Origin of the sequence: Prevotella sp. Sow4_E9_plate, assembly GCF_052116205.1 — a bacterium.
In the GTDB taxonomy this organism is placed as follows: domain Bacteria; phylum Bacteroidota; class Bacteroidia; order Bacteroidales; family Bacteroidaceae; genus Prevotella.
On the sequence record NZ_JBQKLN010000017.1, the window covers coordinates 1 to 57,671 of the forward strand.

The 57,671-nt window shown below is 45.7% G+C and carries 51 protein-coding genes and 1 other RNA gene (1 of these 52 running past the window's edge); 27 read left to right on the forward strand and 25 right to left on the reverse strand.

Translation table 11 applies throughout. The features are described 5' to 3' along the window. Positions 1-73: 73 nt before the first annotated feature. From ACTQ53_RS08415 to ACTQ53_RS08440, 6 genes are all read right to left on the reverse strand, one after another. Complete coding sequence (locus tag ACTQ53_RS08415) at positions 74-205, reverse strand: hypothetical protein (protein WP_441932717.1); 132 nt, start codon at positions 203-205, stop codon at positions 74-76. Positions 206-218: 13 nt separating this feature from the next. Continuing rightward, positions 219-2,069 carry a site-specific DNA-methyltransferase gene (locus ACTQ53_RS08420; RefSeq protein ID WP_441932718.1) on the reverse strand — a complete coding sequence of 617 codons (1,851 nt, stop codon included), beginning with the start codon at positions 2,067-2,069 and terminating at the stop codon, positions 219-221. A 500-nt stretch (positions 2,070-2,569) separates the two neighbouring features. Then, on the reverse strand, positions 2,570-3,010 hold the full coding sequence (locus tag ACTQ53_RS08425; protein WP_153137694.1) for a retroviral-like aspartic protease family protein: 441 nt from the start codon (positions 3,008-3,010) through the stop codon (positions 2,570-2,572). Further along, positions 2,997-3,170 carry a hypothetical protein gene (locus ACTQ53_RS08430; RefSeq protein WP_153088385.1) on the reverse strand — a complete coding sequence of 58 codons (174 nt, stop codon included), beginning with the start codon at positions 3,168-3,170 and terminating at the stop codon, positions 2,997-2,999. The genes ACTQ53_RS08425 and ACTQ53_RS08430 overlap by 14 nt, the downstream gene beginning before the upstream one ends. Positions 3,171-3,265: 95 nt before the next feature. Beyond that, a complete protein-coding gene (locus ACTQ53_RS08435; protein ID WP_441932719.1) occupies positions 3,266-3,604 on the reverse strand; it encodes a nucleotidyltransferase domain-containing protein in 339 nt (112 codons plus the stop codon). A 76-nt stretch (positions 3,605-3,680) separates the two neighbouring features. Further along, entirely contained in the window at positions 3,681-4,319 is a 639-nt protein-coding gene (locus ACTQ53_RS08440) for an HU family DNA-binding protein (RefSeq protein ID WP_441932720.1), read from the reverse strand. A 599-nt stretch (positions 4,320-4,918) separates the two neighbouring features. On the opposite strand from ACTQ53_RS08440, the gene ACTQ53_RS08445 reads away from it, so the two are divergent. The 5 genes from ACTQ53_RS08445 to ACTQ53_RS08465 all read left to right on the forward strand — a co-directional run bounded on the left by ACTQ53_RS08445 (position 4,919) and on the right by ACTQ53_RS08465 (position 11,128). Then, complete coding sequence (locus tag ACTQ53_RS08445) at positions 4,919-6,307, forward strand: exonuclease SbcCD subunit D (protein WP_441932721.1); 1,389 nt, start codon at positions 4,919-4,921, stop codon at positions 6,305-6,307. Next, positions 6,304-9,774, forward strand: coding sequence for an AAA family ATPase (locus ACTQ53_RS08450; protein WP_441932722.1), 3,471 nt, complete (start codon positions 6,304-6,306; stop codon positions 9,772-9,774). The genes ACTQ53_RS08445 and ACTQ53_RS08450 overlap by 4 nt, the downstream gene beginning before the upstream one ends. Positions 9,775-9,829: 55 nt before the next feature. Continuing rightward, positions 9,830-10,096: a hypothetical protein gene (locus tag ACTQ53_RS08455; protein ID WP_441932723.1), complete on the forward strand. Its 267-nt coding sequence runs from the start codon at positions 9,830-9,832 to the stop codon at positions 10,094-10,096. Between the two features lie 6 nt (positions 10,097-10,102). Continuing rightward, the gene (locus ACTQ53_RS08460) at positions 10,103-10,762 is read left to right on the forward strand and encodes an elongation factor 1-alpha C-terminal domain-related protein (protein WP_441932724.1); all 660 of its coding nucleotides are present in this window, start codon (positions 10,103-10,105) and stop codon (positions 10,760-10,762) included. Between the two features lie 144 nt (positions 10,763-10,906). Then, positions 10,907-11,128, forward strand: coding sequence for a phosphoadenosine phosphosulfate reductase domain-containing protein (locus ACTQ53_RS08465; RefSeq protein ID WP_441932725.1), 222 nt, complete (start codon positions 10,907-10,909; stop codon positions 11,126-11,128). 290 nt (positions 11,129-11,418) lie between these two features. On the opposite strand, the gene panD is transcribed toward ACTQ53_RS08465, so the two are convergent. Together panD and panC are read right to left on the reverse strand one after the other, a co-directional pair. Next, complete coding sequence (gene panD / locus ACTQ53_RS08470; RefSeq protein WP_117692769.1) at positions 11,419-11,763, reverse strand: aspartate 1-decarboxylase; 345 nt, start codon at positions 11,761-11,763, stop codon at positions 11,419-11,421. A gap of 59 nt (positions 11,764-11,822) precedes the next feature. Then, positions 11,823-12,674: a pantoate--beta-alanine ligase gene (panC, locus tag ACTQ53_RS08475; RefSeq protein ID WP_217760165.1), complete on the reverse strand. Its 852-nt coding sequence runs from the start codon at positions 12,672-12,674 to the stop codon at positions 11,823-11,825. 175 nt (positions 12,675-12,849) lie between these two features. Between panC and ACTQ53_RS08480 the strand changes: the two genes are divergently transcribed. The 4 genes from ACTQ53_RS08480 (at position 12,850) to ACTQ53_RS08495 (ending at position 16,965) form a co-directional block, all read left to right on the forward strand. Next, positions 12,850-13,662 (forward strand): glycogen/starch synthase, encoded by an 813-nt coding sequence (locus tag ACTQ53_RS08480; RefSeq protein WP_295348403.1) that lies wholly within the window; start codon positions 12,850-12,852, stop codon positions 13,660-13,662. 61 nt (positions 13,663-13,723) lie between these two features. After that, positions 13,724-15,160 (forward strand): DUF4270 domain-containing protein, encoded by a 1,437-nt coding sequence (locus ACTQ53_RS08485; protein ID WP_441932726.1) that lies wholly within the window; start codon positions 13,724-13,726, stop codon positions 15,158-15,160. A 9-nt stretch (positions 15,161-15,169) separates the two neighbouring features. Then, positions 15,170-15,301, forward strand: coding sequence for a dehydrogenase (locus ACTQ53_RS08490; protein ID WP_153121841.1), 132 nt, complete (start codon positions 15,170-15,172; stop codon positions 15,299-15,301). 329 nt (positions 15,302-15,630) lie between these two features. Continuing rightward, the gene (locus tag ACTQ53_RS08495; protein WP_294970885.1) at positions 15,631-16,965 is read left to right on the forward strand and encodes an NADP-specific glutamate dehydrogenase; all 1,335 of its coding nucleotides are present in this window, start codon (positions 15,631-15,633) and stop codon (positions 16,963-16,965) included. A 172-nt stretch (positions 16,966-17,137) separates the two neighbouring features. Here the strand turns inward: ACTQ53_RS08495 and ACTQ53_RS08500 are convergent, their stop codons facing one another. The 3 genes from ACTQ53_RS08500 to rnpB all read right to left on the reverse strand — a co-directional run bounded on the left by ACTQ53_RS08500 (position 17,138) and on the right by rnpB (position 18,581). Continuing rightward, positions 17,138-17,545, reverse strand: coding sequence for a YkvA family protein (locus tag ACTQ53_RS08500; protein ID WP_294970883.1), 408 nt, complete (start codon positions 17,543-17,545; stop codon positions 17,138-17,140). A gap of 44 nt (positions 17,546-17,589) precedes the next feature. After that, complete coding sequence (locus tag ACTQ53_RS08505) at positions 17,590-18,027, reverse strand: hypothetical protein (protein ID WP_441932727.1); 438 nt, start codon at positions 18,025-18,027, stop codon at positions 17,590-17,592. 113 nt (positions 18,028-18,140) lie between these two features. Next, an RNA gene (gene rnpB, locus ACTQ53_RS08510) (RNase P RNA component class A) lies at positions 18,141-18,581 on the reverse strand. A 442-nt stretch (positions 18,582-19,023) separates the two neighbouring features. Here rnpB and ACTQ53_RS08515 point away from each other — a divergent pair. From ACTQ53_RS08515 to ACTQ53_RS08525, 3 genes are all read left to right on the forward strand, one after another. Then, positions 19,024-20,487 carry a trypsin-like peptidase domain-containing protein gene (locus ACTQ53_RS08515; RefSeq protein ID WP_441932728.1) on the forward strand — a complete coding sequence of 488 codons (1,464 nt, stop codon included), beginning with the start codon at positions 19,024-19,026 and terminating at the stop codon, positions 20,485-20,487. A 158-nt stretch (positions 20,488-20,645) separates the two neighbouring features. Continuing rightward, positions 20,646-21,506, forward strand: a complete 861-nt coding sequence (locus tag ACTQ53_RS08520) for a sigma-70 family RNA polymerase sigma factor (protein ID WP_441932729.1) — start codon at positions 20,646-20,648, stop codon at positions 21,504-21,506. A gap of 48 nt (positions 21,507-21,554) precedes the next feature. Next, on the forward strand, positions 21,555-22,211 hold the full coding sequence (locus ACTQ53_RS08525; RefSeq protein WP_441932730.1) for a hypothetical protein: 657 nt from the start codon (positions 21,555-21,557) through the stop codon (positions 22,209-22,211). 77 nt (positions 22,212-22,288) lie between these two features. On the opposite strand, the gene ACTQ53_RS08530 is transcribed toward ACTQ53_RS08525, so the two are convergent. From ACTQ53_RS08530 to ACTQ53_RS08560, 7 genes are all read right to left on the reverse strand, one after another. After that, positions 22,289-24,481, reverse strand: a complete 2,193-nt coding sequence (locus ACTQ53_RS08530; protein ID WP_294970874.1) for a S9 family peptidase — start codon at positions 24,479-24,481, stop codon at positions 22,289-22,291. Position 24,482: 1 nt separating this feature from the next. Continuing rightward, positions 24,483-25,301 (reverse strand): gliding motility protein GldB-related protein, encoded by an 819-nt coding sequence (locus tag ACTQ53_RS08535; RefSeq protein WP_441932731.1) that lies wholly within the window; start codon positions 25,299-25,301, stop codon positions 24,483-24,485. 152 nt (positions 25,302-25,453) lie between these two features. Continuing rightward, complete coding sequence (locus ACTQ53_RS08540; protein ID WP_441932732.1) at positions 25,454-26,716, reverse strand: DUF4861 domain-containing protein; 1,263 nt, start codon at positions 26,714-26,716, stop codon at positions 25,454-25,456. A 33-nt stretch (positions 26,717-26,749) separates the two neighbouring features. Continuing rightward, the gene (locus tag ACTQ53_RS08545; protein ID WP_441932733.1) at positions 26,750-27,766 is read right to left on the reverse strand and encodes a glycosyltransferase family 2 protein; all 1,017 of its coding nucleotides are present in this window, start codon (positions 27,764-27,766) and stop codon (positions 26,750-26,752) included. A 3-nt stretch (positions 27,767-27,769) separates the two neighbouring features. Further along, positions 27,770-28,654 carry a TIGR01212 family radical SAM protein gene (locus tag ACTQ53_RS08550; RefSeq protein WP_441932734.1) on the reverse strand — a complete coding sequence of 295 codons (885 nt, stop codon included), beginning with the start codon at positions 28,652-28,654 and terminating at the stop codon, positions 27,770-27,772. A gap of 46 nt (positions 28,655-28,700) precedes the next feature. Further along, positions 28,701-30,095 carry a tRNA (N(6)-L-threonylcarbamoyladenosine(37)-C(2))-methylthiotransferase MtaB gene (gene mtaB, locus ACTQ53_RS08555; RefSeq protein WP_441932735.1) on the reverse strand — a complete coding sequence of 465 codons (1,395 nt, stop codon included), beginning with the start codon at positions 30,093-30,095 and terminating at the stop codon, positions 28,701-28,703. Positions 30,096-30,330: 235 nt separating this feature from the next. Beyond that, on the reverse strand, positions 30,331-30,501 hold the full coding sequence (locus tag ACTQ53_RS08560) for a PG1828 family lipoprotein (protein WP_194256806.1): 171 nt from the start codon (positions 30,499-30,501) through the stop codon (positions 30,331-30,333). Positions 30,502-31,030: 529 nt separating this feature from the next. On the opposite strand from ACTQ53_RS08560, the gene ACTQ53_RS08565 reads away from it, so the two are divergent. Beyond that, positions 31,031-32,203, forward strand: a complete 1,173-nt coding sequence (locus ACTQ53_RS08565; RefSeq protein WP_293629581.1) for an MFS transporter — start codon at positions 31,031-31,033, stop codon at positions 32,201-32,203. Positions 32,204-32,262: 59 nt separating this feature from the next. On the opposite strand, the gene ACTQ53_RS08570 is transcribed toward ACTQ53_RS08565, so the two are convergent. Genes ACTQ53_RS08570 through ACTQ53_RS08580 form a run of 3 tightly spaced genes read right to left on the reverse strand, consistent with a single transcriptional unit; the run spans position 32,263 to position 36,222 of the window. Next, on the reverse strand, positions 32,263-34,749 hold the full coding sequence (locus tag ACTQ53_RS08570) for an ATP-dependent helicase (protein ID WP_441932736.1): 2,487 nt from the start codon (positions 34,747-34,749) through the stop codon (positions 32,263-32,265). A gap of 43 nt (positions 34,750-34,792) precedes the next feature. Then, the gene (gene mtgA, locus ACTQ53_RS08575) at positions 34,793-35,527 is read right to left on the reverse strand and encodes a monofunctional biosynthetic peptidoglycan transglycosylase (RefSeq protein ID WP_441932737.1); all 735 of its coding nucleotides are present in this window, start codon (positions 35,525-35,527) and stop codon (positions 34,793-34,795) included. Next, the gene (locus ACTQ53_RS08580) at positions 35,527-36,222 is read right to left on the reverse strand and encodes an OmpA family protein (protein ID WP_294970857.1); all 696 of its coding nucleotides are present in this window, start codon (positions 36,220-36,222) and stop codon (positions 35,527-35,529) included. The genes mtgA and ACTQ53_RS08580 overlap by 1 nt, the downstream gene beginning before the upstream one ends. 231 nt (positions 36,223-36,453) lie before the next feature. On the opposite strand from ACTQ53_RS08580, the gene proS reads away from it, so the two are divergent. The 4 genes from proS (at position 36,454) to ACTQ53_RS08600 (ending at position 40,512) form a co-directional block, all read left to right on the forward strand. After that, a complete protein-coding gene (gene proS / locus ACTQ53_RS08585) occupies positions 36,454-37,935 on the forward strand; it encodes a proline--tRNA ligase (RefSeq protein ID WP_295346177.1) in 1,482 nt (493 codons plus the stop codon). A 47-nt stretch (positions 37,936-37,982) separates the two neighbouring features. Continuing rightward, positions 37,983-38,387 carry a hypothetical protein gene (locus ACTQ53_RS08590; RefSeq protein ID WP_295346176.1) on the forward strand — a complete coding sequence of 135 codons (405 nt, stop codon included), beginning with the start codon at positions 37,983-37,985 and terminating at the stop codon, positions 38,385-38,387. 147 nt (positions 38,388-38,534) lie between these two features. Continuing rightward, on the forward strand, positions 38,535-38,930 hold the full coding sequence (locus ACTQ53_RS08595) for a hypothetical protein (RefSeq protein ID WP_441932738.1): 396 nt from the start codon (positions 38,535-38,537) through the stop codon (positions 38,928-38,930). 871 nt (positions 38,931-39,801) lie between these two features. Then, the gene (locus ACTQ53_RS08600) at positions 39,802-40,512 is read left to right on the forward strand and encodes a carcinine hydrolase/isopenicillin-N N-acyltransferase family protein (protein ID WP_441932751.1); all 711 of its coding nucleotides are present in this window, start codon (positions 39,802-39,804) and stop codon (positions 40,510-40,512) included. Between the two features lie 78 nt (positions 40,513-40,590). On the opposite strand, the gene ACTQ53_RS08605 is transcribed toward ACTQ53_RS08600, so the two are convergent. Next, positions 40,591-42,030 (reverse strand): amidophosphoribosyltransferase, encoded by a 1,440-nt coding sequence (locus ACTQ53_RS08605; RefSeq protein WP_294968027.1) that lies wholly within the window; start codon positions 42,028-42,030, stop codon positions 40,591-40,593. 134 nt (positions 42,031-42,164) lie between these two features. Between ACTQ53_RS08605 and ACTQ53_RS08610 the strand changes: the two genes are divergently transcribed. After that, complete coding sequence (locus ACTQ53_RS08610; protein ID WP_295346873.1) at positions 42,165-43,433, forward strand: ComEC/Rec2 family competence protein; 1,269 nt, start codon at positions 42,165-42,167, stop codon at positions 43,431-43,433. A gap of 64 nt (positions 43,434-43,497) precedes the next feature. Here the strand turns inward: ACTQ53_RS08610 and ACTQ53_RS08615 are convergent, their stop codons facing one another. Next, the gene (locus tag ACTQ53_RS08615; RefSeq protein WP_441932739.1) at positions 43,498-45,249 is read right to left on the reverse strand and encodes a phospho-sugar mutase; all 1,752 of its coding nucleotides are present in this window, start codon (positions 45,247-45,249) and stop codon (positions 43,498-43,500) included. A 176-nt stretch (positions 45,250-45,425) separates the two neighbouring features. Between ACTQ53_RS08615 and ACTQ53_RS08620 the strand changes: the two genes are divergently transcribed. The 6 genes from ACTQ53_RS08620 to ACTQ53_RS08645 all read left to right on the forward strand — a co-directional run bounded on the left by ACTQ53_RS08620 (position 45,426) and on the right by ACTQ53_RS08645 (position 52,508). Then, positions 45,426-45,755, forward strand: coding sequence for a DUF4491 family protein (locus ACTQ53_RS08620; protein WP_441932740.1), 330 nt, complete (start codon positions 45,426-45,428; stop codon positions 45,753-45,755). A gap of 42 nt (positions 45,756-45,797) precedes the next feature. Next, complete coding sequence (rlmH, locus tag ACTQ53_RS08625; protein ID WP_217760127.1) at positions 45,798-46,268, forward strand: 23S rRNA (pseudouridine(1915)-N(3))-methyltransferase RlmH; 471 nt, start codon at positions 45,798-45,800, stop codon at positions 46,266-46,268. A gap of 40 nt (positions 46,269-46,308) precedes the next feature. Continuing rightward, entirely contained in the window at positions 46,309-49,215 is a 2,907-nt protein-coding gene (uvrA, locus tag ACTQ53_RS08630; protein WP_441932741.1) for an excinuclease ABC subunit UvrA, read from the forward strand. A gap of 140 nt (positions 49,216-49,355) precedes the next feature. Further along, positions 49,356-49,745 carry a DUF1573 domain-containing protein gene (locus tag ACTQ53_RS08635; RefSeq protein WP_294968014.1) on the forward strand — a complete coding sequence of 130 codons (390 nt, stop codon included), beginning with the start codon at positions 49,356-49,358 and terminating at the stop codon, positions 49,743-49,745. A 2-nt stretch (positions 49,746-49,747) separates the two neighbouring features. After that, positions 49,748-50,593, forward strand: coding sequence for an EFR1 family ferrodoxin (locus tag ACTQ53_RS08640; protein WP_294968012.1), 846 nt, complete (start codon positions 49,748-49,750; stop codon positions 50,591-50,593). Positions 50,594-50,663: 70 nt separating this feature from the next. Next, the gene (locus tag ACTQ53_RS08645) at positions 50,664-52,508 is read left to right on the forward strand and encodes a M6 family metalloprotease domain-containing protein (protein ID WP_441932742.1); all 1,845 of its coding nucleotides are present in this window, start codon (positions 50,664-50,666) and stop codon (positions 52,506-52,508) included. Positions 52,509-52,620: 112 nt separating this feature from the next. On the opposite strand, the gene ACTQ53_RS08650 is transcribed toward ACTQ53_RS08645, so the two are convergent. Both ACTQ53_RS08650 and ACTQ53_RS08655 read right to left on the reverse strand, forming a co-directional pair. Next, positions 52,621-53,292 carry a YggS family pyridoxal phosphate-dependent enzyme gene (locus ACTQ53_RS08650; protein WP_441932743.1) on the reverse strand — a complete coding sequence of 224 codons (672 nt, stop codon included), beginning with the start codon at positions 53,290-53,292 and terminating at the stop codon, positions 52,621-52,623. An 86-nt stretch (positions 53,293-53,378) separates the two neighbouring features. Then, entirely contained in the window at positions 53,379-53,894 is a 516-nt protein-coding gene (locus ACTQ53_RS08655) for a DUF4494 domain-containing protein (RefSeq protein WP_218415865.1), read from the reverse strand. Positions 53,895-54,197: 303 nt separating this feature from the next. Here ACTQ53_RS08655 and ACTQ53_RS08660 point away from each other — a divergent pair, with 303 nt between their 5' ends. The 3 genes from ACTQ53_RS08660 to ACTQ53_RS08670 all read left to right on the forward strand — a co-directional run. Continuing rightward, the gene (locus ACTQ53_RS08660) at positions 54,198-55,409 is read left to right on the forward strand and encodes a pyridoxal phosphate-dependent aminotransferase (RefSeq protein ID WP_294702872.1); all 1,212 of its coding nucleotides are present in this window, start codon (positions 54,198-54,200) and stop codon (positions 55,407-55,409) included. A 114-nt stretch (positions 55,410-55,523) separates the two neighbouring features. Then, positions 55,524-56,771: an ABC transporter permease gene (locus tag ACTQ53_RS08665; protein ID WP_441932744.1), complete on the forward strand. Its 1,248-nt coding sequence runs from the start codon at positions 55,524-55,526 to the stop codon at positions 56,769-56,771. Between the two features lie 169 nt (positions 56,772-56,940). Further along, a protein-coding gene (locus tag ACTQ53_RS08670; protein WP_441932745.1) for an AMP-binding protein crosses the window boundary here: on the forward strand, positions 56,941-57,671 show its 5' portion. 937 nt of this gene lie beyond the right edge of the window; the window shows 731 of its 1,668 coding nt (coding positions 1-731); its start codon is at positions 56,941-56,943; its stop codon lies beyond the right edge, outside the window.

Here is a 57,671-nt window from a genome sequence, read left to right on the forward strand (position 1 = left end):
AAATTATGTAACTTTGCAGCCGAAAAGGCTTCCCTGCTGGGGGCATGCCCCCAGCAGGGAGTGGGAATGAAAGTTAAGAACAAGCCTTGACACAGTTTAAATTACACCCCCACTTTTGGCGGTCTTCAGAATCATTGAGCATTTCAATCATCTTCTGTTTCAGTTCTCGTACCGCCTTTTTCTGGTAATCTCGTAGTTCTATCATTTTCGTTACCTCCTTATTCTATTATGTCATTAGTAACATTATCTTCTTTCTCCTTTGGCACATAATCATAGTCATCGCTGAGAGCTTCTTTCACAACCTCCTCGTTTTGCATGGCGAGTGCCTCGTTTTGCTGAAACTCTTTCATCATAGCCTCACTATACTTTTGCTTTGGCAGAATATCCGTTCCACCTTCTAAAGCTTGCAAGAAAGCATCTGGCATGGCACACAGTTCTATAACAGGCATGACTTTATGGAATTCGTCCTCATAAGCGTATGCGCCATCACTATAAACATAAACCTTCAAAGGATTCTGCCTAGTCGCAACCTCAGCTATCATCGGAATGATAATACTGACTACACGCTCGTCGAGGACAACAAGCATCTGTCCAGCCTCATCCTTAAAATAGCGCAATACGTTCTTCTTAAATTTCTTGCCTCCAAATGTTTCTTGCTCTTGATAGATATTGTTCTTGATGCAGAGGAGGTCAACGAGAGAAGCCATCAATGCTCGACGACTCTTACTGCTGCTTTGGTCACGAGGCACAAACTCCGTTTTATAATAACGAAGATTATTGCGAGTCAAGCCAGGGACTTCTTCACCCTTCTGGTTCGTATAACCATTAATGACTCGTTTGTTTCGCTCGTAGGTTACTTTTTCGCAAATGTTATTCTCGTTGTTGGTCACTAAGATACATTTGCGATGACCGCCGTCTTCTGAGTTCAATTGCATTGTTGCGTGGAGAGTGGTGCCTGAGCCAGCGAAGAAGTCGAGGATAGTGGAGTCTTTTCCTTTTGTTATTGATATCAAATGTTTTAGCAACAACAATGGTTTTGGATATCCAAAAGGTTTATTGCCAAATATTTCTTTAATATCATCGTTTCCACTTTCCGTTCGACCATAAATTGCATCAATTAAAAGACTCTTGGGCGTAATACCTTCAGGTCTATAATATTTAGTATATACCTTTCCATTTTTAAAAACAAGTTCATTATATTGCTTTGCCACTTTTGCTTTACTCCATCGCCAACAAGATTGTTTTCCTTTAACTACACGAGGATAATATTTTGTCCCATCAGGACCTATTATCTCATATATTAAGGACTGACTAATTTGAATAGAAGCCTTATCTAATGTAACCAATCCGTATTCTCCTTTATCGTCTTTGTATGGATATAAAGCTTTATCCAATTGATAATTTCTATCGAGCCCTATTATTTTGCCATTTAACAAACGTTTTGCATAACACAACACATACTCGTGTTCCGTAACAACATTACTTGAATCGTTACCTCCTCCTTGCTTTTTTTTCCAAATAAATTGTGCTATATAATTATTTGCTCCAAATAACTTATCACATAAAAGTTTTAACTGAGCTTGTTCATTATCATCAATAGAAATGAATATTACTCCATTGTCTGCAAGTAAGTTTTTAGAAACAATTAACCTTCTACTCATAAACGACAACCATTTAGAATGGCGAAAGCTATCATCTTTATCTACAAAAGAGTCATTGTAGATAAAGTCTTTATTACCTGTGTTATAAGGAGGATCGATATAAATTACATCAATCTTCCCTGCATAAGCATAAGTAAGAGCAGCAAGAGCATTGAGGTTATCACCTTCTATCAACACATGATTAGGCGAACCTTCTGGCGCAGAATCCAAACGCTTGGTGGCATCCTCAACAAAAACAGGAAGTTTGTCTTGCATGTCGTCCCAAGCCGCTTCTGAGCTTTCTTCCCATACAAGTCCATAATGCTTCTTCTCATTGATAACCTCCAACAAATCATGCTTTAACTCCTTATCTATCTGAAGTTCTAATATCTGTTGGCGCAAAGCACCCAAATCAATTTTCTTCGCCATAACGGTGTACATTCCTCCCCTTTTCCGTGCTCCACCGACTCCCTAAGTAGAGAAGATTATTAGATATAGGATTGCTATTATAAAATGTAGGCGTAGGAATCTGATTACCTTTAGCCCCATCCTTGCCTGTAGCGGCCCTGGAAAAGCCTTTCATGTCAAAGATAAGAAGCAACAGAAGCCTACGCCAAACAGGTATATATATGATAGCACAGAGCGTACCCCCTCAGTCGAAGGGGCACACCTATGCCATGTGTATATACACAGTGGGTAGACGCCCACCGCAGTCTCATTCTGAACATGATTTGAAATTTTCCAGGTTTCTACAGGTCAGAAGAAACGTCAAGCAAACGTCTTCAATTTAAAATAGGCCAAGCCATGGACTTTTACTTAGCCGGCGACTCATCGCCAGCCATCCACGGCAAGACAACTGCAAAAGTACGAAAAAGAATTGGGATTTGCAAGAAAATCGGAAAGTTTCTTGCAAATCCCAAAGATATTTATCATTTTAAAATAATTTTCTCGTTCGAAGGATGGCGTAACGAGAAACAACTTGCGTTATCTTTGTTTGTAAAGCAGAAATCACATAAACTAATAATGTCCATTCCTATTACAACATCATAATCTTCACTCAACGTTAACATCGCTTCTACGTTTAACGCTGTTGTTCCTGTCGGTAAGCCTAAATGAACCAAAAACGTTTCACGTTTCTCTGTTGTTGTATTATCTGAGACCAAGCATACACCATAAGGCTTTAGTCCCAAATCATCAACTACCTTTTGAGATATAAGCGTATTAGTCGCCCCTGTATCCCACATGCAATTAGAAGAGCGAAATATCTTAGGCACAACAATACTCTCATTCATTTCTACAGCCTCACAGACTGCTATTGGCGTCAGAATGGCATCTACCAATCCCTTGCTTTCAAAATTATAAGCTGCCATTCAAAACCTCCAACAAATCGCCCTCATACATTTGTGGTCTAGTATGCTTCTTATCATCCATAAAACGAACCACACGTACATAGCCAGAGCGACAAACCTTCGACTTTTCCTTCTTGGAACAATCAAAAGCGTTCTTAAAATCTATAGTAATCTGCTCCATAATTATTTGGACTTTAAATTAAACATCTATTTAACAGTGCAAAATTACATATTTTCCTATAAATAAGACTATTAACACGCACCTTTAACAAAATATTAACATAACTGCAGTCCTTCCTCTTCTACATTATTATAAAATGGACTGCCCTTTTTGCTCTGCCAATCCTTCATCGAATACACTATCGGGTGAATCATCTGATTGATTTGCCATCCCAATTCCCAAAGAGGATAGGTGTAATTATCATGATCCTGCCCATCTATCTTATCCTTGTTCAAAAGCACAAGGATGTCCCAGTCGGAATCTGCTTTAGCATCCCTTCTAGCCCTTGACCCGAAAAGGATAACCTTGGCATCTTTCGGCATAATCGACTCCGCTTTCTTCTGAATCGACTTGAGTACCTCATCTTCAAGATGTTCCCTTGTTATTGTCGTCATAACACTATCATTTAATTACACCGCAAAAATACGAAAAAGAATTGAAACTAACAAATATTCTGAGAGATATTTGCATTTATTCTTTTCTCTTTACCCAAACCTTATGGCTGCCGCGGCCTAGTGAATCTATCGGCGAAGTCTTGTCATTTGTCAGTTCCTTCAGTTCCATAGAGGCGGAAGTACGGCTCAGGTTGTTGATGGAAGCATAATCGCCTAGGGTGAGGACTCCGTTCTTCTCTATCACCTCCAGGGCTCGGGCGATGCGCTCTTCCTTGGAATAGAGCTGCTTACGGATAACCTTTACACCACCCATATCACGCTCCAGGTCACGGTCGGTTTCACGCTTCACCTCCTTGATAAACTCAGGAGACGCCTTGAAGTTGATGTCTTTCACTCCCACCTTGCGGTACGTCATCTTATCATCTGGATTCAGAATTTCCCTAGGCTTCTCATCCTCGAAAGCGAGGGAGAGGGAGAAGGTGCCGAAACCTTCCAGATTCACGTTGTAACCCATGGAGAGCATATCTGTCAGCATATCAACCACATCGGTCAATACAGCCTCCGTGGTACTTTCCGAAATACCGCGATGGTAGTTCTGCATCATCTTGACGAACTCTTTTCGGGATAGTGTACGGTTGGTCACCATCTTAGGATAAACTCTGCGCTTTCCATCATAGCGCATATCCCCCATTTCCTGCAATTTGTACTTAGCCATATCAGTTTCCTTTCCTATTTTAGTTTATTAGTATTTCTTATTGCAACAGCCTTTACATCCTATAGTATTTATTGTTATACTTAAGAAGAAAAGACCACAAACCTAGGAAGAAAAGTATTTAATCCTAGGAGAAATCTCCGTTCATAGACATTGAACCGACATTCAAAGTCTATGAACCGCCGTTCAAAGACACTGAACGGACATTCAATGTTTATGAACGAAGATTTCTACCTTGCAAAGATACAACATTATCAGATATAAAACAAGACTTTTCCTGAATATCTTTACTTTTCCGGCCATAATTCTTCGTTTTTTGAGCTTATTTCTTTGCGTATCCCAAATAATTGTGTTAACTTTGTAGTCAGATTGCAAGCAAAAGGCTAAAGGATTGCAAGACTAAGACAGAACTTTCACATATGGGGAAGTTAAGGGAAGTTAGAGAAGTTAGAGGGAAGTTAAGGGACAAATGTCCTACGTTTTACGCCAAAAGACTATTGTCTCTTAACTTCCCGAACGACCGTAGGGAGTGATAACTTCTTTAACTTCAATTAATTCCCTCACTTGCGAAACTTGAATTAAGATTAGACATTCTTATGAGTATGAAGATATTAGCAACCAGCGACTGGCACCTGGGCAACCTGTTTCACGGCAACGACCGCCTGCCGGAACACAAGCATTTCCTGAAATGGCTCCTGGAGCAGATAGCTGGACAAAAACCCGATGCTCTCCTCATCGCAGGAGACATCTTCGATAACGGAAATCCATCGGCAGCGGCACAGACCGTTTATTACGAGTTTCTTGCCGATGCGACCCAACTGTGCCCTAACATGCAGGTCATCATTACCGCCGGCAACCACGATTCCGCCAGCCGACTGGAGGCTCCCCGTCCGCTGCTCACCCGATACCACGTGGAAATAAGAGGAAACGTAAGGAAAATCTGGCAGCAGGCAGAAAGCGGGGACGATGATAAAACCGGCGGACATTGGATCTATTCCTTCGATGACCTCATCATCCCCGTAACCAACGAGGAAGGAGAAGAAGTCATCATCCTCGCCGTACCTTTCCTAAGAAGCGATGTGGTGCAGAACGCCAGCTACTCGCAGGGAGTCAACGACTTTCTGAGAGAACTGACGGCTGAGGCTCGAAAGAAATATCCGGGCAGGAAGTGCATCATGATGGCACACATGTACGCCAAGGGTTCGGATATCGCCAAGAAGGATGCGAGCGAGAAAATCATCATCGGCGGACAGGAGGAAGTGGACCTGGAAGGATGGAACGACCATCCCGACTATATGACTTGCGGACACATCCACAAACGGCAACATATCTGGAACACCGACTGGGCAAGATATACGGGAAGTATCCTCCCGATGTCGTTTGCCGAGAAAGACTACACCCACGGCATCGACCTCATCACCATCGGATGTGACAAGGGAGAAAAGGAGGAAATGGAAGCGAAGGAAGAAGAAGAGGGAATGAAAAAGAAAGAAGAGGGAATGAAGGAAGAAGAAGAGAAAGAAAAGGAAAACTGCAAAGGCAAGAGCAAGGAATGGAAAGTAGATTTTCTGGAATACAAGCCTCAGCATTCCCTCCGCATCCTGCCCGAAGATGAGGAAGAGCTGACCTTCAAGAAATGGCAGAAGCTCATCAATTCTGAACTCTCGGAGAGAACAGACGGCGAACTGAGCGACCATTTCGACTACGTGATGCTGAAGGTGAAACAGGAGAAACTGACCAGCGATGACATCAAGGAACTGGAGAAACTCGTCAACGAAAAGGATGCCGTGCTCTGCAAAATCCAGCGCATCATCCCGCAACTGGACCTCTCCACCATCCAGGGTTCCCAGCACATCACCAGCATAGAAGACATCATCAACCGTCCTCCGCTCGACACGCTGAAGGAAGCCTTCGCCATCAGACACAACGCTCCGATGAACGAAAGACAGGAGAAAATGTTATCCGATTTATTAACGACATCATCATTATGAAATTCCTACAACTCGAAATACTCAACCTCGCTTCGCTTGACAAACAGGGAGGCGAGGTCATCAACTTTGAAGAAGGTGCCTTAGGCGAGAGTACCATCTTCAGCATCGTAGGTCCGACGGGAAGTGGCAAGTCTACCCTACTCGACGCTATCTGTCTGGCTCTCTACAACCGCGCCCCTCGCTACCCCAGGAAGAAAGGCGACAAGAACCAGAACATCGAGATTTTCGGAGCTGCCGATGCCAGCGAAAGTAACCGTCTGGCTCCTACCGACAGTAGAAACATCCTGACACGTGGCAAGAAGGAAGGCTACAGCAAACTCACCTTCCTTGCCAACAACGGCAGCATCTACCGCGCAGAATGGCACGTCAGATTCCAGAGAGTGCGCTACGAGAACGCCAAGACTGCGCTTTATAAAATCACGAGAAACGGCGAAGAGATAACAGAGGAAGCTGCCGACTGGAACGAGCTGCCGAATATCATCGGACTCGACTACGACCAGTTTCTCCGTACCGTACTCATCGCCCAAGGCTCGTTTGCCAACTTCCTGACGGCGAAGGAAAACGAGCGGTACGAACTCCTGGAAAAGCTCATCGGATGCGAGGAAACTTATACGAACATCGCTACTGAAATCAAGAAGGCGAAAGACCAGGCAACGGATGCCTACAACCAGATGGCTGCATCGGTGGAAGCCGTAAAACAGAACCTGCTGAACGATGAAGAACTCGCCCAACTGAAGGAGGAAATCGACCGCCTGGAAAAGGCTGAGAAGGAACTCGACAGCCAGTTGCAAGCCATCTCGAAAGACCTGCAATGGTTTGAGGAAAACGATAAGCAAACCAAACAAATCGCTATCTGCCAGACTGATATGGAGCAAGCAGCAGATGCCATTAAAGCAATGCAAGCCCAGATTCTCCGTCTGCAGTTGCACGATGAAGTACAGCCAGCTGTCAACCAGCTGCAGGAAGTAGAACGACAGACGCAAAGCATCCACGAACAGGAAGAAAACATCCTGAAAGCGGAAGGAAACATCAAAAGCCAAGAGTCTGCCATCAGCGAAAGCGAGAAAACTCTCGCCAGTCTGAAGGAAGCAGTCGGCAAGGCACAGGAACAGCTGGAAAAGGCGCTGCCGGTCATCGCTGAAGCAAAGACGCTGAAAACCAAAATGGAAGCGGCAATGCCGAATCTGAAAGAAAAGAAAGAGGCATTGGAGTTGGCGCAGAAAGAGAACCTAACTGCCCAGAAAGACTTGGAGGAAAACGCCCGAAACATCAAAAAATGGGAAGCTGAAACGGAGAAAGCGAACCTTGCCCTCAAAACGACAAAGGAAGAGATTGCCAAGCAGAAACAGGTTCTGCACGAAGCGACGCAAGCCGCAGAACAGGCTTGGGAGACGGAAAGAAATAAGACTGCCGGACAGAACATAGAGGAACTGCAGAACAGCAAGACTGTAGCTGACAGGAAACTGCAGGATGTCCAGCAAGCCATCAAGGTTGTGGCTCATCTCGATACTGCCACAACAGAAAAGCAGAAGAATGAGGAGCGGATTCAGCTCTTGGGCAAGAGAAATGCGGAGATAGATGAAGCCCTGAGCAAGTTGACCATCGAGGCTCTGACCCAAGAGACCCTGACGCTGAGAAATGCCTATACCCTCATGGTGAGCGAGAAATGGGAGATTCATCGTGCCAACCTGACCGAAGGCAAACCTTGTCCGCTCTGCGGCAGCACGACCCATCCTTATCATACCGACAACAGACAGTTTGAGGAAGCCACCACGGAACTCTCGCAACTTCTGAAAGTCAAGGAAAATCTGCTGAAACTGCAGCAGAAAGAGGAGAAGGATCTTTCCGGCGAGAGAAAACAGAACGACGGCGAAGTACAGACGCTCCAGAAACAACAGGAAAAGCTCTCGGGAGAAATCGCCAGCTACGAAGAGGAATGGAAGGCACTCATCGCCCAGTATCCAAAGATTCCAAAGGCAGAGGCAGAACTGAAATCGCTCTTGCCTATCTATGAAAACAAGGCGAAAGATGCGAGCAGCAAACTGAGCCTGTTTAACAAGATTCAGAAAGAGATAGAACGGCTGACCCAACTCAAGGATAAGGCTGTGAAGGATGAAGCTGCGTATGAAAGCAAGGCTTCTACTATACAGAACAAAGTCCAGGAAAATACTTCAACCTGCGCAACAAAACTGGCTGAGCAAAAAGCACTTACCACCAACCTCATCTCACAGCAGAAGAGTAAGGAGGAGGCTTACGGGAAAGCCCTTCAGACATGGAATAGTGCCAAGAAGGAAATGGAGGAATGGCTGGAGAAATATAAGCAGATTCTGAATGGAGAAGAACCTGATGCGGCAGAACAAAGACTGACAGCAGCAAAGGATGAGGCTACGAAAGCAGCAGATACTCAGAACGAGAATATCAACAAACTGAAAGCTGAACTCGCCAACAGTAAAGGTTCGCATCAAACCATGCTGTCTCAGAACAAGACGATGAAAGAGAATCTGCTGGCGAAGGAAAAGAAACTCGACCTTTGGATTGAGGAATATAACAAACAGCTTGAAGAAAAGAGCAACGAAGGAAAAGACTCAGAAGAGACTGATTCTAAAGAAAAAGGCATCGAGGAAAGAGGCATCAGACCACGCTTCATCGACAGAAATACCATCGGAGAGATGCTTCACTCTGCCGAAGATTGGAATGCTATCCGTCGGGAAAAGGACGAAAAGGAGAAAGCAGTGGCTTCAACTACCGCTCTTTACCAGAGCGCAGAAAAGGCGCATCAGCAGCATTTGGAACATCAGCCTGCCCAAAGCCGTGATGCTCTCCTAGCCATTCAGCAGGAGTATCAGGAGAGAAGCCAGCGCAACGAACTGATTGCTGCCAACGCCAGGATGCAGAACCATCAGGAAGCCGTGAAGCAGTTGGGCGACAAGGCTGAGGCTCTGAATCTCGTAACACAGGAAAAGGATGACTGGACAGCCATCACGGATGCCATCGGAGCAGACGGCAAGACGCTGCGCAAGATAGCCCAATGCTATACGCTCAGTTTCCTGATAGCGCACGCCAACCAGGAAATCAGAAAGTTCAACAGCCGTTACGAACTGCAGCAGGTAAAGCATTCGCTGGGCATCAGAGTCATCGACCACGACCGTGCCGACGATATCCGAGACACCACCTCCCTATCAGGTGGCGAAACCTTCATCGTGAGTCTCGGTCTAGCCTTGGGACTGTCTGCATTATCCTCCCGCAACATCTCCTTCGAGAACCTGTTCATCGACGAAGGCTTCGGAACTCTCGACCCTGATACCCTAGCCACCGTCATCGACTCCCTCGCCATGCTGCAAAGTTCGCAAGGCAAGAAGGTGGGCGTCATCAGTCATACCGACACGATGAGCGAGCGCATCACCACCCAGATAAGGATTATCAAGAATGGCAACTCCGGCAGCAGCCATATCGAGATCTATCCATAATTACACCTTATTATATATAGGACACACATCCTTATCCATCATACATACCATACGTTTGGCAGCCTTATACCAAATGTATGGTATGTTCTTTACTCCCTGTATGGTGGTATTGCCCAAGTGGGGAAATCGCAGTACCTTTGCACCCAGAAAAGCGAACAGGGCATCACAATCGATGTGGCTTACCGCTATTTCGCCACACCGAAACGCAAGTTTATCGCTGCTCGGCATACCACATATCCTGGTGGCTATCAACAAGATGGACCTTGTTGATTTCAGTAAAGATGTATACGACAAGATTGTTGCCGACTACAAGAAGATGTAGGAGGCATTGGATATCAAGAACGTGGTGTTTATCCCAATCAGCGCCAAGGATGGCGACAACGTGGTGAACAAGAGCGATAAGACTCCTTGGTATGATGTGATTCGTCCTATCAGCAGCCAGTTCCCAGACTACCGAGGTTATGCGGGCAGAGTGAGCGGCGGCATCATCCGTCCGGGCGATAAGATAAGAGTATTGCCATCGGGCACGGAGAGCACCGTGAAGAGCATCGACTTCGTAGAGGAACACCTGGAGGAGGCTTATGCCCCTATGAGCATTACCCTGACGCTGAACGATGATATCAACATTTCACGTGGCGACACCCTCGTGAAGGCAGACGAGAAGCAGCCTGGCATCGAACAGGATATCACGCTGGATGTATGCTGGTTCAATGAGCGCCCAGCTGCCGTAAGAAACAAATACGTAATCCGTCAGGCAACCTTCGAGACCCAGGGCTTGATTCGCAGCATCAACTATCGCCGCAACATCAACACCTTGGAGAAGGAAGAGGATGTATCGGAATTGAAGATGAACGATATTGCCGAAATCACTATCCACACCGCCAACCCATTGGTATTCGATAAATATACGGAGAATAAGGTAACAGGCAGTCTCATCTTCATTGACCCGGATACGAACGAGACCGTGGGAGCGGGACTTATTAAGTGAAGAATAAGGGCGGATTGCAAATCCGCAAAACAAAGAGGTTAAGACGTTTTTTAACGACGGATTGCAAATCCGTCGGAACGCCTAACGGATTTCGGTATTTGAGATGAAAAGAAAAATCCGTGTAATCCGTGCCAGAAGAAATATATGATGAACAAGAACGACATTCATAACCTGATTAAGGTGAACCCGCTCAGCAACTGGAGCGAAGAGGATGTGGAGCAATATGTAAAGAAGCACCATGTGCCTTATAACAAGCTGCAGGACAAGGGATATCCGAGCATCGGTTTTGAGCGCCCCCGCAGGAGGATGTTCAGAACAGAGCCTACGCTGCAGCCGTGGTACTCACCATCATCGTATTGGTGTTGAGTTTCGGCGGCAGATACATGATGGCTCATTTCTCTAAAAACAAGGTATAAACAGAAATCTAAACAAGGCTCTTCTGGAGTTGGTTTAAGGCTTAGATAAACGTTACGTAAGACTTAAACCAACTCCAAAAGAGACTTAAAACAACTCCAAAAGAGACTTAAAACAACTCCAAAAGAGACTTAAAGCAAATATGCGTTCCTACGGATTCATCTATCCACAGGAACGCATATTCATTTCTCATCATAGGAGATAACCAATCATTATACGATACTATATCATCCATACGATATTTAAACCTTGTTTCCCTCTTTTGGGAAAACCACGGTAGGCTTGAAGGTCTTAGCCTCCTCAAAGTCCATCAGGGCATAAGCGATGATGATGACGGTATCGCCCACCTGCACCTTGCGGGCTGCAGCACCGTTCAGGCAGATACAACCGCTGCCACGCTCACCCTTGATAATATAGGTCTCCAAGCGCTCACCATTGTTGTTGTCTACAATCTGAACCTTCTCGCCTGCTATCAGATTAGCAGCGTCCATCAAGTCCTCATCGATGGTGATGCTGCCCATATAATTCAGGTTAGCCTCAGTTACGGTCACACAATGGAGCTTACTCTTCAATACTTCTATCTGCATTGTTCTGTTATTACTTGATCTGTTACGGATTAAACTTAATAAAGAAATCTATCGAGGAATTATCCCTTATACTTGATATGGTCGATGAGACGGATAGGAGTCTTACCGCAATAAACGGTGATGCAACCTACCACATAGGCGCTATCCTCCCATGAAGCGACATCCTGCAGACTGTCGCCATCCACAATCTGGAAATACTCTACCTCCAGACCCTCTACAGCATTGATGTCGGCAACCACCTTATCGTGAGTTTCCTGTACGGTATGAGACTTGGCATACTCCACACTCTCCTTCAGGGCCTTATAGATGTTTGGCGCAATGGCACGCTCATCAGGAGCCAGCAAAGTATTGCGGCTGCTCTTAGCCAAACCATCCTCATCACGGATGATAGGACACTCCACAATCTTCACATCGCTGTTGATATACTTCACTAGCTGCTTGATGACAGCAATCTGCTGCCAATCCTTCTCACCGAAATAAGCACGGGTAGGACGAACGATATAGAACAGGCGGCTTACCACCTGGCAAACACCATTGAAATGGCCTGGACGCTTGGCACCCTCCATCACGGTAGAAACCGGAGGAAACTCGAAGTGGCGGGTATCAGGTGTGGGATACATCTCCTCTACAGAAGGAGCAAAAACGTAGTCAGCACCACAAGCCTCGATGAGCTTGCAGTCGGCATCAAGAGTGCGAGGATAACGTTCCAGATCACCCTTGTCATTAAACTGAGTAGGATTCAGGAAAACAGACACCACAGTAACACCGTTTTCCTTTACACTGCGCTTCACCAAAGAGGCATGACCCTCATGAAGAGCGCCCATAGTTGGCACGAGGCCTATTTCCTTTCCCTCCTTGCGACGATCGAAGAGTTCGTTCTGGAGGTCAACAATCTTATTGAATACTTTCATCTTCTTAATTCTGTTTCGGGGTGCAAAATAACAACTTTTTTCTGAAATAAGAAAGAAAAAACCTAAAAAAAAGCGAATAATCGTCGAAAAACCCCTTTTTAAAAGAAAAAATGCCAATATTTGGATTTTTTTTTGTACCTTTGCACGTAATTCGTAAGAATAAAATTTAAGTTTTATGGCAAAGAAAGTACTATTTATCAATCAGGAGGTCGACCCATACGTAGCCGAGACTCACATGTCAATCATGGGACGCGAACTACCTCAGAAGATGCAGGAAGCAGGTTTTGAGATTCGCACATTTATGCCTAAATGGGGCACAATCAACGAGCGTCGCGGACAATTGCATGAGGTGATCCGCCTGTCTGGTATGAACCTTATCATTGATGATTCTGATCACCCTCTGATCATCAAGGTAGCATCTATACCAACAACACGTCAGCAAATCTATTTCATAGATAACGACGACTACTTCAACCGTCGACAAATGAGTACCGACGAGAAGGGCGTGGAATACACAGACAATGGTGAGCGTGCCATCTTCTTCGCACGTGGCGTACTGGAAACAGTCAAGAAGCTGCGCTGGCAGCCAGATGTCATCGTTTGCCAAGGATGGGTAAGCGCAGTGGTTCCTTTCTATATCAAGACTGCATATGCTGAAGAACCTTCATTTGCTGATTCAAAGGTGATTTGTGCTATCTACCCTAGCGAACTGAAGGGCTCATTAGGTCACAACTTCAAGCAGTGCGTGGAGTACCGCGAAGCTACACCAGACAAGCTCACAGAATATGGTGACAACTTCAACTTCGTTGAACTCGCCAAAATGGCCATCGACTACAGCGACGGCGTGGTAGAAGCAGCAGAAGGCGTCAATGCAGAGCTCATCAAGTATGCAGAAGACAAGAACAAGCCTTTACTCCGTTTTCCTGGCGATGACTTTGCTGAACCATATGCCAAGCTCATCAACGAGGTATGCCCAGACGAGGAATAAAGTTTAGGTATTAGTATACAATTTATCAAGGATAATGAAAATTCTTAGATTATTTACGGTTATGATGATAGCAGCGATAACTTTCGCTGCATGTGATGACACCACCGAGAACATCGGTGGTAGCATCACTAACAATGTAGACAACATCAACATCTCTAACGCTGTTTTCGATGTTGCTACCAATTCTCTAGTTGCAGGTCCGGTGCTCAACAGAAGCAACTCCGGCTTGATAGGAAAAGTAAAGGACCCGGAGACGGGTACATACGTTTCGGGCGATTACATGAGCCAGTTTGGCGTACTTCCTAATTTCGACATCGACACCCTGCAGTATATCCAGAATGCCAACGGTGGCAGAATAGAAGCAGACTCCTGCTACCTGCTCGTCTCTTACAAGAGCACATACGGCGATACCCTCGCCCCTATGAAGGTGACAGCTTACGAGATGACCAAGGCGATGCCGGAGAGTTCCAACTATCTCTCAGACTTTGATGCCTTTGCCGATGGATATGTCAACAAAGACAATTTCCAGACTAGTGCCACCTATCGGCTCAGCGATTATGTAACTTACTTCAAGATTTATCTCAATAAGCCATATACCAAGGACGGCAAGACCTACAAGAACTACGGTTCTTACATCATGCAGACCTATTATGAGCATCCTGAGTATTTCGAGACCAGCTACCGCTTCATTCACAACGTATGCCCAGGCTTCTACATCAAGAGCGTGGGCGGTGTAGGCAACGTGGCTAACATCTGGAACACCGAGCTTCAGTTCTATTGGACCCGCAGTAAGCAGATCAAGGCTTCTGATGGCGTTACAGACAGTACAGCCGTAGGTCATGGCTATCATCGTTTCGATGGAACCGAGGAGGTATTGCAGCTGAACAAGATTACCAATGATGCCAGCAAGCTGGCTCAGTTGGCTGCTGAGGAGTCGTGCACTTACATCAAATCACCTGCAGGAATCTTCACCGAAGTCACCCTGCCTGTAGAGGAAATCATGAAGGGACATGAGAAAGATACGCTCAACACAGCTACCATCTCGTTCCCACGACTCAACAATACTGATAACAACAACAAATATCAGTTTGATGTGCCTTCTACCATCCTGATGGTACAGAAAGATAGTCTGAACAGTTTCTTCGAGAAGAACAAGATTACAGACAACCGTACCTCGTATACAGCCAGCTACAGCAAGACCGGTTCTACCGTGAACAATGCCTTTACATTCAACAACATCAGTAACCTCATCTCTGTGATGTACAAGAACAAGGCTGAGGGCGAAAAGAAGAATGCCAACTGGGCGAAAGAGCATCCTAACTGGAACAAGGTGGTACTGGTACCGGTAACGGTAACAACCAGCACACTGAACAACGCTACTGTAATCACCAAGATCAATCATGATATGGCACTTACTTCTACCCGCCTCCAGAAGGGCACGAAGCAGAACAGCCCTATCAAGATCAAGGTAATCTATAGTAAGTTTAAGGAAGAATAATCAGACGACATGGCAGATAATTTTCTTGAGCGACATCGCGAGGACTACGAGAAGCGAAAGGCAGCATGGCTCAGAAGGAAGAAGCACCTTCCCAAGATAAAGCAGCCAGCCCTTCAGCGACCTGACGATGAAGCACTGTAAAATACAAAATCACATTCAACAATAAAATGAAATCCCGATAGGCGATTACGACTATGGCTCGCAACTGCTTATTGGGATTTTTTGTTGTTCTTATCTTCCATCCCAGATGTCATTCTTTCCCTATTCATGATATCAGTTTTTTCTATATATAATAAGGTGTACGTACACAATTATACGACATTAACCTTTACGAAAAGTTAAAAAAGTGACTTTTTTCTACTTTTTCTTTATTTTTTCTTTCTTTTTGTTGGTTATTCCAAGAAAAAACTATATCTTTGCAAACAGAAATAGGAAAAATAGATTTAAACACAATAAAAGATAAAAAGATTATGAAAGCATCTGAAGTAATCGCGAATCTCCAAAGAAGATTCCCAAATGAGCCTGAGTACATTCAGGCAGTTAGTCAGGTTCTCGGTACTATCGAGGAAGAGTACAACAAGCACCCTGAGTTTGAGAAGGCAAACCTCATCGAGCGCCTTTGCATTCCAGATCGCGTGATTGAGTTCCGCGTATCATGGGTAGACGACAAGGGCAACGTTCAGACTAACATGGGTTACCGCATACAGCACAACAACGTGATCGGCCCTTACAAGGGAGGTCTTCGCTTCCACAAGTCTGTAAACTTGGGTATCCTGAAGTTCCTTGCTTTCGAGCAGACTTTCAAGAACTCTCTTACTACTCTCCCAATGGGTGGTGCAAAGGGTGGTTCCGACTTCTCTCCACGTGGCAAGAGCAACAACGAGGTGATGCGTTTCTGCCAGGCTTTCATGACTGAGCTTTACCGTCACATGGGTCCAGACGAGGACGTTCCTGCAGGAGACATCGGTGTTGGTGGCCGTGAGGTTGGTTATCTCTTCGGTATGTACAAGAAGTTGACTCACCAGTTCCAGGGTGTCTTGACCGGTAAGGGTCAGGAGTTCGGTGGTTCTCTCATCCGTCCTGAGGCTACAGGTTACGGTAACGTTTACTTCCTCTGCAACATGCTCGCTACAAAGAACATCGACATCAAGGGCAAGACAGTCTTGGTTTCAGGTTCTGGTAACGTAGCTCAGTACACCATGGAGAAGTTGCTCCAGTTGGGTGCTAAGCCTGTTACATGTTCTGACTCTGACGGTTACATCTACGATCCAGACGGTATCGACCGCGAGAAGCTCGACTACATCATGGAGCTCAAGAACGTAGAGCGTGGACGTATCAAGGAATATGCTGAGAAATACGGCGTTAAGTATGTAGAGGGTGCTAAGCCTTGGTTTGAGAAGGCAGACATCGCTCTCCCATCAGCTACTCAGAACGAAATCAACGAGGAGGCTGCTAAGGCATTGGTTGCCAACGGCGTTATCGCTGTAAGCGAGGGTGCTAACATGCCAACTACTCCAGAGGCTATCAAGGTATTCCAGGATGCTAAGATTCTCTACTCTCCAGGTAAGGCTGCCAACGCTGGTGGTGTTGCAGTATCAGGTCTTGAGATGAGCCAGAACTCTGAGCGCTTGAAGTGGTCTCGTGAGGAGGTTGATGCCAAGCTCCACGATATCATGAACGATATCCACGCTAACTGCGTGAAGTATGGTACAGAGCCTGATGGTTACATCAACTATGTAAAGGGTGCTAACGTAGCAGGCTTCCTGAAGGTGGCTAAGGCTATGATGGCTCAGGGTATCGTATAAAATAGAATACATAAGAGAGATTAAGGTCAAATCATCAACATAAAACAGTTGGTCAATAAATAACTAGATAGAAAAAAAGGATAGTAAGTTGCAAGACTTACTATCTTACGATAAAAGCTCCATCTGCAATGTGCAGATGGAGCTTTTATTATTTAGCAATAGAAGTTTCCTATTATACCGGAGTATCCTCTGGATTATCCTTGAAGAGCTCATCGATGGCAGGGATTTCATCCTCATCAAACCATCTGGAAAGCTTTTCCTGTGCTTTCTTCTTGGCATCCTCTGACACATCGCCCCAAACCTTATGGAGCACATAGAGCAATACAGCCAGATCATCGCCCAAACCAGCGATAGGAATGGCATCAGGAATCACGTCCAACGGACTAATCAGATAACCCAAGGCTGCAATAATAATTGCCTTATCCTTAAAAGCCACCTTATCGCTCTCCAATGTATAATACAGAATGAGTGCGGCATATACCATCTTGGCACCCGCACGCTTAGCGATATGCGAAATCTTCTCGACAAATGCACTCTGAGTGAACTTGTCCTTGTAATCCATAAAATCTGGTAATGTCATATTAATTTATAATTATTAATTAACAATTTATAGTTTTTACAAGGCTATGCTCTCGGCTCGTAGAAGAGTACAGCCTTGATGTAAGTTTCCATCTTTGCATCCTTGTGCTTGTTGACACGGAAAAGGATGATCATCTGGAGAAGCGACTTGGCAAAGCAAGCCAGCAGCAAGCCGATGATGATGGCAATGACGGTGGTAAGCGCCTTGCCATTCTCATAGATAGGCGACTTATCAGGGAAACATGACAATATCAATACAGGAATCACGGTGATGAAACCACCCACAGTGAGCTGGGTACGCTTGGAGCCACCCATATCCAATATCGCCTGCTTATCAAAAAGGTAATCGTCAAGATCCATGCGGGTGATGCCGTAATTCTCCAACTTAGGGAAATCAGGCTCATCGCCATACTTGTCAATCTTTCCAGTCACCTTGTGTTCAAAATCATCTAATATCTGCTTCTCCGGTTCTTTGAGTTCCATAATCTTGTTTGTGTTTTAAATTGTTTGAAATACAACATCATGCTTGTTATTATATAATAAGGTATTACACCTTCAGATATAAACAGGTAATGATGCAAAAGAACTAAAATAAAGAAAGCAGTGCCCCTATAAGCCGAGTTCTGTACCTGCAATAAATGGTAAGAGAACAAAGAAATGCAGGCGCTTGTCATTTATCTAGTCCCAGAGTCACCCCTGGGCTCAAGCACTCTACCCTCCACAGCAGTTCCCGAAGGAACAATCGGACGAGCCGCCCTCAATCTGCGGTATACATGAGCTTACAGCTCCCAGATGGTACAGCCTGACGATTACCCGCCAGCTGGTGGTCTCTTACACCACCTTCTCACCCTTACCCGACACTAAACCACGATGAAGCAAGCTTCACCGCTACGGAATAAGTTTCGGGCGGTTATTTTCTTCTACCGACACCTACTGTCACCAATAGCTTCTAGTTTCGGAAGTGGGATGCCCTATGCTGCCCGGACTTTCCTCTCGCACGCCAATAACGGAATGCCAGCGACAAGCCGGAGCACTGCTTTCGATATGCAAAGGTAAGAAAAAAAAAGAAGAAAGGAAAATTTATCTCCATTTTTTTTATCTCTTTTGCCTTTTTTGCCTCTCTTTTCGAACAAAGAGAACGGAAGGAAGGGGAAAGAAGCTCAAATAAACAGAGATTTCTGCGGGTTTTAATTTGCAAATATTAAAGTATTTCTATTTTTTAGTTTCGTATGCAGAAGTAAGAAAAGCTACAGAAGTACTGAATATTTGTAAAAATAGGGCATTCCTTGTTTAACAGCCGTTAAAGTGTTAATTTTAAATGTTAAAACCGAATAAAAAACGAAGCAGAAATGAACGTATATCAGAAAATGACTCTATATTTGCAACCGAAAAGCAACAGCTATTGCCACAGAAACAGATTGGCACACTTTTAGCTACTGCTTAAAACAAAGAATAGAAAATAAAAAAAAAATAAGAGACATGAAAAAAGTAACAAATTACGTAATCGCTGCATTGTGCGTAGGTTCACTCGCATTCTCTGCAGGTTCATTCATGAAGGTTAACGCGGCAACATCAGCTACTGCAACAACTTCTGGTCAGCCAGTTGACTTGACATTCGCAGCAGAAAAGGCTCTGCCTGCCGTGGTACATATCAAATACGTACAGAACTCTAAGGTAAAGACCGTAGAAGTTGAAAGCGATCCGTTCGGAGGATTCTTCGACCCATTCGGCTTCTTCGGAAATCCAGGTCAGGGAGGCACACGCAAGCAGCAGGTTCAGACCCCTAAGCGCGAAGCTACCGGTTCGGGTGTCATCATCAGTACTGACGGCTATATCGTGACCAACAACCACGTTGTAGAAGGTGCTGACGAATTGACAGTAACATTGAACGACAACCGTGAGTTCTCTGCCCGCATCATCGGAACCGACAAGACTACCGACCTTGCCCTGATCAAGATTGAAGGCAAGAACCTCCCTACTCTTCCTATCGCCAACAGCGATAACGTAAAGGTTGGTGAGTGGGTTATAGCAGTGGGCAATCCATTCGGCCTCAACAATACTGTAACAGCAGGTATCATCTCTGCCAAGGCACGTACACTCGGTGCCAACGGCGTGGAGAGCTTCATCCAGACCGATGCTGCCATCAACGCAGGTAACTCAGGTGGTGCTTTGGTTAACACTAAGGGCGAACTGGTAGGTATCAATGCCATGCTCTATTCCCAGACCGGTTCATACGCAGGTTACGGTTTTGCCATCCCAACCTCTATCATGAACAAGGTGGTTGATGATATCAAGAAGTATGGCAGCGTACAGCGCGTCATGCTGAGCATCCAGGGCAGCGATGTCCTCAATTACATCAATGCACAGAAGGAGAATGGCAAGGAAGTGGATCTCGGAACCAACGAGGGTGTATATATTGCCAAGGTAGACGAGGACGGCAACGGTGCATCTGCCGACTTGAAGGAAGGCGATGTCATCACCAAGGTAGACGGCAAGAAGGTAACCAAGATGGCTGAGCTGCAGGAGGCTCTCAACGGCAAGCGTCCTGGCGACAAGATGAGCATCACCTACCTGCGCAACAAGAAGACCATCACCAAGACCATTACCTTGAAGAATGCCCAGGGCAATACTTCAGTCATCAAGAGCGCAGACCTCGATGTTCTCGGTGGAACCTTCCGTCCTGTCACACAGAGCATGAAGGATCAGCTCAACATCAAGTATGGCGTAGAGATAATGAAGGTGAGCAACGGTGCTCTGAAGGATGCCGGCATTTCACGCGGATTCATCATCCAGCGCATCAACGACAGCAATATCAGTTCACTCGACGACCTGCAGAAGGCAGTGAAGAGTGCTTCAACCAGCAAGGATCCTGTGCTCTATATCCAGGGCATCTGGCCAACAGGCAAGAAGGCATACTTTGCAGTTCCATTGCAGAAAGACTAAATATTGCAAACAGCTTTTAGGAGAAGAGAAAAGAAATTACCTCTTCTGAAATGATAAAAAATGACAAAATAGCAGGTATTTTCAAAAATATCTGCTATTTTTTTTGTTATTTCAAACAAAAAGCGTACTTTTGCAATAACATAAAATTAAACTCTACCATGAGACAGCTTAAAATAACAAAATCTATAACGAATCGTGAAAGCGCATCGTTAGAAAAATATCTCCAAGAGATTGGTCATGAAGAGCTTCTTACTACGGAACAAGAAGTAGAATTGGCTCAAAAAATAAGGAAAGGTGATAAAAAAGCGTTGGAAAGACTATGCAAAGCTAATCTGAGATTCGTGGTTTCCGTAGCTAAGCAATATCAAAACCAGGGCTTGAGTTTGCCAGACCTTATCAACGAAGGTAACCTTGGCCTCATTAAGGCTGCCGAAAAATTTGATGACACCCGTGGCTTTAAGTTCATTTCTTATGCTGTATGGTGGATCAGACAGAGTATTCTGCAGGCTATTGCCGAGCAGAGCAGATTGGTGCGCCTGCCCCTCAATCAGGTGGGAAGCGTAACCAGAATCATGAAAGAAGCATATAAATTTGAACAGGAATACGAACGCAAACCTAGCATCAACGAGATGGCTGAACGCATCGACATGCCGGAAGATAAGATTGCGGATGCCATGAATGCCAACAGCCACGAAGTCAGCGTGGATGCTCCTTTCGTCAATGGCGAAGAAGGCAGTATTGTTGACTCCATGACAAACCCAGACTATCCTACAACGGACAATGAGCTGGTCAAGGAATCACTCAGAACGGAAGTGGAGCGAATGATCAAGCTTCTCAGTGATAGGGAGCAGAAAGTCATAAAGGCCTTCTTTGGTATCGGTGAACCCGAACTGACACTGGAAGAAATAGGCGTAAAATATAACCTGACCCGAGAGCGCGTGCGCCAAATCAAAGAGAAGGCCATTCGCCGAATACGTCATAATACGAAAAATAAACTGCTGAAATCTTACTTGGGATAAGCATGAGAAAGGCTGAATCCTATAGAAGACAGCATCTGAAATAGGAATATGAAAATGAATATTAGAAAATTAGCTTTAGCAGCAATGGTAATGGCTGTGGGGTTTTCGTCCATGGCCAACGCTGCAAAAAATGATCCGAAAACCGCATATATCTTCGGTTTCGCATCATCATTCAATGATTCTACAGTATACATTACTGGAGTTCAGCAAGTAGACTCAGCCTACTTCGTAGGAAGAGCAAATTTCCTGGTAAGCAGAAACAACTATTCTTTCCAGTTGAGAGACTATCTGGAGCAGCAGGGTGCTGGATACAGAACCTGCGCTGTCATCTATGACATCAACAAGAAGAAAGCGGAGAAGAAATGGCTGAAACTTTACAGTAAATATACTCGCAAGCCAAAGGCTCAGCGCCTGAAGAGCGGTGAGAAGCCAAAGGATCTACCTACTCCATGGTTGGTTAAGACCATCGAAAAGGAGAATTTCCATTTCGTAGGTATTGCCCCTACTTCCTTTGAAGAGCCTAAGACCAAGGCTGAAATCAAGGCAGAAAAGCTGCAGGCAAAGGCTGAAGCTAAGAAGCACAAGGCTGACATGAAGAAGCAGAAGCAGAAAATCAAACAGGCTAATGCTGAACTGAAGAAAGCCAAAGCTGAGGCAAAACTGGAAAAGAAAATGCAGAAGAAAATGCAGAAAGAAAAGAAATAATAATAACAATATAGGAAAATGAAAGGCCCAGGGTTCTTTACCCTGGGCTATTTTGTTTTACCCCATTCGAGGCGCGCTTACTTCTGCATATGTTGCTTAAACCAATTGCAAATCTGGCGCAACAGATGATTGCGGGTATTGCCACCAGAGATACCATGGTTACGGTTGGTATACCAGATTTCCTTGAAGTCCTTGTCTGCCTGAACCAATGACTCGGCATACTCGAAGGTATTCTGTGGATGAACATTATCATCTGCCAGACCATGACAAATCAACAAGGCTCCATGCTGCTGGGCAGCACGCTCTATCGGATTCACCTTATAGCCATCCTCATTCTCCTGAGGAGTGCGCATATAACGCTCGGTATAAACACTGTCATAGTAACGGTAACAGGTAGGAGGCGCTACAGCCACACCTGCCTTGAATACAGGGCGACCTTCACTCATACTCATCAAGGTATTGAAACCACCATAACTCCAACCCCAGATACCGATATTATCCTTGTCTACGTATGGCAGACTGCCCATATAGAGAGCTGTCTCAACCTGGTCCTTTGACTCCAGATCACCCAAACGGAGATAAGTACACTTTTCAAATTCAGCACCACGGCCACCGGTTCCACGACCGTCAACACATGCTACGATGAAGCCCTCCTGAGCCAGGTAATAATCGAAGGCGCCACCGCTACCCATACTGCCGGTGCTCCAAGCATCAAGAACCTGCTGACTGCCCGGACCAGAATACTGGAAGAGGATAACAGGATACTTCTTGCTGGCATCAAAATCTACAGGCTTAACCATCCATCCATCAAGCTTCACGCCCTCGGAAGTGGTGAAAGAGAAAGTCTCACGCTTACCCCAGTTATACTGCTTGGTCTTTTCGAGGAGTTTCTTGTTATCTTCCAACATCTTGATGACCTTACCCTTGTTGCTGCGAACCGTGAAGACATAAGGATGGGCATAAGAGCTCCATGTGTTCACGAAGTAACGGTAATCACCAGAGAAGATAGCGGCATTGGAACCCTCTGCATCAGTAAGGCGCTCAACCTTGCCATTCTTATGAGCCACATAAACCTGACGGTCGTGAGCGTTCAACTTGGCTGCCTGGAAATAGACATCGCCAGTCTTCTCGTTCATACCATAGATACTGGTTACATCGTAGTTACCCTTCTCTACCTGACGAATCAGCTTACCGTTCATATCATAGAGATAGAGGTGCATATATCCATCGCGGTCGCTAGGAAGCAGAATATTCTTCTTGCCCACAATACTGTTCTCTACCACTTCTTCCTTGACAAACTTAGGCACGCTTTCCTTAATCAGCTGCTTACTCTTGCCTGTGAAAGGATTCACGGAATAGAGACGCATATCGTCCTGATGACGGTTCATGGTATAAACAATCAGACTGTTGGCATCAGGAGATGTCTTGATACGTGGATAATAGCCGTCTGAATCAACAGGAACATCGAGCGAAATCACCTTACCGCTCTTCAGATTATAGCTCCAGAGACTCACCTTGGAATTGTCCTGACCAGCCTTAGGATACTTGTAGGAATACTCACCAGGATAGACATGATACTGGCTGTTGGTAGGATGACTGCCCTCGAAGAGCTGCAGGGAATAAGTCTTCACATGGCTCTCATCAAAGCGGATCCATCCGATAGAAGTACCGTCAGCATTCCATGCAAAAGCACGGTTGAAGGCAAACTCCTCTTCGTAAACCCAATCAGGAATACCATTGATTACCTCGTTAAACTTACCGTCCTTGGTAACCTGAACTTCCTTCTCTCCATCCGAGATAAAGATGTTGTTATCCTTGACGAAAGCGATATGGCGTGAATCAGGCGACCATGTAGCTACCTGCTGTTCAGCACCTTCCGAGAGTTTCTTAAAACTCTTGGCAGCCACGTCATAAATGAAATATTCAGCCTTGAAAGAACGGCGATATACCGCCTTTCGGTTTGTCATCACCAGGATTTTCTTGCTGTCTGGGCTCATCACGTAGCCGTCGATATAATTGAAAGGAGCATTGGAAGCATCCAGATCGAGCAATACAGCTACCTGCTTACCAGTCTTGAATGAATAACTTACCACCTGCTTGCCATTACTGCTGATATTAGCATACAAGTCGGTGCCCTCAATAGGGTTGATACCTGATACATAAGCAGGATTAAATGCGCCGGAAGTAATAGACTTCAAATCCAATTTCTCGGCTGCCTGCAGGGCAGATACCATCATGATTGTTGCGATAAATGTTGTTATTTTCTTCATTTTAATCTTTATGTAAAGCCTCGATAGGCGAGTAATCCTCGTCTTCGAGCAACTGTTTCACGGTTACCTTGGGATAACGTTTTGTAAATGAATTAATCGTTCTTACGTATTTTGACTGAAATACCGTCTTACCCATAGCCTTATTCACTACCCACATGATCTTGCCCATATGCAAGTCACGGTCTAGCTGCGGACGGTTATCAAAGTTTGCCATCGGATACAGACTGAGCAGATAGAACGTCAGACAGTCGGGCACGATATATTCTCTTGTCATCGTACTGCGCTGCTGCACAGTATAGTATTTCTTATAAAGCGGATAGTCACTTCCCAAATACTTATCGAGCGAGATTCCAACCGAATGCTCACCCACGACGATGCTCTGGTCCAACGCACCTATCTGTGAATAGAAGATAGGCGGATGTAATTCGGGAATCCAATGTCGCAGACGCTCGAAAGAGGAAACCAGCTGCTTGTTGATATCATCCATATTGGCATAGGCTGCCTCGGCATCAGCTATCAGCGACTGAAGGGTGGAATCCTGATAAAACATCAGGAAACGGTTGCTGATATTGGCATCGGTAATGGTACCTAGCTGCAACATCTTCTCTATAAGGGTACGGGTTTCTATCGGATAGTCGGTATTCATCTGCTGGAGTGCAGAGAAATCACCAGTAGTCAGATATCGGCTTTGCAAACGGTCATAGCGGTGCACCGTGAGCGGTGCAGCGTCACCCCCCTCGTTCGACTTGAACTTATATTCACAAGCCGAATGCAGAAGCAAAATTGCTAATATGACAATATAATAAAAAAATCTTTTCACTTAAATTCACTGTCTTCTGATTACGTCTGCAAAAATACTAAAAAAAAATGATAAAAACCAAGCGTTTTAGCTAAAAAAATAAAAAGAAAAGCCAATAATGGGCAAAACGCTTACATTTTTACCCATTATTGGCTATTTGTGCAACATTCCGGCTATCGGATAGTGCAAGATACAGAAACCTTAACAGGTTCTTCTATCTGCTTCTTCCAGTCTTTCAACCACTGATACCATTCCTTTTCACCCTTGAAACCATAGGTTTCATTGGCACTGGTATAGGCTAGCTTATAGCTCAGGCGGTTGCCTGCTGGCTTTACTACCTGGGTATAAACATCCTTGTTGGCAGGCTCCTGACTGACCAAAGCTGTCTGAGGAACATAGATGCCCAAGCCTACCGTTTCCAACTTATGCTTGCCATCGTCCTTGCCTGTTGGCCAGTCGCTGCCATAGCATCCTCGCAACCCCTTATTGTCAGAAAACTCGCTAGAACCCTTCACATTGATAAGTCCCGTAGCAAAGAGATAATCAGAGGCATCCTTATTGAAGAATACATCCACATCGAAATCGCGATGACCCGCATAGATGGTATATCGGATGATTGCATTCACCGGCTTCAATCCCGGAGCCGGAACCCATCCATTATCTACCACCTCTACGATGGCACGAAGCGGACCCTCGGAGATGACACGCTGCTCCTGATATTTCACATCGTTCAGCAATACCTGATTGGTTCCATCCCAACCACGCAAGGCACCGAGTCCGTAGGTATTACCAACCCAGAGACAGTCATCACCCGAACCGGCAGCCAACTGTTCATCGCTTGGATAGAACTGGGTATCATAAACAACCAAGCCCTTATTGATCTTTCCATAGAGGTCGATAGTCTGGCGGTTATCGAAATAAACGCGCATAGCCACCAGATCGCTCTCAAAGCAGACACCATGAGAATGAACATAGTGATAGCAATCCTTGGTTTTCTTGTCGAAGGAGATACTACGCAGATAGATGTCCTGCTTGTTCTTGGCAAGCTTCTTGTTCTTGCTAGGCAGACAGAGTTCTGCAAAGGTACGGGCTGGATACTTCGCCTGCACACCCTCCTGGAAGAGCTGCACCTGATAGGTCTTAGTCTCTTTCTTGCCGAGATCAACCAGGAAACAGAGTTCATCGTTGGTACAATCACGGTTGGTGTCATCGAGCTGAGAAGGAATCTCCTTACCGTCAACGGTTACCACGGCACGCTGAATATCACCAATAGCTCCCAACTTACTGAGGTCAATAACCACCGGAGCATCGGTCTTAGCCGACTTGGAAGGATTGGATACCGACACTTCAAAATTCGCCTGTGCCTGGACTGATATGGCAAAGAGCGATACCAGCGCCAGCATCATTTGTTTCTTCATTGTTTGTTTCTTCATCATAGATTCTTATTTTAAGTTTGTTTATAATTCCGTTTATAACTGCGAGAAGAACTTCTTACCCCTTGCATAGTATTGCCACAGAATAGAACAGTCCAGAATCTGAGGAATATTCTCCTCCACCCTGCTCTCCTGAATCTTCTTTCGGTCCTGGTCAAAGTCGTGCTTCCATGCCTGGAAAGCCTTTCGCGCCTTGAAGATTGCCTTGCAGTCACCCAGGTTACGATTCAGGATAAGCGTCTGGAATGCAGCGAGATAATCCAGGAACCAGCGCTTGCGCATTACAGTCTTCAAATCCCTATCACTCAGGTTCTTATAAAGCATCGTTAAATTATTTCTGAAATTCAGATAGGTCTTCATCGGATTGCTTTTCGGCAAGGTTCCACCACCTACATGATACACCTCGCTCTCAGGAATACAGTATATCTTTCGGCCCATCAGGCGCAATCTCCAGCAGAGATCAATCTCCTCGTTATGAGCAAAGAATCTGCCATCCAGTCCACCTGCATTCCAGTAATCTTCCGAACGGATCATCATGCAGGCTCCCGTAGCCCAGAGTATCTCCTGCTGATAATCATACTGTCCGTTATCACGCTCTACGGTATCAAAGATTCTACCCCTACAGAAAGGATAACCCAACTTATCGAGATAGCCACCACATGCACCGGCATACTCAAACATATCCTTATCATATTCAGCAAGCAACTTAGGCTGGCAAGCAGCCACCTGAGGATGGGCATCCATAAACTCGATGAGCGGAGTAAGCCAATGATGCGATACCTCTACATCACTGTTCAAGAGAACATAATAATCTGCCTCTATCTCTTTCAAGGCACGGTTATATCCCTCGGCAAAGCCGAAGTTCTGCTCCAGGACGATGGTCTTAACATGAGGAAACAGAGTCTCCAGGAGATGCATGGATTGGTCTGAAGAACAGTTGTCGGCTACCCATATCTCAGCATCCTGCCGCGAATACTCCACGACATTAGGCAGATACTTAGCCAGCATCTTCTGCCCATTCCAATTTAATATAACGATTGCTACCTTTGCCATATTTTATTGTAAACTCTTTAACTTATTATTCAGGAGATTGGTGAACTCATAGTTCTTGAGTCCCCATTTGGGAGCGATAAGCAGGTCTTTAGGCGATTGACTGACAAAGCGTTCCAATACCAGATCCTTCCTCAAGAGTCGGATGTACCTGACGATGACATCAATGTACTCCTCCACCGTATATACATGGAAAGGATGCACGGCATACTCCTGCGCCAATCGGGTACCCTTGATAATCTGCATCTGATGAATCTTCAGGATATCAAGAGGCAGAGAAGAAATGACAGGTGCCTGTCTGAGACTTTCCTCCGCATCCTCTCCGGGCAGTCCGATGATGATATGCCCGCCCGTCAGAATACCTCTCGCATGAGTCCGCTCAACCGCATCACGGCAGCAGGCGAAATCATGACCGCGATTGATTCGCTTCAAGGTCTCATCATTGGCACTTTCGATGCCATATTCCACAAGTACGAAGGTATGCCTGTTCAGTTCCTCCAGATAATCCAGGAGTTCATCGCTCACACAGTCAGGACGGGTACCAATCACAATGCCTACCACATCCTTGACCCGCAGCGCCTCCTCATACATTTCCCGCAGAAGTTCCACCTTGGCATAGGTATTGGTATAAGCCTGAAAATAAGCCAGATACTTCATATCAGGATATTTTCTACTGAAGAAGGCCTTGCCCTCCTCCAACTGTTCCGTTATCGACTTCCTACGGTCGCAATAGCTGGGATTGAACGTACGGTTGTCACAATACGTACATCCACCGCTCGAGATTTTTCCATCCCTGTTAGGACAGGAGAAACCTGCATCTATCGAAATCTTCTGAACCCGGAAGTCAGGAAACTGCTTCCGGATCCAGGAACCAAAATCGTTGTAGTACATTGAACTTTGAAGTTTGAGCTTTGAACTTTATGATTAGCCCTATTAACTATAAACTATCAACAAGCTCTGCTTTCAATGCCGTCTTGTCGTGATTGAAATCACCCAGACGAACCTTGATGAGCTGATTGTCATATTCTTCCTTGGCGAAAGCTGGCGAAAGCTCCACGCGCACATAGTTCTTGGTAAAGCCGTGCATAGCCTTGCCTCTTGGCGCCTTTTCGAAAAGCACCTCAGCCTCAGTACCGATATACTGGGCATAGAATTCCTGTGTCTTCTGGTCACTCAACTCCAGCAGACGCTTAGAGCGCCTTTTCTTCTCCTTCTCGTCTACTACGTATGGAATCTTCAATGCAGCTGTTCCCGGACGCTCTGAATATGGGAAGACATGGAGTTGGGTAACAGGCAGACTCTTCAGGAACTCATAACATTCCTCAAAACACTCTGGAGTTTCACCACGACAACCCACCATTACGTCTACACCGATGAAGGCATCCGGCATCTTCTCCTTGATGAGATTCACCTTATGGGCGAAGAGCGCCTTGTCATAACGGCGATGCATCAGCTTCAGAACCTCATCGCTTCCACTCTGCAACGGAATGTGGAAATGAGGCATGAAGGCACGACTCTCTGCACAATAGGCAATGAGATCGTCATCACAGAGATCTGGTTCCAGACTGGAGATACGATAACGCTTGATACCCTCTACCTTATCCATCGCCTTGACGAGATCCAGAAATCGCTCATGAGTAGTCTGACCGAAATCACCTATGTTCACACCGGTGATGACAATCTCCTTACCTCCCTCAGCTGCAGCCTGCTCACACTGAGCCACCAAAGACTCGATGCTAGGATTACGGGAATTTCCACGGGCGAAAGGAATGGTACAATAGGTGCAGTAATAGTTGCAGCCATCCTGTACCTTCAGGAAATAGCGGGTACGGTTGCCGCGGGAACATGAAGGCTGGAAGGTTCTGATTTCCTTCGTCTTCACGCTATGATGCTGATGAAGGGCAGAATCCGACAGCTCCTGAGCTTCGCCATTTGTAGGCAAACCATTCTCAGCAGCAAACTTCTGCGCCCAGGCATCACTGAGATATTGAATCAAGTTCGCCTTCTCATTGGCACCCAACACCAGGTCTACTCCCTCTATTTTACTCACGTTTTCTGACTCCAGCTGTGCATAGCAACCGGTGACGATGACAAAGGCACCAGGATTCTGTCGCACCATGCGATGAATAGCCTGTCGGCACTTATGATCGGCAACCTCAGTAACGGAGCAAGTATTGATGAGACAAATGTCAGCATTCTCCCCCTTTTTGGCAGTAATCACGCCCATATCTTCGAGCATCTTGCCAAAAGTGGAAGTTTCAGAGAAGTTGAGTTTGCAACCTAAAGTGTAATAGGCTGCCTTTTTGCCTTGGAAGGCACTTGAATCTATCATATATTTATCTTATTCTTTGGTTTCTTTAAAGTTTCTGCCCTTACAGGGCGTATAGGGGATGCAGTTGCTACTGGTCTTTACCTTACCCTTCGAGCAGCGACCATTGGTTTAGGGAGTGTAGCTAGCAGAAAAGGCGTTCACCTCCCCCAAGACTCCAGGTCTATAAAACGAAAAAAGCCGCTAGACCAAGGTCCAGCGGTTGTTTCTCTCATTTCTGTTCGTCAGTAATTCTAAATTACTTAGCAGAATCAGCAGCAGCTGTATCAGCAACAGTTGTATCAGCAACAGTTGTGTCTACCTGAGCTGTGTCAGAATCAGCAGAAGCTGTGTTCTGAGCTGTTTTGTTACCACATGATGCGAAAGAGATAGCTGCGATAGCTACGAACATAAAAACTAATTTCTTCATTTTCTTTGCTTTTTAAATCTGTAAAACAATCATTCGTTTATTAAAACTGATGCAAAGGTAAGCATTTTTTTGATATGTTGTTCTTTTTTTTGCGACTTTTTTTAGGAGTATTTTGTAACAAAATCACAATCATCTAATAATCAGTAACTTACAAAGTGCTAACAAAGGTTAAAGTTTTTGATGTGCTCGGAAACACCAAGATTTTAACACTTTTCATGCATTTTAAGTGCATTTTCAAGATGCCATACTCCCATCCTCCTGAAGCCCCAAAATCGTAAAATGTGTGCCCGAACATCGATTTTTTCCTGTCCAGGCTCTTGACTATCGAAAAATTCTACATATATAATAAGGTACGCGCGAGGGATAGCGGGAAGAACGCATAGAAGAATATACAAAGGAAATGGCATAAACAGTCAGCAGATTTTTGAGAAAAGAAAAAGTTTTCGTAACTTTGCACTATGTTTCAGAGGAATTTTCCCTGAATACAAACAGATTGCGGAACAGAACAGAAGAAATAACTGAAAGAAAAATGATACAACTGAAAGAAAACAATGGAATACCTCGCAGTCTCTTACTGACGATGGCTGTGATAGCAGGACTAACTGTAGCCAACTGCTACTATAATCAGCCCCTACTGGAAATGATACGCCATGACCTGGGCATCAGCCAGCATAGTGCCAACCTCATCACCGTAGCCACACAGATAGGTTACGCCCTGGGCCTATGTTTCCTCATTCCCATGGGCGATCTCTACTCGCGTCGCCGCATCATCGTTACCAACATGACGGTGGCAGCCATCATGGCCATCATCATAGCCTTGGCACATAACGTATGGCTCCTCTGGGGTGCTTCCCTCTTCCTGGGAGCCTGTTCGGTGATTCCGCAATTCTTCATCCCTATCGCCGGACAGTATTCTGCGCCCAAGAACAAAAGCAGGAATATGGGAATCGTACTATCCGGACTCCTCACCGGCATCCTGGCTTCACGAGTCATCAGCGGATATGTAGGTGACTGGCTAGGCTGGAGAGAAATGTTTCTCATCGCAGCTGTCGTGATGCTGATCTGCATGGCACTCACCCTCAAGATTATTCCAGAGATGAAACGCAACTATATCGGAAGTTACAAGGGATTGATGGTTACCGTCTTCGAAATCTTTGCCTATCATCCCCGCATCCGTCTCTACTCCATCCGTGCCGCCTTTGGTTTCGGCAGCATGATGGCTATCTGGTCCTGTCTGGCTTTCCATCTGGCTCAGGCACCTTTCTTTTCAGGTAGTGAGATGGTAGGAACTTTAGGTGCCTGCGGTATCGCCGGAGCCCTTGCTGCCAGCGGTATCGGCAAACTGGTTCCGCGATACGGCATCAGAAAACTGAGTCTTTACGGAGCAGTACTCCAGATTGTCGCATGGAGTATTGCCAATCTCTACGGAGATACATACGCAGGTCTCATCATCGCCATTATTCTGGTAGACATCGGTCTGCAATGTCAGCAACTCAGCAATCAGAGTGGCTGCATCCAGGAAATCCCCGAAGCAGCCAACAGAGCCAACACCATCTTCATGACCACCTATTTCATTGGTGGATCATTAGGAACCTACTGTGCCGGCATTGCCTGGACCCAGATAGGATGGCTGGGAGTCTGTACAGTAGGAATGGTCTTTGCCATCATCTCGCTCTGCATCTCCGTCTGCAACAGAAAATAAAAAAAAATGCAATAGCAGATAGAAAAATTCTGTCTATCTGCTATTGCAAACAAAGAAGTTTAATTAAGAATGGTATACTTCGCATATTTCAGGAGCAACTGCTTGACACCGGAATTCTGAAATTCTACAGTAGCCTTCGCATTCTCGCCCTGACCTTCAATCTTCCGGACAATGCCTACCCCGAAACGCTGATGCTCTATCTTGCAACCTTCCTTCAAAGCACCGAAAGAAGAACCGGCAGAAGAAGACACCGAAGAGGTTGAAGATACCGATGAACTTCTGTTATTCCCCAATATACGACGAGCAGCATCCAAAGCTCTTACCGACTTGAAATTACCTGAAGATAATGACTCACGGGAAGAAGATGATGACGATGAGGTATCCGATGCCGGTTTAGGATCCGGACGGAACTGCGATGTCACACGCTTCCATTCCGGAACATCCTCATCTCTATCGCTTATTCTGCGCTTCTGGTCCCAAGGCATCCGTTTGCCATATCCACCGCCATAAGAAGAACGTTCACCATAAGAAGCACTTCTATCATAAGATGAGCCACCACCAAAGTAAGAACCACCCATTTCATCCTGTGCCTCTATCAGACTGTCATCAATCTCATCAATAAACCGGCTAGGATTATCAAACTCCATCTTGCCATAACGGAAACGGTTCTTGGCATTTGTCAGAATACAATGTTTCTCGGCACGGGTGATTGCCACATAAAGCAGACGGCGCTCTTCCTCCAGTTCCCTGACAGACATGGCAGCCAGCGGACTCGGGAAGATATTCTCCTCCAATCCTACAATGAAGACAGTAGCAAATTCCAGACCCTTAGCCGCATGAACGGTCATCAGGGACACACGAGGTTCATCCTTGGCTCCCTCACTATCCGCATCTGTAAGCAATGCCACATCCTGCAGATAATCCGTAAGAAAGGCTTCATTCATCCTACCCTCTTCCCTGCGCTCCTCGACGAAGGCAGACATACCGCTCAGGAATTCCTCCAGGTTCTCCTGTCTTGCCAGGTCATCGGCATCTCTGCCACTCATGATATCCTGACTGATGCCACTCTCCTTGATGATAGCATCACCCAGTTCATATACATCCGTAGTATGAGAACGCTCGATAAACGAAGAAATGAGCAGTCGGAAATTATCCAGTTTCGTCAATGTACCCTTGTTTACATTGAGTCCATAATGTGCAGGCTCGCCTATCACTTCCCAGAAACTCACCTGGTTCTGATGCGCACAGTCAGCAATCTTCATCACCGTTGTTGCGCCGATACCGCGAGCCGGATAGTTGATGATACGCTTGATGGCTTCCTCATCATCCGGATTAGCCACCAGTCGGAAATAGGCAATGATATCCTTGATTTCCTTGCGCTGATAGAAGCTCAATCCTCCATAGATGCGATAAGGAATGCCCTGCCTTCTGAACTCCTCCTCGAAGCTGCGGCTCTGGGCGTTGGTACGATACAGAATGGCGAAATCATGATATTCGCAATTATCCTGACGCTTGATGCGCTTGATGTCCTTAGCCACGATTACCGCCTCTTCCTTGTCGCTGTAAGCCGGTTTGTACTGCAACTTCTCGCCTACCGCATTCTCACTATATACATCCTTCTTGATCTGATTGCGATTATTCTTAATCAGACTGTTGGCTGCCTTCACGATAGTCTGGGTAGAACGGTAGTTCTGCTCCAGTTTGAAGAGCCGTGTACCCTTCAGCTGCTTCTGATAATTCAGGATATTGTCAATATTGGCACCACGGAAGCTGTAGATACTCTGCGAATCATCACCCACGGCACATACCCGAAGTTTCTCCTTGCACAGCTGCATCACGATAGACATCTGCACATGGTTGGTGTCCTGATACTCATCTACCAGGATATAATCGAAGCGGGCTGCATATTTCTGTCTGATTTCTTCATGTTCTCTGAACAACTGATGGGTCAACACCAGCAAATCATCAAAATCCATGGCGTTGGCTTGTTTGCAACGCTGCACGTAAGCCAAGAATATCTTTCCCACTTCCGGCATCTGTGCACGCTTGTTCTGCTCATAGATGGCAGCATCACTGGCATAGGATTCGGCACTCACCAGATTGTTCTTAGCCATCGATATCTTGGCATGAACAGCAGCAGGCTTGTATGATTTATCATCCAGTCCCATCTCCTTCACGATTGCCTTAATCAGCGAGCGTGAGTCGGCTTCATCATATATGGTAAAGTTGTTGTTGAATCCGATATGCTCAGCTTCAGCACGGAGAATGCGTGAGAAGATGCTGTGGAAGGTACCCATATAGAGATGCTGGGCCAAGTCGTCGCCCACCAGTCTGCCGATACGTTCCTTCATCTCCCTTGCCGCCTTATTGGTAAAGGTAAGAGCCATGATGCTCCAAGGCTTCATCCCCTGGTTCAGGAGATAAGCAATCTTATAGGTAAGCACACGCGTCTTACCCGAACCGGCACCGGCAATCACCAGCGACGGTCCGTCAATATATTCAACCGCAGCTCGCTGCGCTTCATTCAAGTCGTTCAGTAAATCCATTAATCAATATTTACCAGATTTTTCACTCTTCATTCTTCACTCATTACTTTCCCCTATATCCTCCCACAGCTGTACTTGGGTCATAATCCTCACCTTCTCTCGGGAAGGAAGGGATGAATCTCATCTGATGCTCTATCTGGCGCTGACGCTTCTTCATATAGGCACTCGGATGAAGAGAACTGAATTTGCGGGGATTAGGCAGTGTTGCAGCAATCAGGGCGCACTGGTCACGGAAAAGATCCTGCGCTTTCTTGTCGAAATGATACTCAGCCACAGCATCCACACCATAGATTCCAGGTCCCATCTCGATACTGTTGAGATAAACCTCCATGATGCGCTGCTTGCTCCACATCATTTCGATGAGAAAGGTGAAATACACCTCGAAGCCCTTGCGGGTCCATGATCTTCCCGGCCAGAGGAATACATTCTTTGCTGTCTGCTGACTGATGGTACTGGCTCCATGCACCTTTCCGCCACGGGCATTATTCTTGGCTGCACTCTCGATGGCATTGAAGTCAAAACCGTGATGCTTCAGGAACCGGGCATCCTCACTCGCCATCACAGCCACAGGCATATGGGGAGAAATCTTGTCCATCGAAACCCAATGATGATGCAATGTAATACTCTCACCATCAGCTATTTGCTGAAAGCTGCGGATAAACATCAAGGGAGTGAAATACACCGGAATGAAACGATAGGCTACAACAGCAAGAATGGTGGTACTGAAAAACAGCACCACCACCCATCTTACTATATTTCTAATCTTCTTGAGTATCATTATTTCAATGTACCGTTATTAGCAGCGTTAACCATTGCCTGAGAAGCATACATGTATACCTCTACACGACGGTTAGCCTGACGGCCAGCTGCTGTTGAGTTGTCTGCAACAGGATTAGAAGAACCGAAGCCCTGAACAGATTTGATCTGTGAATTCTGCACACCACAAGACATCAGGTAGTTGTATACAGACTTAGCACGGTTCTCGCTCAAAGGCAAGTTGATACCATCGTTACCGGTGCTGTCAGTATAACCCTGGATAGAAACCTCGCAGTCTGTATTATTCTTCAATACGGTAGCAAAGCTAGCCAAATCGTTCTTGGCATTGGCATTGAGAACATACTTGTTGGTCTGGAAGAGGATACCAGAATCGAAAGTAACTTTTACTGCAGCCAAACCGTTGGCATCAGTCACAGTCTCAACCTGTGCATTCTTCACAGCCTCAGCCTCGGCCTTTACCTTATCCATGTGCTTGCCAATCAGATTACCTGCAGTACCACCAACAGCTGCACCGATAGCAGCGCCTACAGCAGCACCAGTTCCACGATGGCTATTATTCAACAAACCACCAACGATTGCGCCCAAGGCAGCACCTGCACCTGCACCAGCAGCTGTACCTGTCTTCTGACTTGTTCCACAACTTCCCAAAACGAGCAGCGCTGAAAGTGCTACTACTGTAAAATTCATCTTTTTCATTACTTATTCTCCTATATTTTATGTTATTTAAATGCAAAGATACGTATTTTTTCTCCAATAAGGAGAGATTTCTAATATTTTTTTGTATTTTTGCATGCAAAATTAAAGGTATTTGTCCAAACAGGGTAAGGAAATCTCCTATTTTAGGGTGGAAAATCCCTATATATGACAAAAAAGATGATACCTTATTATACAATATAGAAGAATAAAAATAAAATATAAAATAGTAATATGGCTAAAGAACTTAAGAATTTGACCAAGCGCGCTGACAACTACAGTCAGTGGTACAACGACTTGGTAGTGAAGGCTGACCTCGCAGAGTTGTCTCCTGTTCGTGGTTGTATGATCATCAAACCATACGGTTACGCTATCTGGGAGAAGATGCAGCAGCAGCTCGACAAGATGTTTAAGCAGACAGGTGTACAGAACGCATACTTCCCTCTCCTCATCCCGAAGAGTTTCTTCTCTCGTGAGGCAGAGCACGTGGCAGGTTTCGCCAAGGAGTGTGCAGTAGTTACCCACTATCGCCTCCGTTCTACAGAGGATGGCACAGAAGTTGAGGTAGATCCTAACGCAAAGCTCGATGAGGAGCTCATCATCCGCCCTACTTCAGAGACCATCATCTGGAACACATATAAGAACTGGATCCATTCATGGCGTGATCTCCCTATCCTCTGCAACCAGTGGTGCAACGTAATGCGTTGGGAGATGCGTACCCGTCCATTCCTCCGTACTTCTGAGTTCCTCTGGCAGGAGGGTCATACCGCTCATGCTACCAAGGAAGAGGCTGAGGCAAAGGCTCAGGAGATGCTGAAGGTTTACGCTGATTTTGCAGAGAACTACATGGGCGTTCCTGTTTTGCAGGGTGTGAAGAGTGAGACTGAGCGCTTCGCCGGTGCCCTGAACACTTATACCATCGAGGCAATGATGCAGGATGGTAAGGCTCTCCAGAGCGGTACTTCTCACTTCCTGGGTCAGAACTTCGCCAAGAGTTTCGACGTAACATACTTGAACAAGGAGAACAAGCCTGAGTATGTATGGGCTACTTCATGGGGTGTTTCTACCCGACTGATGGGTGCCCTCATCATGGTTCACAGCGATGACAACGGTCTCGTATTGCCTCCAAAGCTGGCTCCTATCCAGGTGGTTATCATCCCTATCAACAAGGGCGACGAGCAGTTGGCTCAGATCACAGCCAAGTTGCAGCCAGTCATCGACCAGTTCCGTGAGCTCGGCATCACTGTGAAATATGATGACAATACAGCTAAGCGTCCTGGGTTCAAGTTTGCTGACTACGAGTTGAAGGGTGTTCCTGTTCGTCTGGCTATGGGTGGACGTGACTTGGAGAACAACACCATCGAAATCATGCGTCGTGATACATTGGAGAAGGAGAACGTTAGCTTCGACGGCATCGTAGAGCGCGTAAAGGATATGTTGGAAGACATCCAGAAGAATATCTTCGAGAAGGCTCGTTCTTATCGTGATGCTCACGTTTACGAGTGCGACAACTACGAGGAGTTCAAGGAGCGTGTGAAGGACGGTGGTTTCTTCCTCTGCCATTGGGACGGTACAGCCGAGACCGAGGCAAAGATCAAGGAGGAGACTCAGGCTACCATCCGCTGCGTGCCTTTCGCTTACGAGCAGACTCCAGGTGTAGATATGGTAAGCGGCAAGCCAGCCGTAGCCCGTGTCATCATCGCAAAAAGCTATTAATCATCCCCGGTGTCGGGAGTTCATCCTGACACCATAATATATTTAACATGAGGCAGTTGATACTTTACATCCTTTTTCTGATGTCCATGGTCTTCGCAGGCTATGGAGAGGTATCTGCTGCCTCCGTTTCTTATACCTCCGACCCTCTTCCAAAGAAGGATAAGCTGGCTAAGGTAGAGTACGACCAGCATCAGGGTGATGCCCAGCTGGAGAATGCTTCCGAGCTCGCCTATTGCATTTGCAGCAGTCGTCCGCAGCGCTTATTGCCTAGTGGTAATATGCACGGAAATCAATCAGCAAGTAGATTGCTTTCAAATAGAATTCATTTATTATTCACCCTTTTATCCGCTATAGATGGTGCGATGGAGCCTTTCCGCCAGGAGACCGCCCCTATCCACTTTGATGTCGCCAGCAAATATTATATCATTTGCCTGCGGCGTCTCCTCTGTTAGCACTTGTTTTTCTCTTATATACATAATATATCATATCGTTTGTCGCATCATCTCTTCAAGATGCGATAAGGATTATCACACCCCTAGCATAACAAAAAAACAGTACAATATATATATTCATTTAAGATAAAAACAAGTAATAAGATTATGGCAAAGATCAATCATATAGAAATGGGTGAAGACGTAATGGCACTCAATGACGTACAGGTAAAGAAGGGTTTCATGGGTTGGAGCGTCAAGCTCACCTACAAGCCAACACAGAGCAAGATCCAGATCAAGGAGAAGGAATATACTGCTGAGGACGGAAAGAAGCTTGAGAACATCCTCACTGCTGCTCCAGCAGAAGTGGAAACTGCCATCAGCAAGTTTCCGGTTTCAGCCATCAGCATGGGCAACTTCAAGTTGCAGGCATGTCTTTCTGACGATTCTCAGTTTGCTGCCCTCCAACTCCTCGCCTACAAGGATTTCGGCTACAAGCCTGTTACCGAGATGAAGGTTTATACCGGTAGAACCGCCGAAGTATTCTCCAGACTGTTCGCATAGTAACGATAGATAACTATCAGATAGGTTCACCCTCTTCATAGATGGAAGAGGACTTTATTTCATGTGTTTCATGTGCTCCACTTTGCTCCCCGCAAGTGGAGCATTTTAGATTCATTACAGTCATCTTTATAAGCAAGGCGGTCTCAACCTTTTTTCATAACTTCGCAGCAGCTTTCAAGAACGAAGGCTGAAGCTGAACTTTAGCGTTTCACTCTTTTTATAAGCAGCGCATGCTAAAGAATATAAAGAAATATGTATCAATAGGTTATATAGAATTTAAACATCCCTTAAACGCAGTTTTTACCCCATTTTCAGTGTTCAGAGTTCAGTATTCAGCCTGATGTTCAGTCTCATGAGACATTGAGCAAAGAAGTACTATCAATCTTAATTTACCGAATGGTGAACAGCGGGGTGAACACTTGCCCCAAGCATTCACCTTTTCGGCTCAGGGGTGAACCCTAGTAAAAAGAACTTTGTATATACAGCGCATGCTAGAAATATAAGAGTCTATATTATAATGGGTTATATAGTGTTTTTAACACATTATTAACGCTAAAGGTTGGCATCGGGGTTCACCCTTCACCGACTTCATTGTCAAGTGTTCACCCCCACTCTTACTTAGAGACCGACTATTCCCTGCAGGATACCGCCCCGACCTGCCCTTCCAGGGGTGGGTAGGGTAAGTAAGGCGTAAACAAGATAGTTACGATTGCTAAGTATCATAGTTACGATTGCTAAGTATCATGGTTACGATTGCTAAGTATCATGGTTACGATTGCTAAGTATCATGGTTACGATTGCTAAGTATCATGGTTACGATAGCTAAGTATCATACTTATGGAGTTATACCAAGCAGGCATTTCCATATCTTCTGATGGACGGCATGAACGAGGCCGGCTTTGCCGTATCCGTACTCCATCTCGACGGCAAGCCAACCCAGCAGGCAAGCACGGGCAAGAAACTGACTACAACCCTGGACTTACGCATGATGCTGGATCATTCCAAGACGGTAGATGAAGCTCTCAAGATTCTGGACGGATATGACCTCTGTATACCGGATAATGACGGTAACTATCATTTCTTTATGGCAGATGCCACGGGCCGTTATGCCATCGTAGAATTCGTATATGACAAGGACCACCAAAGCAAGATTTACATCGACGATGAATATACGGGTGAAGACGGAAAGACTCATTTCAAACATCCTGACGTATTGCCAAACACCCGCGAGGTGATAGAAAAGCGCTATGCCAGCAACTTCTATGTATCTGAAACCATGGCATGTTCAGATAAAGGTCCGAAACTCTCGAACCACGGCAAGACCCGCTACGATATTATGGATTTCGTTCTGAAACAGAACAGCAACCAGTTGTCAGAGGAAGGAGCCATGAATCTGCTCAATGGTGTGAGTCAGGCAGAAACTCCAGGCAATCCAACGAGCCATACCCAGTGGTCGGTGATATACAATCTCTCCCAGCGCAAGGCAACCGTCTGCGTGAACAGAGATTACAAGAACAAGTTTACGTTCTATGCAAAAGAAGACATTTTATGCAAAAGAAGATTTTGCCGAGAAATAATATAAAAATAGGTCTAGCGACCCCCGCAAAGCGCGGTGTTGCTAGACCTATCTTCTAATCTATCAAGAACTTATATTCTTATTTTAGTCTTCATCAGCAAACTCATCAAGAGTATATGCGCTGCTGCCATCGAAACAATGGGTACATACCTGGCACTTTGGAAGACCGATAGCCTCTACCAGCTGCTCGATGGTATTGAACTTCAATGTAGTCAAGCCCAACTGGTTGGCAATCTCATCTACCATCTTCTGATACTCAGGAGAACCAGTGGTAGCGTATTTATCAAGATTCTTGTTGGCATCACCCTCAAACTTCTCGATGATGCGACGGGTAATCAGCTCCATATCACTCTTTGAAGAAGTGAAGTTGATGAACGGACAACCATATACCAATGGAGGACATGCAATACGCATATGGCACTCCTTCAAGCCTGCCTGGTCGAAAAGCACCTTCACGTTGTCGCGAAGCTGGGTACCACGAACGATACTGTCATCACAGAACAACACACGCTTGCCCTTGAGCATCGCCTTGTTAGGAATCAGCTTCATCTTGGCTACCAATGAACGCATGCTCTGGTTGCTTGGAGTAAAGCTACGAGGCCATGTAGGAGTATACTTGGCAATACAACGCTGATAAGGCACACCCTTGCCGGCAGCATATCCCATCGCCATACCAGTACCAGAATCCGGAATACCGCTGCAGCAGTCTACCTCAACATCATCACTCTTGGCGAGATTGAAACCGTTGGTAAAACGAGCCTCCTCTACATTCTTGCCCTCATAGGTAGATGTAGGGAAACCATAGTAAACCCAGAGGAAAGAACAAACCTGCATCTTCTTGTTGGCAGGACGAAGCTGCTCCATCTTGTCGGCAGTAATCTTGACGATTTCTCCCGGCCCCAGCTCATATTCTGTTTCATAATTGAGGTTAGGGAACGAGGTGGTTTCGCTGGAAGCAGCATAGGCACTATCCTTCTTACCTATAATTATAGGTGTACGTCCCCAACTGTCGCGAGCGCAGATAATACCATCCTCGGTTAGAATCATCATGGTACAGGAGCCCTTGATGTGGTGGAATACATTCTCGATACCTTCGCGGAATGTCTTACCCTGAATAATGAGTAATGCAACCAACTCGGTTGGGTTGGTGCTGCCTGAAGACATCTCTGCAAAGTGCATGTTCTTGTCTAGCAGGTACTGGGTTAGTTCATCCTTGTTTACAATCTTAGCTACAGTACAAATGGCGAAACGGCCAAGATGTGAGTTCATGATTAATGGCTGCGCATCCGTATCGCTGATTACGCCGATACCAGATGTTGCTCCCTCAAACTTGTTGAGTGTAGGCTCAAACTTCGTTCTGAAATAAGAACTTTCAAGGTTGTGAATTGAGCGCACGAAGCCTTTCTCACTACTGTAAGTTGCCAAACCGCCTCGACGTGTGCCGAGATGTGAGTTGTAATCAGTGCCGTAGAACAGGTCTGCGACACAACTTTTCTTGGAAATAGTTCCGAAAATACCTCCCATAAGAGTATAATTCTATGTTATTGTTTGTAATATTGGGTGCAAAGGTAATAAAAAGATGTAAATTATGCAAGAAAAAACAGTCGATTTTCAGAATTTTAATGTATCTTTGCGCTCAACATAAGGTGACTTTGCACATGAATATCAGAATGAACATCATACTGAGCGCGGGTATTATCATAGCCAAATATGGCTATGACCAGATGCCTCCGGTCCTTTGGCTCATTCTCCTGCTGGTCATGACTGGCATGGCTATCATCCTGCGGAAATGGATACTAAGCCAGCACATCCTTTTATATATCTGTATGTTTCTTCTGGGTGGTCTTCTCACTTCCTATCAGGAATATCGGGAGCAAAAGCCTGATACCTATTTTACGATAGATGAACTTTCGGAACTGGACCGGTTTCAGATAACTGCGCAAGAACGGAGAGCGGAAACAGAACAGAAGATGAAGGGATTGGGCATTGAGAATGAAGACTTTGGGGTCATTGCAGCAATGGCACTGGGCGACAAGACGGCGCTGGACAAGGACACGAAAGAGGTTTATTCCGTAGCTGGAGCAAACCATGTATTAGCCGTAAGCGGACTGCATATCAGCATCATCTTCCAGCTGCTCATCATGCTGTTAGGTGGCAATCGCCGCCATATCTTCGTCATTTTTTCTGCCCTTCTAGCCATCTGGATGTATGTTCTGTTCATTGGCGTGCCTGCGAGTGCCGTCCGCTCTGCCACCATGCTGAGTGTTTATGGATTTGTAATGATGACCCGGCGAAAAGGAGAATCGCTCCATTTGCTCTCCACCGCTTTAACCTTCATGCTATTGTGGAATCCACTTTATCTCTTCGACCTCAGTTTCCAGATGTCGTTTGCGGCAGTTGGTTCCATCATCGTGTTTATGCCGTTGCTCAGTTCTCTTTACCATCCTGCTCATCGCCTATCACAATGGATATGGAGTATGCTTTGCGTATCGGCAGCTGCCCAGATTGGAACTCTTCCGCTCATCACTTATTACTTCGGGCGCATCTCGTGCTATTCCCTTCTTACCACATTCATTGCAATTCCTGCCGCCACGGGCATTCTTTACCTCTGTTGCATGCTGATGTTGCTGAGTCCCTTCCTGCTTCTGTCGCCGACAGTCGCTCCCGCCTCCTGGCTGACAAGCTGGATTGCCAAGGCATTGGTATCCATCACTCATTTTGCCAATACCGCCTTCCATCTCATCTCCTTGGCTCCCGGTGCCAGCATTGATGGAATCCACCTTCCCCTCCCTGCCCTATTCTGCATCTATGCCGTCATTGGATTAGTGTATGCCGGATGGGTAAGAATAAAAAGGATAAGAAACAAAATGGCGAGAAGTCAGGAAGACTTCTCGCCGGAGAATGCATTATTTATGAATCATAGATAATGCTCAAAAAAAATAGGGTTGTCGGGAGAAACCACAGAAGGCATCTCCCAATCATTTTCATTCATTAATCCAACTTCAGGCTCTTCTTGATAGCCTCGATCTTATCCATTGCAGCAGCTGTGCAGCGGTTGTAGCAGCCAGCGCACTTGAATGAAGGATCCTTAACCTCAATATAGAACTTGATCTTAGGCTCTGTACCTGATGGACGGACACTTACCTTGGTGTTGTCATCGCAGAACCACTGGAGTACATTGCTTGTAGCAGGCATATCGAGCTTCTCTACGCTGCCGTCAGCATGCTTAGCCTCCAAAGACTGGTAGTCCTTCCAGGTTACCACCTTGCTGCCACCCAACTCCTGTGGAGGGTTGGCACGGAAGTCTGCCATCATCTGCTTAATCTCGTCAGCACCGGTCTTACCTGGGCGAACTACGTTTACAGTAAACTCCTTGCTGAAGCCATACTCTGCATAAATCTGCATCAGGAGGTCGTAGAGAGTCTTGCCCTGATCCTTAGCCCATGCTGCAATCTCGCAGATGAGGCAGATAGAAGCAGGAGCATCCTTATCACGTACCTTATCGTATGGCAAGAAGCCGAAGCTCTCCTCACCACCACCGATGTACTGCTGCTTGCCCTCAGAGATAGCAATCTCGCGTGCAATCCACTTGAAACCGGTGTAGCAGTCGCGCAACTCTACGTTGTTCTTCTTGGCAATCTCAGCAATAACTTCTGTTGTTACGATGGTCTTTACGAGGAAGTCTGTTGGCTTCAACTTGCCCAACTTCTTCTTGTTCTCGATGATATAGTAGCAGAACATCATGGCTGTCTGGTTACCATTGATGATCATCCACTCACCCTTGTCATCACGGCAAACGATAGCCAGGCGGTCAGCATCTGGGTCAGTAGCTACCACGAGGTCAGCGTTCAACTTAGTACCGAGCTTCATACCGAGGGTCATAGCCTCTGCATTCTCTGGGTTAGGAGAAACCACTGTTGGGAAGTTACCATCTACAACCATCTGCTCAGGAACAACATTGATGTTCTGGAAGCCCCAAGAACGCAGACAGAGAGGAACGATGACACGACCTGTACCGTGCATAGCTGAATAAACGATGTTGAGGTCTTTCTGACGGTTGATGACATCCTGGTCAATCATAGCAGAATGAACGGCTGTCATGTAGTCGTAATCCATCTCACCACCGATAATCTTGATTTTATCCCAGTTAGCCTCAAACTTCACCTGGTCGATAGTAACCTTGTTCACCTCCTCGATGATACCTGTATCATGAGGAGCCAGAACCTGAGCACCGTCGCTCCAGTAAGCCTTGTAACCGTTGTACTCCTTAGGGTTGTGAGAAGCTGTTACGTTGACACCAGCCTTGGCACCGAGCTCACGGATAGCGAAAGAAATCTCTGGTGTAGGACGGAGGCTCTCGAAGAGATAAGCCTTGATGCCATTGGCAGAGAAGATGGCAGCTACGGTCTCAGCGAAGAGACGGGAGTTGTTACGGCAGTCGTGACCTACCACTACAGAAAGGTTCTCCTCACCTGGGAAAGCCTTGAGAATGTAGTTAGCAAAGCCCTGGGTAGCCATACCAACGATATACTTGTTCATACGGTTGGTACCTGCGCCCATGATACCGCGCAAGCCACCAGTACCGAACTCCAAATTCTGATAGAATGCATCAACGAGAGCAGACTTGTCCTCTGCGTCGAGCATTGCCTTTACTTCCTTACGGGTTTCTTCGTCAAAAGCAGCTGTGAGCCACTGCTGTGCTCTTTCTTCACACTGCTTGATTAATTCTGCGTTATTAGCCATAGTTTGATTCTATTTTGTTATTAATAATGTTCATATAGAGGGTTGTGCTCGAAAACAGCACAATATATCTCTTTTTGCGTACAAAGTTATATAAAAATTTTGATAAACCAAACAAGATTGAAGTTTTTTTTGTATTTTTGCACATTGAAAAAGAAATAAAATAAAAAGTTAGGTATATGGAATTATATTATACGGGCGTCATCATCGCCATTTCCACCTTTTTAATAATAGGTATCTTTCACCCTATTGTTATCAAGACAGAATATCATACCGGCACCCGATTCTGGTGGGTGTTTCTCGTGACGGGTATCATCTGCGTAGGAGCAGCCTTTCTGGTTGCCAATGTCCTCGGCTCTGCTCTTCTGGGCGTAGTAGGAGCTTCGTGTCTCTGGAGCATCGGTGAACTCTTTGAACAAAAGGAAAGATGCGAGAAGGGATGGTTCCCGAAGAACCCGAAACTGGAAAAGAAAGGATACTATAGGGACGAAGTGAAGAGTGAAATGTGAAGAGTGAAGAATTCAAGTGTATAGGAAGAAAAATTCAACGAAATGAAAACAGAACTCATACTGGTCGGAAAGACCGTGAACAAGCATTTCATTGCGGGCATCAAGGATTATGCCGAGCGCATCACGCACTACATGCCGTTCAATATAACCACGATTCCTGAGCTCAAGAATACCAAGAGCCTCAGCGAACAGCAGCAAAAGGAACGGGAGGGAGAACTGATTCTGAAGCTTCTGCAGCCTTCTGATACCGTGGTATTGATGGATGAGCATGGACTGGAATTCCGAAGCATAGAGTTTGCGAAGTGGATAGAACGCAAGCAGGCTACGGCTAGAAGGCTTGTGTTTATCATCGGAGGTCCTTACGGATTCTCGCAGGCAGTATATGACCGCGCCAACGAGAAGATCTCGCTTTCCAAGATGACCTTCTCGCATCAGATGGTACGCCTTATCTTTACCGAGGCACTCTATCGCGCATGTACTATTATAAAAGGTGAGCCTTATCATCACGAGTAAAAGAGGATCACTAATCATAAAGCTCAAAGTTCAAAGTTCAATGTCAAAAGAGAAATATATAGAGATTAAAGGGGCGAGAGCCAACAACCTGAAGAATATCGACGTGAAGATACCGCAGGGCAAGTTTGTTGCTATTACGGGGGTCTCCGGGTCGGGAAAGTCTTCTTTGGCTTTTGATACCTTATATGCAGAAGGTCAGCGACGCTATGTAGAGTCGCTGTCTTCGTATGCCCGCCAGTTTCTGGGCAGAATGAGTAAACCGGAATGCGATTTCATCAAGGGATTACCACCTGCCATCGCCATCGAACAGAAGGTGATTTCACGCAATCCCCGTTCTACCGTGGGAACGAATACGGAGATTTACGAATATCTCCGACTGCTCTATGCCCGCATCGGCAAAACCTATTCGCCTATCAGCGGACAGGAAGTGAAGCGCCATACCACAGAGGATGTCTTAGCCTGTACCCGCCAGTATTCAAAGGGTACCAAGTATGTCATCCTTGCACCTATCCATGTCATCGAAGGCAGAAGCCTCAGCAAGCAGCTGGAGATGTACATGCAGGAAGGCTATGCCCGCATCATGGAAAAGAATGAGTTTATACGCATCGAAGACTTCCTGGAATCTGCAGACAAGGAACTGCTGGAAGCCAGCGGAGATGACCTCAAGAAAATCATAGAACAACAGGGAAAAGAGATTTATCTCGTCATCGACCGTGCGTCGGTAAGTGATGAGAAGGACGACATCAGCCGTCTCTTCGATTCTGCCGAGACAGCCTTCTATGAAGGAGACGGTGCCTGCCGAATTCTCTTCCTGCCTAGCAATATCAGCTACGATTTCTCTACCCGTTTCGAGGCAGACGGCATCACCTTTGAAGAACCGACAGACAACATGTTTGCCTTCAACTCTCCACTGGGCGCCTGCCCTACCTGCGAGGGATTCGGAAGCGTGATAGGCATCGATGAAAAACTCGTGATTCCCAACACCTCGCTAAGTCTTTACGACGGCTGCGTGGTTTGCTGGCGTGGAGAGAAGATGGGCATGTGGCTCAAAGAGTTTATCCGCCGTGCTGAACCATTCCACTTCCCTATCTTCAAGCCATACTATGAGTTGACCCAGAAGGAAAAAGACTGGCTCTGGCATGGTCTGCCTACAGAGAAAGACCGGGATCCGCACGACCGTGTGAGCATCGATGAATTCTTCAGAATGGTGAAGGAGAACCAGTACAAGATACAATACCGTGTGATGCTGAGCCGATTCCGCGGAAAGACCATCTGTCCGGACTGTCACGGAACCCGACTCAAGAAGGAAGCCAACTATGTAAAAATAGGTGGCAAGAGCATTACGGAACTGGTAGACATGTCGGTTACCAATCTGAGTGCATGGTTCAAGAAGCTGGAGTTGACCGATCACGAGAAAGAGATCAGCAAGCGACTACTCACAGAGATAACCCATCGTCTGCAATTCCTTCTGGATGTGGGACTTGGTTATCTTACACTCAACCGCCTCTCCAACAGTCTTTCTGGCGGTGAGAGCCAGCGCATCAACCTGACCACCAATCTCGGTTCATCGCTTGTAGGCAGTGTCTACATCCTCGATGAGCCAAGTATCGGTCTGCACAGCCGTGATACCGATCGCCTCATCAAGGTTTTGAGAGAACTGCAGGAACTGGGCAATACGGTAGTGGTAGTAGAGCACGATGAAGAAATCATGAGAGCTGCCGACTATCTGATAGATATCGGTCCGGATGCAGGACGCCTTGGCGGAAGAATGGTTTATTCCGGACCTGCATCAGAATATTCCGTAACCGACCAGAAAGAACAGGAAAAGCTTCTGGCGAAATATCCGGAGAGTTATACCATCAAATATCTCACCCATGCCGAGAAGATAGAACGTCCAACCAGTCATCGGGCCTGGAACATGGCGTTGGAAATCAAGGGAGCACGCATGAACAACCTGCGTGGCATCGACGTAAAGATTCCGCTCAACGTGTTCACCGTAGTAACCGGAGTATCCGGTTCAGGAAAGAGTTCACTCATCAAGGGCATCCTCTACCCTGCCATGCGCCGCAAGCTGGATCTGGTAGCCGATGCACCAGGCGAATATACCTCGATAGAAGGCGACCTGAATGCCATCAACCACGTAGAATTCGTAGACCAGAACCCTATCGGCAAGAGTACGCGAAGCAATCCTGCCACCTATCTGAAGGCATACGATGCCATCCGTACGCTCTTTGCCAACCAGCCACTTGCCAAGCAGATGGGTTTCACCGCACAATACTTCTCCTTCAATACCGAGGGAGGACGATGCGAGGAATGTAAGGGGGCGGGCTATGTAACCATCGAAATGCAGTTTATGGCTGACCTTACCCTGACCTGCGAAGCCTGCAAGGGCAAACGGTTCAAGCACGACATCCTGGAAGTGAGATACGGAGGAAAGGACGTGAACGACGTACTCAACATGACCGTAAACGAGGCTATCGAGTTCTTCAGCAACGAGAAGCTGCAGCACAATGAAGAAGACTTTGCATCCTGCCGCATCATCGTGAGCCGCCTGAAGCCATTACAGGAAGTAGGACTCGGCTATATCAAGCTGGGACAGAACTCCAGTACCCTCTCCGGTGGTGAAAACCAGCGTGTAAAGCTGGCATATTTCATCGGCAAGGAAGAACAGTCGCCAACGCTTTTCATCTTCGATGAGCCAACCACGGGACTTCACTTTCACGACATCAAGCGACTGCTCCATGCCTTTGATGCCCTGATAGAAAGAGGACATTCGCTGGTAGTCATCGAGCACAACCTCGATGTCATCAAGTGTGCCGACTACATAATCGACCTGGGACCGGAAGGCGGAGATAAGGGCGGCAGTCTGGTTGTGGCAGGAACACCGGAAGAAGTGGTTGCCTGCCCAGAGAGTCTGACGGGCAAATTCCTGCAGAAATATCTATAGGTAATGAAGCAAAAGACAGGCAAGCGAAGTAACTATTAATATAAATAATGTAAAAAATTAACGTTATACTAAACTTTATGTGTACTTTTGCATCGAATTATATAAAAAAGAAAAGAAATAATAATAAAATAAGAAAGGAAATGAAAAAGAAAAGAATCATATTGGCATTGACTATGCTTGTAGCTATCACAGCGACAGCCTCTGCCCAGGCAGAGATAAAGTTTGAAAAGCTCGTTCATAACTTCGGAACCTTCGAAGAGAGCAACCCTGTGCAGAAAGCAACATTTACTTTCACCAACGTGGGCGACAAACCTCTTATCATCAACCAGGCTATTGCTAGTTGTGGATGTACAGTACCTTCATATACCAAGAAGCCTATTGCTCCAGGTCAGAAGGGACAGATCAGTGTGACTTATAATGGCAAGGGCATGTTCCCTGGACATTTCAAAAAGAGCATCACTGTTCGTACCAATGGCAATGTAGAAATGTCACGCATCTATATCGAAGGCGTGATGTCTGAAAAGAAATAATCATGATATTCTATTTTTCAGGAACAGGAAATACCAAGTGGGCAGCTTCCAAACTGGCGGCTGCCACACATGACAGCTTGATATCCATCGCCCCTTATATGAGAGCCGATGATACCAAGTATGATATGACCGAGCCGTTTACCCTCCAGGAGGATGAACGGCTTGGTTTCGTTTTTCCGGTACATGGCTGGAGAGTACCGAGACTGGTGAGAGAGTTTATCGCAAATCTCAAGATTCAGAGAGCAGAAAACACAGAAGATGGAAAGAAAGAAGAGACAAGACGTCCTTTCGTCTACTGTGTATGCACGGCTGGTGACAGCATCGGACTCACCATCGAGAACCTCAATGAGGTCATCTCATCCAATCCTTCTCTTGCAGATCTGGGCATTACAGCCGTAGATTCGTCCTACTCCCTGATTATGCCGGAATCATACGTGGGACTTCCTTTTATGGATGTAGACCCAAAGGAGCGTGAAATCCGGAAGAAGGAAGAGGCGGCACAGGAACTGGCGGTGGTATGCGAGGAGATATTCAATCGCAAGCAGGGCGTAAACAGGCTCGTAAAAGGTCCCATTCCCTGGTTCTTCACAAAGGTAGTAGGAGGATTCTTTGAGAAAGTGCTCATCACCGACAAGCGATTTCATGTTGAGAAAGACCGCTGCGTGAAGTGTGGCATCTGTGCCAACGTCTGTCCGGTAGGTGATATCAAGGGCGGTCATGGTGCTTACCCGGAATGGCTGCATCACAAGGATTGCCTCACCTGCTTCACATGCTACCACCATTGTCCGCATCATGCCATTGAGTTTGGAAAACAAACCCGGAAGAAGGGACAGTATTTCTTTAAGTAGAGAACTGTATTCCATGATAGAACGGAAAGTATTTCATTTAATAATAACCCATCCTAAACAGTTTAACTATATGAAGAAAATCTTACTAAGCCTGGCATTTTCATGGATGGCAGCAAGTTCTTTGTTTGCTGCCAAAGCAAAGCCTGGCGTATGCCGACTGATGATGACTGACGGAAGCTACGTTTCTGCTACCCTCAAGGGAGATGAAAACTTCCATTACTATACCCTCCTGGACGGTACTCCCTTACAGAAGATGACCAACGGGACATACGAGATATCATCAACCCAGGCATTGCAAGCTAGATTACAGGCTAGCATGGCACGCAAAACGAGAGCCAGCAGTATCGGAAACCAGCAGTATTTTCCACATCTCGGAACTCCAAAAGCACTGGTTATCCTGGTAGAATTTCAAGACGTTAAATTCAAGAGCACCTCGCCGGCAGCCACCTTCAACCATTATCTCAACGCAGAAGTGGGAGAAGCAGCACCAGTTGCCGATGCCAAGGTTTTCTCGACAAAGGAAGAAACAACCAACTACGGTTCGGTAAGAGAATACTTCAAGCACTGCAGCCTGGGCAAGTTTGTTCCACAATTTGATGTGGTGGGACCGGTTACACTCAGTCAGATCTTTGCCTATTATGGAAAGAACAGAAGCGAAGACGACATTGACATTCATTGCGACCAGATGCTGGGTGAAGCCTGCAGCTTGGTTGACGATCAGGTGGATTTCTCCCAATACGATGCAGATGGCGATGGCTGTGTAGACCTGGTTTACGTCATCTATGCCGGTTATTCGGAAAGTATCAGCGGCAATTCAGATGACTGCCTCTGGCCAAAATCAGGAGCTACCCTATTCTACCGATACGACCAGAATGGAAATCCGGCAGGCAACCTGGAGTGCGACGGAATGAGCTTCTCCCGCTATGGCATCAACAACGAACTGAACGGTACCCCGAAGGATACCCAAGACGGCAAGTATCTGCTGAATGGCATCGGCCTCTTCTGTCATGAATTCTCACATACCATGGGTCTGCCGGATCATTATCCGGTATCCGGCTCATCAACCTATGCAGACAATCAGAGTCCGGAATACTGGGACCTGATGGACGCAGGAGAATATACCCAAGACGGCTATTGCCCTACTCCATATACTCCATGGGAAAAGATGATGATGGGTTGGATAGATCCTGTCACTCTATCTTCAACCCAGGCAGAACAGCTGACGCTGGAACCATACGATATGGCATCGAAAGCCTATAAGATTATGGCAGATGTTGACGACAGCAACTTTTTCATCAACGAGAACTACTCTGCCGGCATCATCAGCGAGGCAACCAGACAGAACCTCAAGAAGAGAGCACAGGGAGAATTCCTGCTGCTGCAGAATATCAGAAACGAAGGCTGGTATAAGAGCCTGCCGGGATATGGATTGCTGGTTTGGCGCATAGATTATGCTGACAAGGATTGCGTATCACTCTACGATTATCCCAACGATATCAAGGGAATATCCAGAGTGATGGTAGTACCGGCAGATGGTCTCGTCATCAACCAGATGAACTGTGGAGACAACAACACATATACCTGGAGCGATTATGACACCAGCAACCAAAACGACCCATTCCCAGCTTATGGCATCGGTAAGGATGGCAGCGATGTGAACAGTCTGACCGAGGTGAAATTCAACTGGAGTACCCTTACCTCCCGTCCTCTCTACAACATCAAGAAGGATGAAGCTACGGGTATGGTTACCTTTGATTACCTCAAGGACTTCGCTTCTACAGGCATCAGCAAGACAATCATCAACATTACCGACAAGAGACCTACAGAATACTACGATATGGAAAGCCGTAAGGTGAAGAATCCTATCAAGGGACATCTCTATATCACCAACAAGGGATATAAGATGATATTCTAGAGAAAACAGAAATATACATATAAAATAAGGAGGATGTGACTTTTCATCATCACATCCTCCTTTTTTCATATTAGAGATATTCTTAAGTCTGATAAACTCAAAGACACTATAATCAATAGATTCTAGGACCAAAGATGGTAGTACCCACACGCACCATATTACTACCGTGCTTTACGGCAATCCGGTAATCGTGACTCATACCCCAACTTCTTTCACAGAAAGCATCATCATCGGCAAAATACTTCTCCTTCACTTCCTTGAAGAAAGCATAGGCAGCATCAAACTCCTGAGCTATCTGCTGCTCATCATCCGTATTGGATGCCATCATCATGATACCGCAAATCTGCACATGATCCATCGTTCTCCATTCGCCCGCCTCCAGGAGTTCACGGCAATCATCAAACGAGAAGCCCGACTTGGTTTCTTCCTCTGCAATATGCAATTCCAGAAGAACCTTTACCACACGGTCGTGCTTGGCAGCCTGCTTGTTGATTTCCTTCAGGAGTTTCAGGCTATCCACCGATTCTATCATAGAGATATACGGAGCGATATACTTCACCTTATTGGTCTGAAGATGACCGATGAAATGCCACTCGATATCCTTAGGCAAGGACTCTACCTTCCTGGCAAGTTCCTGTTCATGGCTTTCACCAAAGATACGTTGCCCCTCAGCGTATGCAGCCTCGATATATTCGTTGGGATGAAACTTACTGATGGCTACGAGATTGACTCCCGCAGGCAAGTTGCCCAACACTTCCCGAAGATTTCCTTTTACATCATACATAGTTCAATTAATAATTAAGAATTTATAATTAATAATGATTCCTTAGCCATTTGCTTTGCTGGAAGTATGACATAAGGTATACCTAATTACTCAGCTGGCTGTTCTGCATTGCCTTGCTCATACTCAGGCACATCGTTCTTCTCCTCCTTATTAGGAGCCTGATGCTCGAATACATCCATCAGGTTGGTCTCGTTAAGACCAATTGTGTCATAGTCGATCATGGTCTTACCCATTTCCTCGTCAACATAACGGAGTGCACGGGCCAGAGACTTAGCCTGAACGAGATAGTTTACAGTAGAACGCTTCTCCTTCTCAGTCTTATCATCAAGGGTGATAAACTGCAACTTAGCCTTGTACCACTTGTCATCATCGTCTACATCGCTGAAGAAAACCTCATGGTAGGCAGCCTTTGCAATACCACTAACCTGAAATTCTCCGCTGACATAAACAGACATTTCATCGGTGATAGCGCTCTCTGCCTCTGTAAAGCTTAAAGCATCTACGAGATAATTCTCTGTAACCACCTTCTCAGAACCATCCTCCATTGTTTTCTGATATCTCACTTTGGTTGAAAACCAAGTAACATTTGATCTACTTCTCATTTTTTACCTTTTTTATTTTAAATATTTAGTTTTATAATCATTTATTTGAGGATAGGACGAACAAGCCGCTCTACCCGGTTTTGTAATTCTAAATCACTGTTTGGAGATGCAAAGTTATAAAAAAGAATGCAGAAAAGCAACAGAAACACAAGATTTTTATTAAAATATAAAATTAAATTAAAATCTTTTCCGTATTTTCAGCTAATTTTCTTAACTTTGCACACGATTAGCGAGAAGTGGGCTCTTTTTAATGGCCGTAAATTATCTTCTCGACTTGGATAATTAATAGAAAGAAAGAAAAAGATGCCAGAAATATCTGTACGCGGTCTTGAGATGCCAGAGTCACCAATCAGAAAGTTGGCTCCTTTGGCTGCCGCAGCAAAGAAACGTGGAGTAAAGGTATATCACCTCAACATCGGTCAGCCAGACCTGCCTACTCCTCAGTGTGGTCTCGATGCCTTGAAGCATATTGACCGCACCATCCTGGAGTATTCTCCAAGCCAGGGCTATCTCAGTTATCGTGAGAAGCTAGTAGACTATTACAAGAAATTCAATATCAACGTAACTGCCGATGATATCATTATCACATCGGGAGGTTCCGAGGCTGTACTCTTCTCTTTTATGAGTTGCTTGAACCCAGGAGATGAGATTATTGTACCAGAACCTGCTTACGCCAACTATATGGCTTTCGCCATTTCTGCAGGTGCCAAGATCCGTACCATCGCTACCACCATCGAGGAAGGTTTCTCATTGCCTAAGGTAGAGAAGTTTGAGGAGCTGATCAATGAGCGCACACGTGCCATCCTGATCTGCAACCCTAACAACCCAACAGGTTACCTCTATACACGCCGTGAGATGAACCAGATTCGTGACTTGGTGAAGAAGTACGATCTCTATCTCTTCTCTGATGAGGTTTACCGTGAGTATATCTATACGGGTAGCCCTTATATCAGTGCGATGCACCTGGAGGGTATTGAACAGAACACAGTGCTTATCGACTCTGTATCCAAGCGATACAGCGAGTGTGGTATCCGTGTGGGAGCCCTGATTACCAAGAATGCAGAAATCCGCAAGGCTGTGATGAAGTTCTGTCAGGCTCGTCTTTCTCCTCCACTGATTGGTCAGATAGTAGCCGAGGCTTCTCTCGATGCACCTGAAGAGTACTACCGTGACGTATATGATGAGTACGTAGAGCGCCGTAAATGCCTGATTGACGGACTCAACCGTATTCCTGGCGTATACTCTCCTATTCCTATGGGTGCCTTCTATACCGTAGCCAAATTGCCTATCGATGATTCGGATAAGTTCTGCCGCTGGTGTCTGGAAGAATTCGAATATGAGGGCGAAACCGTGATGATGGCTCCAGCTTCTGGTTTCTATACCACTCCAGGTGCAGGTCGTAATCAGGTACGTATGGCTTACGTTTTGAAGAAGGATGACCTGAACCGTGCATTGACAGTTCTTGCCAAGGCACTGGAAGCCTATCCGGGAAGAGTGGAGGATGAAGGACTATAATAATTAATAATGTATAATTGATAATTTATAATTGGGTACATACCACCATCCGCAAGGCAATTAGTAATTATTAATACTACATTATAAATACTACATTATAAATTCTACATTAGAATGAATTTTCCTCTATTTATAGCAAAGAGATTATATAGCAATCAGGGCGACAAACGTAAAGTTTCTCGCCCTGCTATTCATATAGCCACTGCGGGTGTTGCCATTGGTCTCGCCATCATGATCATGTCAGTATGCGTGGTGCTGGGATTCAAACATACCATCCGCGACAAGGTGATAGGATTCGGAAGCCATATACAGGTAGCCGACTTCCTGACCCTGCAACAGCAGAACCAATACCCGGTGGTGGTGAACGACTCGATGGTAAACGTCCTGAAGAAGATACCAGGCGTCAAGCATGTACAGCGATTCGCCATGAAGGAAGGCATTCTCAAGACTGACAATGACTTCCTGGGAGTTGTTCTCAAAGGTGTAGGACCAGATTTTGATTCAACCTTTATCCATCAGAACATGGTTGAAGGAAGCATTCCCAAGTTTGACGACAAAGCGAGCCATAACCAGATTCTCATATCCAAGTTGATGGCAGACAAGCTGAAATTGAAGAACGGAGAGCGAATCTTCGCCTACTTCATCGATGACAGCGGAGTAAGAATGCGCAGATTCACCATCAAGGGAATCTACGAGACCAATCTGAAGAAGTACGACGAGATTATAGCTTATACAGATCTCTATACAGCCGTGAAGCTGAATGGCTGGGAAGATGACCAAGCCAGCGGAGCGGAGCTCACCGTCAATGACTTCGGGAAGCTCAACGAAACGGAAGACTATATTATAAATAAGGTGAACCGTACCGTAGACCATTATGGAGAGACCTACAGCAGTGCAACCATCAAGGATTTGAACCCTAACATCTTCCAGTGGCTCAGCCTGATGGACATGAATGTATGGATTATTCTCGGCTTGATGATAATAGTAGCCGGCGTAACGATGATAAGCGGCCTGCTCATCATCATCCTGGAGCGCACTTCAATGATTGGAGTGATGAAGGCATTGGGAGCCCGCAACAATATCATTCGCCACACCTTCCTCTGGTTTGCCGTATTCATCATCGGCAAGGGAATGATATTGGGTAACATCATCGGTCTGGGACTGTTAGCCATTCAGAATCTGACAGGCATCGTGAAGCTTGATGCGCAGACTTACTACGTAAGTAACGTCCCAATAGAGTTTAACTGGCTCTTCATTCTGGCATTGAATGTAGCCACCCTGCTCATCAGCGTATTCATGCTTGTAGCACCAAGTTATCTCATCTCTCACATCCATCCAGCTAAGTCGATGAGATATGAATAAATCTCTTTATCCCATTATTGCTATCCATTTATAGCAATAATGGGATAAAAACTTTACTATTTTACCTAGTTTTTGCATTATTTTGCCCTTAGCACGAAAATAATGCACATTTTTTTTTGCGATGTGCAGTATTTTCTGTATCTTTGCACAAAATTTTGTAAATTGTGCAATGGATTCAATACCAAGTTTTAACTCATATATTGAGAGAAGCATCATCAAGAACTGGAACCTGGATGCGCTCACCGATTATAAGGGAGCTACACTCCAGTATCATGATGTTGCAAGAAAGATAGAAAAACTTCACATCCTGTTCGAGAACAGCGATGTCAAGAAGGGTGACAAGATAGCCGTGTGCGGAAGAAATAGTAGTCAGTGGGCAGTAGCCTTTCTGGCCATTATCACATACGGAGCCATCGTCGTACCTATACAGAACGAATTCAAGCCTGAGCAGATTCACAATATCGTGAATCACAGCGAGAGCAAACTTCTGTTCGTAGGAGACGTGGTAGCTACAGAGATAACTCCTGAAGAGATGCCCTCTCTGGAAGGAATTATCCACCTACCTGACAATTCACTCGTCATATCTCGCTCTGAAAAACTAACCTATGCCCGTGAACACCTCAACAAGATGTTTGGTCACAAGTATCCGAAATACTTCAGAGCAGAACATGTAAAATATCACGTAGACGCCCCGGAGGAGTTGGCGATGATTAATTACACCAGCGGAACAACAGGTTTCTCTAAGGGCGTGATGCTGCCATATAGAGCGCTTTGGGGTAATCTTGATTATCTCATCGACTCGGTAAGTCCTAAGATAGGAAAGAATTGCAACATTCTCTCTACCCTGCCGATGGCGCACATGTACGGACTGATGACAGAGTTTCTCTACAATATCGTAGA

Bases quoted from the DNA above. Each gene is read 5' to 3' on its own strand.
- ACTQ53_RS08650 (WP_441932743.1), bottom strand. From the start codon at position 53,292: ATGTATGATGTAAAAGGAAATCTTCGGGAAGTGTTGGGCAACTTGCCT.
- ACTQ53_RS08525 (WP_441932730.1), top strand. From the start codon at position 21,555: ATGAAAATGAATATTAGAAAATTAGCTTTAGCAGCAATGGTAATGGCT.
- ACTQ53_RS08480 (WP_295348403.1), top strand. From the start codon at position 12,850: ATGGCAAAGAAAGTACTATTTATCAATCAGGAGGTCGACCCATACGTA.
- panD (WP_117692769.1), bottom strand. From the start codon at position 11,763: ATGCAGATAGAAGTATTGAAGAGTAAGCTCCATTGTGTGACCGTAACT.
- ACTQ53_RS08595 (WP_441932738.1), top strand. From the start codon at position 38,535: ATGGCAAAGATCAATCATATAGAAATGGGTGAAGACGTAATGGCACTC.
- ACTQ53_RS08540 (WP_441932732.1), bottom strand. From the start codon at position 26,716: ATGATGAAGAAACAAACAATGAAGAAACAAATGATGCTGGCGCTGGTA.
- ACTQ53_RS08620 (WP_441932740.1), top strand. From the start codon at position 45,426: ATGGAATTATATTATACGGGCGTCATCATCGCCATTTCCACCTTTTTA.
- ACTQ53_RS08570 (WP_441932736.1), bottom strand. From the start codon at position 34,749: ATGGATTTACTGAACGACTTGAATGAAGCGCAGCGAGCTGCGGTTGAA.
- ACTQ53_RS08560 (WP_194256806.1), bottom strand. From the start codon at position 30,501: ATGAAGAAATTAGTTTTTATGTTCGTAGCTATCGCAGCTATCTCTTTC.
- ACTQ53_RS08445 (WP_441932721.1), top strand. From the start codon at position 4,919: ATGAAGATATTAGCAACCAGCGACTGGCACCTGGGCAACCTGTTTCAC.
- ACTQ53_RS08580 (WP_294970857.1), bottom strand. From the start codon at position 36,222: ATGAAAAAGATGAATTTTACAGTAGTAGCACTTTCAGCGCTGCTCGTT.
- ACTQ53_RS08450 (WP_441932722.1), top strand. From the start codon at position 6,304: ATGAAATTCCTACAACTCGAAATACTCAACCTCGCTTCGCTTGACAAA.
- ACTQ53_RS08550 (WP_441932734.1), bottom strand. From the start codon at position 28,654: ATGTACTACAACGATTTTGGTTCCTGGATCCGGAAGCAGTTTCCTGAC.
- ACTQ53_RS08495 (WP_294970885.1), top strand. From the start codon at position 15,631: ATGAAAGCATCTGAAGTAATCGCGAATCTCCAAAGAAGATTCCCAAAT.
- rlmH (WP_217760127.1), top strand. From the start codon at position 45,798: ATGAAAACAGAACTCATACTGGTCGGAAAGACCGTGAACAAGCATTTC.
- ACTQ53_RS08485 (WP_441932726.1), top strand. From the start codon at position 13,724: ATGATGATAGCAGCGATAACTTTCGCTGCATGTGATGACACCACCGAG.
- ACTQ53_RS08665 (WP_441932744.1), top strand. From the start codon at position 55,524: ATGAATTTTCCTCTATTTATAGCAAAGAGATTATATAGCAATCAGGGC.
- ACTQ53_RS08415 (WP_441932717.1), bottom strand. From the start codon at position 205: ATGATAGAACTACGAGATTACCAGAAAAAGGCGGTACGAGAACTGAAA.
- ACTQ53_RS08590 (WP_295346176.1), top strand. From the start codon at position 37,983: ATGAGGCAGTTGATACTTTACATCCTTTTTCTGATGTCCATGGTCTTC.
- ACTQ53_RS08490 (WP_153121841.1), top strand. From the start codon at position 15,170: ATGGCAGATAATTTTCTTGAGCGACATCGCGAGGACTACGAGAAGCGA.
- ACTQ53_RS08655 (WP_218415865.1), bottom strand. From the start codon at position 53,894: ATGAGAAGTAGATCAAATGTTACTTGGTTTTCAACCAAAGTGAGATAT.
- ACTQ53_RS08500 (WP_294970883.1), bottom strand. From the start codon at position 17,545: ATGACATTACCAGATTTTATGGATTACAAGGACAAGTTCACTCAGAGT.
- ACTQ53_RS08645 (WP_441932742.1), top strand. From the start codon at position 50,664: ATGAAGAAAATCTTACTAAGCCTGGCATTTTCATGGATGGCAGCAAGT.
- ACTQ53_RS08565 (WP_293629581.1), top strand. From the start codon at position 31,031: ATGATACAACTGAAAGAAAACAATGGAATACCTCGCAGTCTCTTACTG.
- ACTQ53_RS08660 (WP_294702872.1), top strand. From the start codon at position 54,198: ATGCCAGAAATATCTGTACGCGGTCTTGAGATGCCAGAGTCACCAATC.
- ACTQ53_RS08520 (WP_441932729.1), top strand. From the start codon at position 20,646: ATGAGACAGCTTAAAATAACAAAATCTATAACGAATCGTGAAAGCGCA.
- mtgA (WP_441932737.1), bottom strand. From the start codon at position 35,527: ATGATACTCAAGAAGATTAGAAATATAGTAAGATGGGTGGTGGTGCTG.
- ACTQ53_RS08515 (WP_441932728.1), top strand. From the start codon at position 19,024: ATGAAAAAAGTAACAAATTACGTAATCGCTGCATTGTGCGTAGGTTCA.
- ACTQ53_RS08505 (WP_441932727.1), bottom strand. From the start codon at position 18,027: ATGGAACTCAAAGAACCGGAGAAGCAGATATTAGATGATTTTGAACAC.
- ACTQ53_RS08615 (WP_441932739.1), bottom strand. From the start codon at position 45,249: ATGGCTAATAACGCAGAATTAATCAAGCAGTGTGAAGAAAGAGCACAG.
- mtaB (WP_441932735.1), bottom strand. From the start codon at position 30,095: ATGATAGATTCAAGTGCCTTCCAAGGCAAAAAGGCAGCCTATTACACT.
- proS (WP_295346177.1), top strand. From the start codon at position 36,454: ATGGCTAAAGAACTTAAGAATTTGACCAAGCGCGCTGACAACTACAGT.
- ACTQ53_RS08420 (WP_441932718.1), bottom strand. From the start codon at position 2,069: ATGGCGAAGAAAATTGATTTGGGTGCTTTGCGCCAACAGATATTAGAA.
- ACTQ53_RS08440 (WP_441932720.1), bottom strand. From the start codon at position 4,319: ATGGCTAAGTACAAATTGCAGGAAATGGGGGATATGCGCTATGATGGA.
- ACTQ53_RS08610 (WP_295346873.1), top strand. From the start codon at position 42,165: ATGAATATCAGAATGAACATCATACTGAGCGCGGGTATTATCATAGCC.
- ACTQ53_RS08435 (WP_441932719.1), bottom strand. From the start codon at position 3,604: ATGACGACAATAACAAGGGAACATCTTGAAGATGAGGTACTCAAGTCG.
- uvrA (WP_441932741.1), top strand. From the start codon at position 46,309: ATGTCAAAAGAGAAATATATAGAGATTAAAGGGGCGAGAGCCAACAAC.
- ACTQ53_RS08425 (WP_153137694.1), bottom strand. From the start codon at position 3,010: ATGGCAGCTTATAATTTTGAAAGCAAGGGATTGGTAGATGCCATTCTG.
- ACTQ53_RS08545 (WP_441932733.1), bottom strand. From the start codon at position 27,766: ATGGCAAAGGTAGCAATCGTTATATTAAATTGGAATGGGCAGAAGATG.
- ACTQ53_RS08530 (WP_294970874.1), bottom strand. From the start codon at position 24,481: ATGAAGAAAATAACAACATTTATCGCAACAATCATGATGGTATCTGCC.
- ACTQ53_RS08430 (WP_153088385.1), bottom strand. From the start codon at position 3,170: ATGGAGCAGATTACTATAGATTTTAAGAACGCTTTTGATTGTTCCAAG.
- ACTQ53_RS08640 (WP_294968012.1), top strand. From the start codon at position 49,748: ATGATATTCTATTTTTCAGGAACAGGAAATACCAAGTGGGCAGCTTCC.
- ACTQ53_RS08465 (WP_441932725.1), top strand. From the start codon at position 10,907: ATGATGAACAAGAACGACATTCATAACCTGATTAAGGTGAACCCGCTC.
- panC (WP_217760165.1), bottom strand. From the start codon at position 12,674: ATGAAAGTATTCAATAAGATTGTTGACCTCCAGAACGAACTCTTCGAT.
- ACTQ53_RS08635 (WP_294968014.1), top strand. From the start codon at position 49,356: ATGAAAAAGAAAAGAATCATATTGGCATTGACTATGCTTGTAGCTATC.
- ACTQ53_RS08605 (WP_294968027.1), bottom strand. From the start codon at position 42,030: ATGGGAGGTATTTTCGGAACTATTTCCAAGAAAAGTTGTGTCGCAGAC.